The sequence below is a fragment of the Streptomyces sp. NPDC002004 genome (assembly GCF_053593975.1).
On the sequence record NZ_JBSFDP010000004.1, the window covers coordinates 217983 to 275653 of the forward strand.

A 57671-nucleotide genomic window follows, 5' to 3' on the forward strand; every position below is an offset into this window, starting at 1 on the left:
CGCCGGGCGCCGGGGGACCGGCCGCCGCCACCGCCGCGCTGCTGACCGCCGCCGAACAGCTCGGCACCCTCCCAGCCACGCTGCCGACGACATCGGCCTGGACAGGTGCGAGAGCCAGGGACGATCTCATGGGCCGAACGAACGAGCCGCCGCGGTTGCCCGAAGGCGGCTTCGCGGCCTGGAGCCGCGACCGGCTGGCACTGGCGCGCCGCGGCGCTGACGAGTGCGGGGACGTCTGGCAGCTGGAGCCGGGTGTCTTCGTGGCCGCTACGGCCGGGCCGTGCGAAGACGTCCTGCGCCGCGCGCAGGACTTCCCCAAGGCACCCTCGCCTCTCTTCCCGCCGTTGAAGCGGTCGAGCGGAGCACCGACGCCCGAGGAGCGCGCCCACGCTCACGCCGCCCGTATGCGCGGACTGCGCGCGCACGCGGTCGCAGCCCGGATCGGTGAGATTGCGCCCGGGGCCGCCCGATTCGCCGACCAGTGGCCCGTGGGCCAGGACGTCGAGATTCTGCCCCCGGTCCGGCACGCCCTGGCAGAGATCGGCGTGCACTACCTCTTCTCCGAGGACGCTCCCACCCTGTTGCCCTTTGCCTCACAGCTCTTCCTGGCCCGGGAGGTGCTCGTACGCCCCTCGCGCTGGGTGTGGCCGCGCTGGATCCCCACACCGGCACGGCGGTTCCGCACACGGCAGCAAGTCGCCTTCACGAACGCTCTGCGGCCCGTCGTCCGCCGGCGCCGTTCATCGGGCCGGCTCGGTGACGACGTGCTGGGACAGATGCTCCAGCCCTCCGCCCGCTACGGCCTGCTGTCGGAAGAGGCCGTCCTGGACACTCTTCCCGGAATCACCGTCGCCACCTTCGAGACACCTTCCCGGGCAGCCGGATGGATCCTGCTCCACCTGGCCCGGCACCCCCAGGCAGCGGACCGCGTCGCGGCCGAAGCCGCCTTGCTGCCCGCGGACCCGGCCGCGACGACCAACGCCCACCTCGACAGCCTGCAATACACCCAGGCACTGGTGCGCGAGGTGCTCCGGCTGCACCCCCCGAGCTGGCTGCTGACCCGGCGCGCCACGCGCCGGACTCAGCTCGCCGGCTACACCATCGATGCCGGTTCCACCGTTCTCGTCTGCCCCTACACCGCCCACCGCGACGCACGGGAACACCCCGAGCCGGACCAGTTCCAGCCCGAGCGCTGGCTCGACGGTTCGGGCTCGCCGGCGAAACCCGGGGTCTTCCTCTCCTTCGGTACCGGGCCGCACGGCTGCGAAGGGGTCGCTCTGGCCATGGCGATGCTGACGCTCCTGACTGCGCAGACCGCCCGCCGCTACCACTTGAGCGAGCCGCCCGGACCGGAACCCGGTTTCCAGGTCGCCACCTTCGGAGGTCTCGCAACGGTCGGCTTGCGCCTGCGTGCCACTTCGCGCGGCTGAGGCGGTCCTGCCTTCTGTTCGCAGCGCCCGGCACCGAGAAAAGAGCCAACTGGGACGGAAACCCGGGCGGACAACGTCGAAGGGCCCCACCGCAAGCGGTGGGGCCCTTCGACATCGTGCCCGGTGAGGCACTGGCGGAGGATACGAGATTCGAACTCGTGAGGGGTTGCCCCCAACACGCTTTCCAAGCGTGCGCCCTAGGCCTCTAGGCGAATCCTCCGCCGGAAACATTACATGACGCGGAGGAGTGCTCGCGAACTCGTTCCCGGGGCCAGGATCGGGTACCCTGTGCGGAGCCCCTCACGTGGCGCTATCTGACTGAACTCCCCCAGGGCCGGAAGGCAGCAAGGGTAGGTCGGCTCTGGCGGGTGCGTGGGGGGCGTTTGCGTGTGCGGCGGCTTCCACGGGCCGTGGAGTGCCGGTGCGCAGCCCGCTTCCGCCGAGTCCGGGCGGCCGGGGAACCGGTCCTCTCGCCGGGTCTTCTCGGTATAGCTTCCGCCGGGTCCGGGCCGCGGCCGGGGGCCGGGTGGGCCGGTGTCCGACCGCCGACCCGGGTGCGCAGGCGGTCCTGGGGCAGAGGTGGGCCCACTGGGGCGGGCCGGTTTGTCGGCGGGCGCCTATAACCTCGTATGCGTGTCGTCTCTCGCGCTGTACCGCCGCTATCGCCCGGAGTCGTTCGCCGAGGTCATCGGGCAGGAGCATGTCACCGACCCGTTGCAGCAGGCGCTGCGGAACAACCGGGTCAATCACGCGTACCTGTTCAGCGGTCCGCGCGGATGCGGCAAGACGACCAGCGCGCGGATCCTGGCCCGCTGTCTGAACTGTGAGCAAGGTCCCACTCCGACGCCGTGCGGGGAGTGCCAGTCCTGCCGGGACCTCGCGCGCAACGGCCCGGGTTCGATCGACGTCATCGAGATCGACGCCGCGTCCCACGGTGGTGTCGACGATGCCCGTGACCTGCGGGAGAAGGCCTTCTTCGGCCCGGCGAGCAGCCGCTACAAGATCTACATCATCGACGAGGCCCACATGGTCACGTCGGCGGGGTTCAACGCCCTGCTGAAGGTCGTCGAGGAGCCGCCGGAGCACCTCAAGTTCATCTTCGCCACCACCGAGCCCGAGAAGGTCATCGGGACGATCCGGTCGCGGACCCATCACTACCCCTTCCGGCTGGTGCCGCCCGGCACGCTGCGCGACTACCTCGCCGAGGTCTGCGGCCGGGAGGACATCCCCGTCGCGGACGGGGTCCTTCCGCTCGTCGTGCGGGCCGGCGGCGGGTCCGTGCGTGACTCCATGTCCGTCATGGACCAGCTACTCGCGGGTGCGACGGCGGACGGTGTGACGTACGCCATGGCGACCTCGCTGCTCGGGTACACGGACGGGTCGTTGCTCGACTCCGTCGTGGACGCCTTCGCCGCGGGGGACGGCGCCGCCGCCTTCGAGGTCGTGGACCGGGTCATCGAGGGGGGCAACGACCCCCGGAGGTTCGTCGCCGACCTGCTGGAGCGGCTGCGCGACCTCGTCATCCTGGCGGCCGTTCCGGACGCCGCCGAGAAGGGGCTGATCGACGCCCCGGCCGATGTCGTCGAGCGGATGCAGGCCCAGGCGGGCGTCTTCGGCGCCGCCGAGCTGAGCCGCGCCGCCGACCTCGTCAACGAAGGGCTCACCGAGATGCGCGGGGCCACGTCGCCCCGGCTGCAACTCGAGCTGATCTGCGCGCGGGTGCTGCTGCCCGCGGCGTACGGCGACGAGCGGGCCGTCATGGCCCGGCTGGACCGCCTGGAACGCGGCGCCGGGGGCGCGCTCGGCGCGGCCGCCGCTGCCGGCGGCCAGGGCCTGCCCGGTGCGCAGTTCACGCCGGCCGGGACCGGGCCCGCCATGGGGTACGTCCCCGGGCCGGACGCGCACGGGATGGCACCCGTGGCCGGCGGTGCGGGCGCGGGCGACGCGGGCGCGATTCCGGCGGGTGGCGGGGCCGCGGCCGCGCGTGCGGCGGTACGCGGCGGTGGTGCCGGGGGCGCCGGCGCGCCGTCGGGACCCGCTGCGCAGTCCGGACCCGCTGCACAGGGCGCCTCCCCGGCGTCCGTCGGCGCGACGGGCGCGGCGGGCGCAACGGGACCGGCCACGGGCGGTCCCGCCTCCGGGGCGGCCTCCGGCGCCGCGGAACCGCAGCGCGCCACGGGGGCTCCCACCGGGGACACGGGTGCGTCCCGCCCCGGCGCCTGGCCGGGCGGCTCCGGCGCATCGGGCGCACCGGCCTCCCCCGCGGCCCCGGCCGCCGGGGAGCGACGGCCCGGTGGCTGGCCGACCGCCGCCCAGGCGGGCGGCGGGCAGACCCCGCAGACCCCGCAGGCCCCGGCACCGGCCCCCGCGCGGCCCGCCGCACAGGCGCCCTCCACGACCCCGGCCGCCCAAGCCGCTCCGGCCGCCCCCGCCGCGGGCGGCCTGGACCCCCGTGTCCTCTGGCCGAACATCCTGGAGTCGGTCAAGAACCGCCGCCGCTTCACCTGGATCCTGCTCAGCCAGAACGCCCAGGTGGCCGGCTTCGACGGCACCACGCTCCAGCTCGGCTTCGTCAACGCGGGCGCGCGGGACAACTTCGCGAGCAGCGGCAGCGAGGACGTCCTGCGGCAGGCGCTGAGCGAGCAGTTCGGCGTGCAGTGGAAGATCGAGGCGATCGTCGACCCGTCGGGCGGTGCGGCCCCGCCGCCCGCCGCGGGTCCGGGGTTCGGCGGAGGCGGCTCCTCGGCCGCGTCCCGTCCCGCCCCCCAGCAACCCGCCCCGGCCGCGCGTCCCGCCCCCGGGCCCGCGCCGCAGTCCACGGCCCCTTCGGGCCCGTCGTCGTCCACTCCGCCGCCGCGTCCGGCCTCGTCGTCGTACGCCCCGGAGCCGTCCGGCGTCTCGCTGGAGGACGACATCCCCGAGGACGACGACCCCGACCTCGACGAGTCCGCCCTCTCCGGGCACGACCTGATCGTCCGCGAACTGGGCGCGACGGTGGTCGAGGAGTTCCAGAACGAATAGCCGTGTTCCCGGCGCCGCTTCTGCGGTGGCGCCGGAATCCCGGCGTTCCGGCGGACGCGCACCCCGCTGCGCGCCCCCACGTCCGGCATCCGTCGGAGATTCGTACGAAGCCCGCCCGGCCGGGCCTTCGGTAGCCCCTACAAGGGCCACCCGTCCCCGACGGCTAGGCTTGACCCCTGTGAAGGTCCTTGTCATCGGCAGCGGCGCCCGCGAACACGCCCTGTGCCGCTCTCTGTCCCTCGACCCCGACGTCACCGCGCTGCACTGCGCCCCCGGCAACGCCGGTATCGCGGAGGTGGCCGAGCTGCACGCGGTCGACGCGCTCGACGGCGCCGCCGTGTCCGCGCTCGCGACCGGGCTCGCCGCCGACCTCGTCGTGGTGGGCCCGGAGGCACCCCTTGTCGCCGGGGTCGCCGACGCGGTGCGCGAGGCGGGCATCCCCTGCTTCGGCCCCTCCGGGGAGGCCGCGCAGCTGGAGGGCTCCAAGGCCTTCGCGAAGGACGTGATGGCCGCGGCGGGCGTACCCACGGCCCGCAGCTACGTCTGCACCACCCCGGACGAGGTCGACGAGGCGCTCGACGCCTTCGGCGCCCCGTACGTCGTCAAGGACGACGGTCTCGCGGCCGGCAAGGGCGTCGTGGTGACCGCCGACATCGAGGCGGCCCGCGCCCATGCGAACGCCTGCGACCGCGTCGTCATCGAGGAGTTCCTCGACGGCCCCGAGGTGTCCCTGTTCGCGATCACCGACGGCACCACGGTCGTACCCCTCCAGCCCGCGCAGGACTTCAAGCGCGCCCTCGACGGCGACGAGGGCCCGAACACCGGCGGCATGGGCGCGTACTCGCCGCTGCCGTGGGCCGACCCCAAGCTCGTCGAAGAGGTCATGGACACCGTCCTGCAGCCGACGGTCGACGAGCTGCGCCGCCGCGGCACGCCGTTCTCGGGGCTGCTGTACGCCGGTCTGGCGATCACCTCGCGCGGTGTACGGGTCATCGAGTTCAACGCCCGCTTCGGCGACCCCGAGACCCAGGTGGTCCTGGCCCGGCTCAGGACCCCCCTCGCCGGGGTGCTGCTCGCCGCCGCGCAGGGCACGCTCATCGATCTGCCGCCGCTGCGCTGGAGCGACGAGGCCGCGGTGACCGTCGTCATCGCCTCGCACAACTACCCCGGAACGCCGCGCACCGGCGACCCCATCGACGGCCTCGGCACGGTCGCCGAGCAGGACGCGCCGCACGCGTACGTCCTGCACGCGGGGACCAGGCGGGACGGCGACGCGGTCGTGAGCGCGGGCGGCCGTGTGCTGTCCGTGACGGCGACCGGTACGGACCTGGCGCAGGCCCGCGAGCGTGCGTACGCGGCAGTCGGCCGTATCCGGCTCGACGGTTCCCAGCACCGCACGGACATCGCGGCGAAGGCGGCGGGCGCGCAGCCGCGGTAACCCCCGGGCGTACCGCCGGCGGACGCCCCCCACCACGGTATCCGCAGGTCGGAGGGGGCACGGCGCTCGCGGCCCGAAGCTCTTCGCTCAGGCCCTGAACCCTCAGTCGGTTCAGGGCCTGAGCGTTGCTCACCTTTGCCCAAAGCCATTCCATCGAGTGATCGCTGCCCCATCCGGCTGACGGGGGCCAAGGGCCCAACTAGGGTGCGGCGCAAGCGTTCCGGCACTTGGCCCACCGGCATTGCGATGTCAGTGGCGGGTGCCACAGTGGGGGAGTGAGCAACGCCATGGGAGTCCGTCGGCGGTGGCTTGGACAGCACATGCCGCGCGGGCTATGTCGAGCGGGCATCAGGGGGTGACTTCGACTCGTGTCCGGTATGGGTGTGGAGGTGGGCGCGCAGGCTGCGCGCTCCCGGGCCCTCGCCGTGCTGCGCGTACGCAGCAGGGCGCTGGCCGTCGCCCTGCTGCCCGCGGCCGTGGCCGTGGTGCTGCTGGCGGGCGGCAGCTCCGGGCATCTCGTCGGTCCCGGCTGGGACGTCGCCCGCTGGATCACGACCACCGTCGGGCTGGTCGTGCTGCTCGCCGCGGCGGGTATCGCCGTCGTGGTCGCCCGCGCCCGGCCCGCCGTGAGTCCCACGGTGCCGATCACCGAGGAAGCGGCCCCCGATCTGTACCGGCTGGTGCGCGATCTGGCCGACCGGCTCGACGTGCCGACGCCCTCGGCCATAGCGCTCACCCCCGACTGCGACAGCTGGCTCGAGGACCGCACCCATCCGTCGCACGGCACACCGGCCGAGGACGCGGGCGGCCGCAAGGCCGCGACAGGCGCCGAAGGCCGGGCGTCTGCCCCCCAGGGCATACGCGGCGGGGGTACGCCCCACCACCGGGTGCCCATCGCTCCCGTACTGGTCATCGGTTCGCCCTTCCTGTGGTGGATGCGCGTCGGCGAGCTGCGCGCGGTGCTCGCCCCGGTCGTCGCCGGCACCGGACCCTCCGCGCACCCGGACATAGCGCTCGCCCGGCGTTTCGTGCGAGGCCTGGACGCTGCGGTGGCCGTCAGCGCGGCGCCGGGGCGCGGGCCGCTGCTGCGTGCGGCGCTGGGTGGCGTCGGCTGGGTGGCCCGGTTGCTGCTGCGCAGCTGCCGCGGGCATGCGGGCGAGATGGAGCGGGGGGTCGCGGCGGCCGCCGCCGAGCGCGCACAGGCCGTGGACTACGGGCTGCGGATCGTCGCCCAGGAGCAGGTGGGCCTCGCCTACGCCGGGTGGGACCGGCTGCTGACCCGGGTCGCGCTGCCCGCGTGGCGGATGGGCCGATGGCCGTCCCGGCTCGACGCGGGTGTGGTGGCCGCGCTGACCGAGCTGTCCCGCCGGGACCGGCTCGCCGAGGGGTTCGCCTCCCGGCTCGGAGAGCGTCCCGCGTGCGATCTGCTGGAGGAGCCGGGCCTGGTGGACGAGGCGGCCTCCCTGCTGGCGGCCCGTCTGTTCCACGGCGGCCCCGCGGAGCCGGGCCCCGACTGGGCACCGGTCGACTGGGGGGCGTACCCGGAAGAGGTCGTCGACCGTAAGTGGCGCACCGACGCGGCCCGTCTCCACCGGGTTCTCGACTCCCTGGGGATATGCCGTACCGGCGACCCGGCATCGGTCCGCTCCGCAGGTCCGACCCTGTCCCGGGTCATCGACCACCTCACCACCAAGCCCGCGGAGGAGTCCGGCCGGCCGGGGGCGCAGGGCGCCGGGTGGGCAGCGCAGACCGCCCCGTCGGCCGCCGGCCAGGGGTACGCGGCACCGGACCGCGCCGAAGGGCCGGACGCCGTGCGCGGGGCCCCGGGGCACGACGGCGCGGCGCAGGATCCCGGCCGGGCGTCGCACGGCAGCAGGCATGTCTCCGAGGCCGCGGCCAACGGCGCGGCGCACGGCTTCGACCCGAGGTCCGACACCGCGGGTCACGGTCCGGGCGGGGCCCCCCACCTGGGTCCCGACTCCGCCTCTGACACCACGGCGGACGATGCGCGGCACCACGTCCCCGGCACCACGGCGGACGGCTCGCGGCACGTCGGCGGGACGCCCGAGGAGTCCCCGAACCCGGCGGAGCCCGGCTCCGACGCGTTCGACCGGGAAGCCGCCCGGCGCGTCTTCGACGCCGAGGACCGCGAGGACGTGGAGGGGCCGGGCGCCCTGCTCGCCGCCGGCCTCAGCGCGGAGGTGGCGCGGGAGGAGGCCGCCGCCCCGCCCCTGCGTCCCGTCGTGCACGGACCGCCCGGATCGGGTCCCGACGCGCTGTGGGACGACGGCGTGCCGCTGTTCCCGCTGCAGGCGCCGCGTACCGGCAGGGAACTGCTCGCCGATCACGTCACGGCGATGGTGTGCTGCGCGGCCATAGACACCGCGGGCGCGGCCCCGGGCCTCGACTGGCTCGACGGCCCGTCGCTGCTCGTCGACGGGGAGCGCGCCGCCGATCTCGTCTCACGGGTGCTCACCCTCGTCGAGGACGGTGACCCCGGCCCCCTGCGGGGCTGGCTCGCCGGCCTGGGCGTGCGCCCCGAGAAACCGGTACGGCTGGTGTGAGGCGCGCCGGGGGACGGGACAGCGGCCGACGGCGGGCCGTGGCCGGACCACCGAAGGCGTCGCCGGCCCGGCCGGCAGCCCGAGCGGGTCCGTCGCCGGCCGGTACCTCGTGCGGCGGTCCGTCGCCGGAAGGCTCCGCGGTGGTCGTCGCGCGGCGGCACTCCGCAGGGGGATCGTCGCCGAACGACACCGTCGAATAACGACGAACGGTGACGGAATGCATGCGTTATGTGATGTGCTGGGTACGGGTGGCCGGTCGTCAGGGGAGGGCGGGAGCGGTCGCCGACAGGGCACCGCGTGGCATCGACCGGCGGATGCGGACCGTAACAGGACCTCGGGGGCGCTGGGGAGGGGAGCACGATGGGGCCGGAGCAGATCCGCCGCTGGGAGTCGGGCGCGCTGGCGCATGCGGTGAGCGACCCGTTCGGACAGGGCCCCCTGCCCTGGCTGCGCGGCAGCGAGCACTATTTCGACGACACCGGCCAGGTCGTGCCCTGGTACGTGGACCACGCCCCGGCCCCCGGCGCCGCCGGCATCCCGCACCCCCGCTCCACGGGCGGCGCCGGTGCGCGCGCCGCCACGGGTCCGCGTACCGCCGACGACGTGCACCGGCAGATCAAGGGCTTCGTCTCCCCCGGCGCCGCGGCCCCCGGTGAGGCGATCGACTTCCACATCACGGTGGACCCGCCGCAGGAGTTCAGCGTCGACATCTACCGGATCGGGCACTACGGCGGCGACGGCGCCTCGAAGACCGCCGCCAGCCCCCGCCTCGCCGGCATCGTCCAGCCGCCCCCGCTCACCGCCGACCGTACGGTCTCCTGCCACCACTGGTGGCTGTCGTGGCGCTGGCAGATCCCCTCGTACTGCGCCGTCGGCGCCTATGTCGCGGTGCTGACGACGGCCGACGGATACCGGTCCCACATCCCGTTCACGGTCCGCGACGACCGCCCGGCGGACCTGCTGCTCGTCCTGCCCGACGTCACCTGGCAGGCCTACAACCTCTACCCGGAGGACGGCCGCACCGGCGCGAGCCTCTACCACGCGTGGGACGAGCACGGCCGGCTGCTCGGCGAGCAGGACGCCGCGGTCACGGTCTCCTTCGACCGGCCCTACGCGGGCGCGGGACTCCCCCTGCACGTCGGACACGCATACGACTTCATCCGCTGGGCCGAGCGCTACGGCTACGACCTGGCGTACGCGGACACCCGCGATCTGCACGCGGGCCGCATCGACACGACCCGCTACCGCGGGCTGGTCTTCCCCGGGCACGACGAGTACTGGTCGGTCCCGATGCGCCGCACCGTCGAGCTGGCCCGCGACGGCGGCACGTCCCTCGTCTTCCTGTCCGCCAACACCATGTACTGGCAGGTGGAGCTCGCCCCGTCGCCCTCCGGGCGCCCCGACCGGCTGCTCACCTGCCGCAAGCGCAGGGGTCCGGGCAGGCCAGCGCTGTGGCGGGAGATCGACCGGCCCGAGCAACAGCTGCTCGGCATCCAGTACGCGGGCCGGGTCCCGGAGCCGCATCCGCTGATCGTCCGCAACGCCGAGCACTGGCTGTGGGAGGCGACGGGCGCCCACGAGGGGGACGAGCTGACGGGGCTGGTGGCCGGGGAGGCCGACCGGTACTACCCGCGCACCCTGCTGCCCGAGCACCAGGGCCGCATCCTGCTCTCCCACTCGCCGTACCGGGACGGCGAGGGTGCGCTCCGGCATCAGGAGACCTCGCTCTACCGGGCCCCGTCCGGCGCCCTGGTCTTCGCCTCGGGCACCTTCGCCTGGTCGCCCGCGCTGGACCGGCCCGGCCATGTCGACGCCCGTGTCCAGCGGGCCACCGCGAACCTCCTCGACCGCATCTGCAAGCGCGACTGACCGCGAGGCGCACGGCGTGCCCCCGCCCGGGCCGACCGCGGGGCGCACGGCGTGCGCCCGCCGCCCACCGGGGAGCGCACGGGCTGCGCCCGCCTGACCGACCGGGTAGCGGGCGGTTTGTATGCGCCCGGTCGGCCGCGGGGCGGAGGGCATCCCTCCGCTCCAGCGGACCCGTGGCCGAAGCCGACCCTCGGATACGGGAGAATCGAGGCACTTGGACAGAACCACGGGGAGGAACCGTGTCCGGATTCGTTGAAAAGCCCGAGCCGATCCAGGTTCCGGGTCTGGTGCATCTGCACACCGGCAAGGTGCGCGAGCTGTACCGGAACGAGGCGGGGGACCTCGTCATGGTCGCCAGCGACCGCATGTCCGCCTACGACTGGGTGCTGCCCACCGAGATCCCCGACAAGGGCCGGGTCCTCACACGGCTGTCGCTGTGGTGGTTCGAGCAGCTTGCCGACCTGGTCCCCAACCATGTGCTGAGCACCGACCTGCCCGCCGGCGCACCCGCCGACTGGGCCGGCCGCACCCTTGTCTGCAAGTCGCTGCGGATGGTCCCGGTCGAGGCCGTCGCGCGCGGCTATCTGACGGGTTCGGGCCTCCTGGAGTACCAGGAGTCGCGCACCGTCTGCGGTCTGGCGCTGCCCGAAGGACTGGTCGACGGTTCCGAGCTGCCGGAGCCGATCTTCACGCCCGCGACCAAGGCGGCGGTCGGCGAGCACGACGAGAACGTGTCGTACGAGGAGGTCGCCCGGCAGGTCGGCGCCGAGACCGCCGCACAGCTGCGGCAGATGACGCTCGACGTGTACGCGCGGGCCCGGGACATCGCACGGGAGCGCGGGATCCTCCTCGCGGACACCAAGTTCGAGTTCGGTTTCGAGGACCTCCCGGGCGGCGAGGCCCGGCTGACGCTCGCCGACGAGGTGCTGACGCCGGACTCGTCGCGGTTCTGGCCCGCCGTCTCCTGGGAGCCGGGGCACGCCCAGCCCTCGTACGACAAGCAGTTCGTGCGCAACTGGCTGACCTCGCCGGAGTCCGGCTGGGACCGCAGGAGCGAGCAGCCGCCCCCGGCGCTTCCGCAGCAGGTGGTCGACGCGACCCGCGCCAAGTACATCGAGGCTTACGAGCGGCTGACCGGCACCGGCTGGGCGTGACCGCCACGGAGTACGAAGAAGCCCCGGCACCGAGAGGGTGCCGGGGCTTCTTTCCCGAGCGGACGACGAGGCTCGAACTCGCGACCTCAACCTTGGCAAGGTTGCGCTCTACCAACTGAGCTACGTCCGCATGCGCCGTCTGCTGTCGGCGCGAGTGCAACTATACCCAACCGCGGTCGCGAGCGAGACGAACCGCCGCGTGCCGGTTCTCGGCTCCGAGCTTCGAGACGGCCGACGACAGATAGTTGCGCACGGTCCCCTGCGACAGCGCAGCGCGCCGGGCGATCTCCGCGACGGGTGCGCCGTCGGCCGCGAGTTCCAGGACCTCGGCCTCACGCGCGGTGAGCGGGGAGTCGCCGGCGGAGATCGCGTCGGCGGCCAACTCGGGGTCGACGTAGCGGTTTCCCGCGTGCACGGTGCGGATGATCTCGGCGAGCCGCTGGGCGCTGACCGTCTTCGGGACGAAGCCGCGGGCACCGGCGGCGAGGGCGCGCTTGAGGTGGCCCGGGCGGCCGTGACTGGTCACGATCATGGTGCGGCAGCCGGGGAGTTCGGACCGCAGGGCTGTGGCGACACTCACACCGTCGGCGCCGGGCATATGAAGATCGAGCACCGCCACGTCGGGGGCGTGGGCGCGGGCCATGGCGAGCGCCTCCGGTCCTGACGCCGCCTCCGCGACCACGACGAGGTCGTCCTCCAGGGCCAGCAGGGCCGCGAGCGCGCCGCGGATGAGGTGCTCGTCGTCGGCGAGCAGCACCCGGACACGGTTCCCGGCCACTTCCGAGGCGCCCAGCGCCTGCGCGGCCGTCACCGTACGGCCTCGTCGGCGCCGTCCCGCCGCCCGGCGGCGGTGCTGCCGGGCGGCGCGGGAAGTGGAACCTCAGCCGTCACTCGAAAACACTCCTCACCCACCGGCCCCGCCTCCAACGTTCCCCTCACCACCGACAGCCGCTCCCGCAAACCCCTGAGTCCGGAGCCAGTTGAGCCACCGGACGTCACATCCGTCGCTTCCGACCCTCCTGCCCCGTCGTTCTCCACGACCAGGACCGCATGGTCCTCCGTGGTCCGCAGCGTGACCGTGCACCGGGCCGCGTCGCCGTGGCGCAGGACGTTCGTCGTGGTCTCGCGGACCACCCAGCCGAGGACCGACTGGACGGGGGCGGGCAGACCGGCCGGGGAGCCCGTGACGGTGCAGTCGATGCCGGCCGCCGTGAGGACGCCCTGGGCGCCCGCGAGTTCGGCGGCGAGGTCCGCGGCACGGTAGCCGCGCACCACCTCGCGCACCTCCCGCTGCGACTCCTGAGCGATGCGCTGGACCTCGATCATCTGCTCCACGGCCTCCGGGCGTCCGCGCCGGGCGAGCTGCACGGCGAGCTCGCCCTTGAGCGCGATCACCGCGAGGTTCCGGCCGAGCACGTCGTGCAGGTCCCGGCCGAAACGCAGCCGCTCCTCGGCGACGGCGAGCCGTGCCTGGACGTCCCGGGCCCGTTCGGCCTCCCACATCACCGCGAGGGTCCAGGCCCCGCAGCGCGACATGAGCAGACTCATCCCGGCCGCCACGGCGACCGTCAAGACCACCGAGGCCAACTCCCCGTTGCGTGTCCCGGCCAGCGCGAAGGCTCCGACGAGGGGCACCGTCGACAGGGCGGCACGGGCGAGGAACAGCCGCACGGGCACCAGCAGCGCGTACGCCATCCCGAAGGGCAGGACGACCGCGAGGATCATCAGCGCGAGGGCCCAGCCGTCCACGACCTCGACCGCGGCGAGCCCCACGACGACCAGCAGCGAGACGACCGTCAGCGCACCGGACACGGCGAGTTCCCGGACGGGCTGCTCGGTCCGGCCGAGGTAGTGGTCGACCGCGCGCCGGATGAGCACATGGCAGTACGCGGTCTCGCCGGCCGTGACGGTCAGCAGCAGTCCGCCGAGCGCGAGTCCCAGGGGCGTGTGGTGCAGGCCCGACGACAGGGGCATCAGGAGCCAGCTGACGTAGAAGACCCAGATCCCGCTGAGCAGCATGACCATGCTCTGGAGCTCCACGCGCTCGACCTTGCTCCGCTCCAGCCAGCCGTGCCGGTGCCACCCCCGTATGCGCCCGATCACCCCGTTGCCCCCCGTTCAGCGCCGTGGTTCCCACCGGAACCACCGTCGTACAGCAAACACCGCGAGCGCGGCCCATGCCAGCGCGGTCGCGAGGGCCTGCAGCGTGCCGGTCCCGGACAGCGCGCCGGTCCAGCCGCCGCGGATCAGCGTGATCACCGGTGTGAGCGGCAGGAGTTCGCAGACGGAGGCCAGGCGGTCCGGCAGCACTTCGAGCGGAACGGTGATCCCGGATCCGATCATCGAGACCACCACCAGGGGCATGCTCATGACCTGGGCGCTCTCCGTCGTACGGCTCAGGGCCGCCGTGACCCCGGCCAGTGCCGCGCAGATCACGAACCCCGACAGCAGCCCGAGGACGACGAGATGGGGTGCCCGGGGCGGGCCCGGACGGAGGAGGACCCAGCAGCCCGTGATCAGGACGAGGCTCTGGAGCAGCCCCACGCAGACGGCGGGCAGCGCGGTGCCCGCGAGGATCTCCGGGTCACGGAGCTCGCCGGCACGCAGCCGCTTGAGGACGAGTTCCTCGCGCCGGGAGACGAAGGTGGTGACGAGTGCCGAGTAGACGGCGAAGACCAGCGACACGCCGACGGCGGCGGGCAGCAGGACCGTGCCGACCGACAGCCCGGACGCCTTGAGGTTCTGCTGGCTCACCATCGAGTGCAGGCTCAGCGGCACGATCACCGGGGTGACGAGGGCCGTGAACAGGGTGCCCTTGGCGCGGCCGAGCAGCGTCAGTTCGGTGCGGCCGAGCGCGAGCAGGCGCCCGGCGGCGGTGACGCGGCCGACGGCGGTCACGGGCCCCGGCGCGGGTGCGGTCGCGGTCATGCCCTCGCCTCCCGGGCTGCGGTTCCGTTCCGCAGGGCGGCGTTCCGTGCGGGGGCGCCCTGCCTGGGAGCCCGCCGTGCGGTGGCGTCCCTCGGGCCGCCGTCCTCTCCGCTGCCGTCGGGGTCGTCCTCCGGCCCGTACCGCCCGGTGCCGTCGGGGGCGTCGTCCGCCTGCTCGGCGATCCGCAGGAACGCCTCCTCCAGCGACGCCGAGCGTATGTCGAGTCCGCGCAGCTCGATCCGGGCGCGTTCGGCCCACAACAGCAGTCCGGTCGCGGCGCGTTGCAGCTCGTGCGTGCGCAGCCGAACGGTCCTGCCCGAGGTCTCGTGGCCCGTGACGCCGAGTGCGCCGAGCGGCGGCAGGTCGCCGAGGTGCCAGCCGTCGGGCAGCTCGAAGGAGAGGTGCGAGGGCTGGGAGGCGACGACCTCGGCGACCGCGCCCTCGGTGGCGATGCGCCCCTTGTGCAGGATCGCGAGCCGGTCGGCCAGCTCCTCGGCCTCCTCGAGGTAGTGGGTGGTGAGCAGCACGGTGGTGCCGGCGGCACGCAGCTCGCTCACCAAGTCCCAGGTGGCGCGGCGCCCTTCGGCGTCGAGTCCGGTGGTCGGCTCGTCGAGGAAGAGCACCTCGGGGCGGCCGAGCAGCGCGAGGGCCAGGTCGAGGCGGCGCTTCTCCCCGCCGGAGAGCTGTTTGACGCGTACGTGGGCCCGTCCGCCGAGCCCCACCATCTCCAGGGCCTCACCGGTGGGCCGGGCGCCGCTGGTGCAGCCCGCCCACATGCCGACGGTCTCGGCGGCGGTCAGCTCGGAGGGGAAGCCTCCCTCCTGGAGCATCACGCCGATACGGGGCCGGACGAGGGCACGTGCCGTGCAGGGGTCGTGCCCGAGCACCCGCACCCGGCCGGCCGTGGGCGCGGCGAGGCCTTCCAGGAGCTCGACGGTGGAGGTCTTCCCGGCGCCGTTCGTGCCGAGGAGCGCGAACAGTTCCCCGCGTGCCACGGAGAACGTCACCCCGCGGACCGCTTCGAAGCCGCCCGCGTAGCTGCGCCGCAGATCGGTGACGTCGATCACTCGGCGGTCGGTCTCTTCGCTCTTCATGCCGTCGAGCGTCCCCCGGCGCGGGAGGGGTCGGCAGTGCGCGCCGTCATCGGCTGCCATGACAAATGTCAGGGGAGGGCGCGGTGCTGTCGAAGTCGCCCGGTGAGCGGAGTGGGCCGGGAAAGCAACGGGGAAAGGGGCCGGGGCGCGAGCGGGAGGTGGCCGCCGACAACGAAGAAGCCCCGGTCCTGAGGACCGGGGCTTCTTTCCCGAGCGGACGACGAGGCTCGAACTCGCGACCTCAACCTTGGCAAGGTTGCGCTCTACCAACTGAGCTACGTCCGCATTGCTCCCGAACGGCTTTCACCGATCGGTGCGAGCACCAGCCTACCTGATCCACAAGAGTGCTCGGTAAACGGTGCAGAGCGGGTGACAGGAATTGCACACTGCGCCTTCTCCCTGGAAGGGAGCTGTTCTACTACTGAACTACACCCGCGTGACTCCGTGAGGCCCGGCCTTTCGGCCTCGCCCCTCGGCGTGCTCCAGACTTTAGCTGATCAACAGGGGTGCAGCGCAAGTCGGCTGCTCGGGCGGCCCGATGGGGCCGCCCGCTCCGCCCGGTACGGATCGGTTCGAGTGATTTGCGGGGGTACGGTCCCGCGTCGACCGGCCGGACATCGTCGGCGCACCCCCACGGCGGGACATCGGCGCACCCCGACGGCGGGACAGTCGCCGTCCGGCGGGAGCGGGCGGACGGGACCTCCGCCCGCAGTGGCCGGCGCGCAAGTGCCGAGTGGCTGAACGGGTGACGGCGGCGCGCCGGTCCGAGGACGGAGGTCCGGCCACGCACCCGACCCACGACGCACGACGCACGAGAAGCGCACCACCCGGACACCGCTTACCTGGACGCGACCGCGCCCCCCGCCGCGAAGGCGGCCGCGACCCCGGACGCGCCGCACAAGCGGCGCCCCCTCGGACGCCGCAGCCCCGGGGTGGCCCCGCATGGGCATGGCGAAACCCCGGCCCGTAGAGGGGCCGGGGTCCGTGGCCGGAGGTGCGGAAGCCGGCCTCCGAGGGCTTCGAGCCCCGGAGCTTCCGGCTCCCGCAGGAGGCCGGGTCCGGGCGCCGGGATGCCCCGAGGCCGGGCCTCAGTTCGCCGCTTCGAACGCCTCGTACACCTTCTTGGGGATCCGTCCCCGCGGCGGTACGTCCATCTTGTGCGAGCGCGCCCAGGCGCGGACCGCCGCCGGATCGGGGGCCACCGCGGTGTGGGTCAGGACACGCGCCTTGCCGGTGCCGGAGCCGCGGCGTCCGCCCGTCTGCTTCCGGGCGGCGTGCAAGTAGGGCGCCAGCGCCTTCCGCAGTTTCTTCGCATTGGCTTGGTTGAGGTCGATCTCGTACGACTTGCCGTCCAGGCCGAAGGCGATCGTTTCCGCCGCTTCCCCGCCGTCGATGTCGTCGTAGAGGGTGACCACGACACGCTGCGCCACGAATATCGGTCCCTTCGTGCGGCATCACTGCTATGACGTGCGATGACGTGCGGTGATGTCGGCTGTTCGGCTGTTCAGGGCCAAAGTATCGACTATTGCCATTTCCTTTGTACAGTGCCCGGCATTGCAAGGGGAAGCAAAACTAAATCCGTCCGCGTGTCCGTAGGGATTGGGATCCGAGATTTTTCCCAGGATTTTCCGCGAAAGTCCATCGTTGTGCCGGGTGCGTACGTGATCCAGGTCTCGTAGGAACCTACGGGTCTACTCGCGTAGAAATTTTGTACGGGTAGTCTGAAGGGACCTGCTCAGCACCACACCACCGGGAGTGCCCGTGGCACGCGTCGTAGTCGACGTCATGCTCAAGCCGGAGATCCTCGACCCCCAGGGACAGGCGGTGCAGCGTGCGCTGCCGCGCCTCGGCTTCGAGGGGATCTCCGACGTCCGTCAGGGAAAGCGCTTCGAACTCGAGGTGGACGGGCCGGTCGACGAGGCCGCCCTCACCCGTATTCACCGCATGGCGGAGACCTTCCTCGCCAACACGGTGATCGAGGACTTCGTCATCAAGGTCGAAGAGGCTGAATCCGCTCGGGTGGGATCGTGACCACTCGTATCGGAGTCGTCACCTTCCCGGGAACTCTTGACGACCGCGACACTCAGCGCGCCGTCCGGGTCGCCGGCGCCGAGGCGGTGCCGCTGTGGCACCGGGACAAGGACCTCAAGCAGGTCGACGCCGTCGTACTGCCCGGCGGTTTCAGCTACGGCGACTATCTGCGCGCAGGTGCCATCTCGCGCTTCTCGCCGCTGATGGAAATGATCATCGACCAGGCGAAGGCCGGAATGCCGGTTCTCGGCATCTGCAACGGATTCCAGGTGCTCACCGAGAGCCATCTGCTTCCGGGCGCGATGCTGCGCAACAACCATCTGCACTTCATCTGCCGCGACCAGAAGCTGCGGGTGGAGTCGGACCGCACCGCCTGGACCTCGGACTACACGCCGGGCCAGGAGATCTCCATCCCGCTCAAGAACATCGACGGCCGGTACGTCGCCGACGAGCGGACGCTGGACATGCTGGAGGCCGAGGGGCGGGTCGCCTTCCGCTACCTGGACGGCAACCCCAACGGTTCGCTCCGCGACATCGCCGGCATCACGAACGAGGCGGGCAACGTCGTCGGTCTGATGCCGCATCCCGAGCACGCGGTGGAGCCGCTGATCGGGACCGGCCGCACGGACGGCCTCGGATTCTTCACCTCGATCCTGAAGAACGTCCTCGAGAGGGCAAGCGCATGACGCTCGACACGGTCAAGCACGCCACCGAGACCCCCGAGGTCGAGCAGCCCTGGAAGGAACTCGGCCTCAAGCAGGACGAGTACGAGCGCATCCGGGAGATCCTGGGCCGCCGTCCGACCGGTGCCGAGCTCGCCATGTACTCCGTCATGTGGTCGGAGCACTGCTCGTACAAGAGCAGCAAGGTGCACCTGAAGCAGTTCGGCGAGAAGGCCCCCGAGAACGACGCGCTGCTCGTCGGCATCGGCGAGAACGCGGGCGTCGTCGACGTCGGCCAGGGCTACGCGGTCACCTTCAAGGTGGAGTCGCACAACCACCCGTCCTACATCGAGCCCTACCAGGGCGCGGCCACCGGCGTCGGCGGCATCGTCCGCGACATCCTCGCGATGGGCGCGCGCCCGGTCGCCGTGATGGACCCGCTGCGCTTCGGTGCCGCTGAGCACCCCGACACCAAGCGCGTGCTGCCCGGTGTCGTCGCAGGCATCGGCGGCTACGGCAACTGCCTGGGCCTGCCGAACATCGGCGGCGAGGTCGTCTTCGACGAGTGCTACCAGGGCAACCCGCTCGTCAACGCCCTGTGCGTGGGCGTGATGAAGCACGAGGACATCCACCTGGCCAAGGCGTCCGGCGCGGGCAACAAGGTCATCCTGTACGGCGCCCGTACGGGAGGCGACGGCATCGGCGGTGTCTCGGTGCTGGCGTCGGAGACCTTCGAGTCGACGGGTCCGGCCAAGCGGCCCGCCGTCCAGGTCGGCGACCCCTTCCAGGAGAAGCTGCTCATCGAGTGCACCCTGGAGATCTTCGCGGAGAAGCTGGTCGCGGGCATCCAGGACCTCGGCGGCGCGGGCCTGTCGTGCGCCACGAGCGAGCTCGCGAGCGCCGGTTCCGGCGGTATGCGCGTCGAGCTGGACACGGTTCCGCTGCGCGACGCGACCCTCTCGCCCGAGGAAATCCTCATGAGCGAGTCGCAGGAACGCATGTGCGCGATCGTCGAGCCCGGCAAGGTCGACCGCTTCCTGGAGATCTGCGAGAAGTGGGACGTCATCGCCACCGTCATCGGTGAGGTGACGGACGGCGACCGGCTGGAGATCTTCTGGCACGGCGAGCAGATCGTCGACGTACCGCCGCGGACCGTCGCCCACGAGGGCCCGGTCTACGAGCGGCCGTACGAGCGCCCGTCCTGGCAGGACGCGCTCCAGGCCGACGACGCGGCGAAGCTGCCGCGCCCGGCGACGTCCGAGGAGCTGCGGGAGCAGGTCCTGAAGCTGGTCGCATCGCCGAACCAGGCGTCGAAGTCCTGGATCACGGACCAGTACGACCGTTTCGTGCAGGGCAACACGGTGCTCTCCCAGCCGGAGGACTCCGGCATGGTCCGCATCGACGAGGAGACCAACCTCGGTGTGGCCGTGGCGACCGACGGCAACGGCCGGTACGCGAAGCTCGACCCGTACGCGGGTGCGCAGCTCGCCCTCGCCGAGGCCTACCGCAACGTGGCCACGGCCGGCGCCAGGCCGCTCGCCGTCTCGGACTGCCTGAACTTCGGCTCGCCCGAGGACCCGGCGGTCATGTGGCAGTTCGCCGAGGCGACCCGCGGTCTCGCGGACGCCTGCCAGGTGCTCGGCACGCCGGTCACCGGCGGCAACGTCTCCCTCTACAACCAGACCGGTGCGACGGCGATCCACCCGACCCCGGTCGTGGCGGTCCTCGGCGTCATCGACGACGTCTCGCGCCGTACGCCGATCGCCTTCCGCGAGGAGGGCCAGCTGCTCTACCTGCTCGGCGACACCCGCCAGGAGTTCGGCGGCTCGGCCTGGTCGCAGGTGATCCACGACCACCTCGGCGGTCTGCCGCCGCGGGTGGACCTGGAGCGCGAGCGTCTGCTCGCCGAGATCCTGATCTCGGCATCGCGCGACGGGATGATCGACGCCGCGCACGACCTGTCCGACGGCGGTCTGGTCCAGGCCGTCACGGAGTCCTGTCTGCGCGGCGGCACGGGCGCCCGCCTGGTCGTCCCGGACGGCCTGGACGCCTTCACCTTCCTGTTCTCGGAGTCGGCGGGCCGCGCGGTCGTCGCCGTTCCGCGCTCCGAAGAGGTCCGCTTCAACGACATGTGCGGTGCGCGCGGCCTCCCGGTCACCCGCATCGGTGTCGTCGACGGCGACGCGATCGAGGTCCAGGGCGAGTTCACGCTCCCGCTGAGCGAGCTGCGCACGGCGCACGAGGGGACCATCCCGGCACTGCTGGCCTGATCCCCGGTCACCTCGGCACCCGGCCCCGCCCGTTCCCCGGGCGGGGCCGTCGTACGTCCCAGACCGGCTCCACCATGCGGGCACGGCTGCCGGACTCGCCGTCGCGGCTGCTAGTTTGCGGGGCCGACGAGTCGAGGGGGGCTGTGTGCCGGACACGGAACAGCGGACGGGCACGCGCCGTGCGCGGCTGCGCAGGGCACTGAACGCCCTGTGCGTCGTCGCCGCGGTGGGCGGCATCGCGGTGGGTGGCTGGAACCTCTGGACCGTGCTCGCGAACCGCGCCCGGATCGACGAGGCCTGCGCCGGGCTGGTACCTCCCGGCCGGGTGCTCGCCCTGTCCCCGGCGGGCGGGAGCATCAGCCATCGCGTGGCCGACGAGGGCACCGTCGAGCTGGACGCCGACATGCCGCAGGACTGCGAGATCTTCAGCACCGAGGCGGGCGAGAAGTACGGCACGAGCAGCGGGGAGCGGTGGTTCTTCACCGGTGCGGTGGGTGTGCTGCCGGGCGGTCCGCCGGCCCACCCCGAGGACCCGGTGGACCGGCTGGTGGACCGGTGGGGGGACGGCCGCACGTATCCCTTGCAGCCTCTCGGCGGCGGTATCGCGGGGCTTGTCACGGAGAACGGGGTGTCGGTCGAACTGCCCTGCACGGACGGCAGATGGGGGAACGTCGACATCTCGTCCCTGTGGGCGTCGGCCCGGCTGACGGACCCGGGTCCGCCCTTCACGGTGAACGGCCAGCTCTCCCAGGGCGACCGGGACACGCTCGCGCAGACGGCGGTGCTCACGGCGAACCGGTTCGCCGAGCGTCTCGGCTGCCACGAGCGGCTGCCCGACGCGCCGCGGCACATACCCGCCCTGAAGGACGGCACCGCGCCGGCCGCCGGGGCGGGCGGCACCTGTCGTTGGTTCCGCGACGGCGGATTCGCGGACCGGCACGACATGCCCGACCAGGTCCTGGAGAGCCGCACCGATCCCAAGGCCTGGCACGAGCGGTGCGGGCTCGTGCTCGGCAGCGCGAGGGCGGGCGCGCTGTGGTCGGGATGGAAGGGGTCCCGCGAGGACAAGAAATACGCGTATCCGGAGGACACCGGCGACTACTGGGCGTCCTTCCACACCTGGTTCGGCGACGACGCGCGTGACGTCCGGCTCAGCGACCATCCCGGCGGCATCACCGACACCCCGACCGGCGCCGGGACCGGTACCGCGGGCCGGGGCGCGGACTCGGAGTGGTGGGCGTCGTCCGTGTGCCGGGGCAGGCCCGCGGTGCACACGCTGACGCTGTCCTACAAGTACGACCGGCTGGTGAGGCCCGCGTACGAGAAGGTCTTCCGCGCCTACGTGGCCGACGTCGCCCGGCGCCGCGGCTGCACCCAGGTGCGCTTCCCCGGAGCCGCGGACTTCTCCGGGAAGGACTGACGGGAAAACGGTCTCCGGGACTGCCCCGGGACGGCCTAGGCTGAGGATCATGCCGGCCCGACAGCGCACCCGCAGCTACGACTCCGCCAAGATCCGTGCCGCCGTGCTGGCCCAGTTCGGGCGCCTGCGCGACGCCGTGGGGTCCCTGACGGAGGAACAGCTCGGGCGCCCCGCGCACCTCGGCGACTGGACGGTCCGTGAACTGGCCGTGCACATCGCGATGGCGATGGAGGCGGTCAGCCGCGCCCTCGACCAGGACCCGCCGGCGCGCCGGGACCTCGCGCTGCTGGACTACCCGTTCGCGACCGCCCGGTTCGCCGGCGCCAACGCCGAGGGCATCCGCGCGGTCGCCCTGGACGAGACCGACCTCGGCGCGCTGTACGCACGGACCGCCGACCGCATCGCCGAGCGCCTGGCCGGAGCGCCCGACGAACGGCTGCTCGCGGGCCGCATGGGCGCCATGACGCTCGCCGACTTCCTCGTCACCAGGACCGTCGAACTCGTCGTCCACACGGACGACCTGAACCGGGCGGCCGGCCTCGACCTCCCCCTGGACCGGCAGGCGCTGGCCGCCTGCACCCGGTTCCTCGCGGACGCGCTGGCCGCGAAGGCACCCGGCGGGTCGACCGAGGTGCGGATCCCGCCGTACGCGGTCGTCCAGTGCGTCGAGGGTCCCCGGCACACCCGCGGCACCCCGCCGAACGTCGTCGAGACCGACCCGCTCACCTGGGTGCGGCTCGCGACCGGACGGACGGACTGGGCGACGGAGACGGAGGCGGCGCGGGTCGGCGCGAGCGGGGAGCGGGCCGATCTGAGCGGCCTGCTGCCGATCATGGAGTAGCCGCTCCCGGCGCGGCAGGGCGCGGGGCCCGGGGCCCTGTGCCCGGATCGGCGGCCGCGGGACGGCCGCCGATCCGCCCGGTACGTCCCCCGACCGGAGTACGCAGGGAACCGATCCGCCGGTATGTCCCGTCCCACCGGCATGCACAAGCAGCGTCTGACCCTCACCGCACTCGCCCTGCTCCCGCTCATGGCGGCCTGCGGCACCCAGAAAGCGGGAGGCTCCGGCCCCGCCGGCGCGCAGGACGGAGCGAGGCCGTCCGTCGCCGGCGTCCACTGGCGCGTCGACAGCGTCACCGTCGGCGGCACCGCGCACCGGGCGCCGTCCGGTGCCTACGTCCAGCTGGACGGCAAGGGGCGCGCGCACGGCAGCTACGGCTGCAACAGCTTCAGCGCGGACGCCACCCTGGACGGCGGCACCCTCGACGTCGGCAAGGCGGTCTCCACACAGATGGCCTGCCGCAGGTCCGCGATGGACTTCGAGCAGACCCTCGCCCGCTCCCTGGGCTCGGGCTCCCTGAAGGTGGCGGCCACGGCGAAGAGCCTGACGCTCACCACCGGCAAGGGCGACCACGTCGACCTCACCGCCGAACGCGACGCCCCGCTCACCGGCACCACCTGGACGATCGACGCGATCACCGCACACGGCGTCGCCGAGTCCCTGCCGAGGGCCGCCCGGGGCAAGGCCGAGCTCGTCCTCACAGGGAACGGCTCCGTGCACGGCAGCCTCGGCTGCAACACGGTCAACGCCAGTGCCACGATCGGCCGGGGACACATCACCTTCGGCAAGGCCGTCACCACCCGGAAGCTGTGCTCGGCGGCCGCGATGGACACCGAGCGCACCCTGCTGCGGCTCTTCGGCGGCAAGGCCGTCTCCTACGAGCTGCACCACCGCACCCTCACGCTGACCACGGCGGACGGCACGGGGATCGGCGCCACGGCCGCCGGGTGAGGGTGCTCAATGTCACGTCGGGGGGCGGGGCCCTCCGGCAGGGGGTGCCGGACCGCCCCTTTCCCCCGGTCACCCCCTGCGACCAGCGGTCCCGCCGTGTGCACGACCGCCCCGATGCCGTCCGTCCCCAATTCGGACCAGTGGTCGATCTCGCCTACACTCGGTGCCGTGCCACGTGGTGACGGACGACTCAGCCACGACCTGCTCCCCGGAGAAAAGGGCCCCCAGGACGCTTGCGGCGTCTTCGGTGTCTGGGCTCCGGGCGAAGAGGTCGCCAAGCTCACGTACTTCGGGCTCTACGCCCTCCAGCATCGGGGTCAGGAATCCGCGGGAATCGCGGTCAGCAACGGCTCCCAGATCCTCGTCTTCAAGGACATGGGCCTCGTGTCCCAGGTCTTCGACGAGACCTCTCTCGGCTCCCTCCAGGGTCACATCGCGGTCGGTCACGCCCGCTACTCGACCACCGGGGCCTCCGTGTGGGAGAACGCCCAGCCGACGTTCCGCGCCACCGCGCACGGTTCCATCGCGCTCGGCCACAACGGCAACCTGGTCAACACGGCCGAGCTCGCCGAGATGGTCGCGGCCCTCCCCAAGGAGAACGGCCGCGCCACGCAGGTGGCGGCGACCAACGACACCGACCTCGTCACCGCGCTGCTCGCCGGCCAGACCGACGACGACGGCAAGCCGCTGACCATCGAGGACGCGGCCGCCACGCTGCTGCCCAAGGTGAAGGGCGCCTTCTCGCTCGTCTTCATGGACGAGCACACCCTGTACGCCGCCCGCGACCCGCAGGGCATCCGCCCGCTGGTCCTCGGCCGCCTGGAGCGCGGCTGGGTGGTCGCCTCCGAGTCGGCCGCGCTCGACATCGTCGGCGCGAGCTACGTGCGCGAGATCGAGCCGGGCGAGTTCGTCGCGATCGACGAGAACGGCCTGCGCACCTCGCGCTTCGCGGAGGCGCGGCCCAAGGGCTGTGTCTTCGAGTACGTGTACCTGGCGCGTCCCGACACCGACATCGCGGGCCGCAACGTCTACCTCTCGCGCGTCGAGATGGGCCGCAGGCTCGCCAAGGAAGCGCCCGTCGACGCCGACCTGGTGATAGCGACGCCGGAGTCCGGCACCCCCGCCGCGATCGGCTACGCGGAGGCCTCGGGCATCCCCTTCGGCGCCGGCCTGGTGAAGAACGCGTACGTCGGACGCACCTTCATCCAGCCCTCGCAGACCATCCGCCAGCTGGGCATCCGGCTGAAGCTGAACCCGCTCAAGGAAGTCATCAAGGGCAAGCGCCTGGTCGTGGTCGACGACTCGATCGTGCGCGGCAACACCCAGCGCGCGCTGGTGCGCATGCTCCGCGAGGCGGGCGCGGCCGAGGTGCACATCCGCATCTCGTCCCCGCCCGTGAAGTGGCCCTGCTTCTTCGGCATCGACTTCGCGACGCGCGCCGAGCTGATCGCCAACGGCATGACGGTCGACGAGATCGGCAAGTCGCTGGGTGCCGACTCGCTCTCCTACATCTCCATCGACGGCATGATCGAGGCGACCACCATCGCCAAGCCGAACCTGTGCCGCGCCTGCTTCGACGGCGAGTACCCGATGGACCTCCCGGACCCCGAGCTGCTCGGCAAGCAGCTCCTGGAGACCGAGCTGGCGGCGGGCCCGGCCAACACGGCCGCGACCGACGCGCTCCGGCGCCCGTAGACGGTGCCCGTACGACCGGTGTCCACAGGGCGGGACGGACATCCCGCACGTGCCGGTCAGTCCCGTAGTAACGACACGAAAGCTCTCAACCCCATGAGCGAGACCACTGGTGCCAGCTACGCAGGCGCGGGCGTCGACATCGAAGCGGGCGACCGCGCCGTCGAGCTGATGAAGGAGTGGGTGAGGAAGACCCGGCGTCCCGAGGTCCTCGGCGGCCTCGGCGGTTTCGCCGGCCTCTTCGACGCCTCCGCCCTCAAGAACTACGAGCGCCCCCTGCTGGCCTCCGCGACGGACGGCGTCGGCACGAAGGTCGACATCGCCCGGCAGCTCGGTGTGTACGACACGATCGGCCACGACCTGGTCGCCATGGTCATGGACGACATCGTGGTGTGCGGCGCCGAACCGCTCTTCATGACCGACTACATCTGCGTCGGCAAGGTCCACCCGGAGCGGGTCGCCGCGATCGTGAAGGGCATCGCCGAGGGCTGCGTCCTCGCGGGCTGTGCCCTCGTCGGCGGCGAGACCGCCGAGCACCCCGGCCTGCTGGGTCCCGACGACTTCGACGTCGCGGGTGCGGGCACCGGTGTCGTGGAGGCCGACCGGCTGCTCGGTCCCGACCGCATCCGCAAGGGTGACGCGGTGATCGCCATGGCGTCGTCCGGCCTTCACTCCAACGGGTACTCGCTGGTGCGGCACGTGCTCCTCGACCGCGCGCGCATGAGCCTGGAGCAGCAGGTCGAGGAATTCGGCCGGACCCTCGGCGAGGAGCTGCTGGAGCCCACCAAGATCTACTCGCTGGACTGCCTGGCGCTCATCCGCACGGCCCCGGTGCACGCCTTCTCGCACATCACCGGCGGCGGTCTCGCGGCCAACCTGGCCCGGGTCGTGCCCGACGAACTGCACGCCGTGGTCGACCGGTCCACCTGGACGCCCGGCCCGGTCTTCGACCTCGTCGGCAAGGCCGGCGACGTCGAGCGCCTGGAGCTGGAGAAGACCCTGAACATGGGCGTCGGCATGATGGCGGTCCTCCCCGAGGAGTCGGTGGAGGTCGCACTCGCCACCCTCGCCGACCGTGGGGTCGACGCCTGGGTGGCCGGTGAGATCACCGACCGCGGCGAGCACTCCACGGGCGCGGCCCTCGTCGGGGACTACGCGGCCTGAGCCCCGAGGGGCGGACAGCACGAAACCCGGTCCGGCTTTGAGGCCCGGACCGGGTGAGGTGCAGTCGCTACGAAAGCCGCTGGATACGAACCGTTGCGTACCGCCGATGTGCGATAACTGCGAATGCTGGTGCGAGGTCAAGCGCCGCGGCGCTGCGACGTGGGACCGGACTCTTCGTCCTCATCGTCCTCATCGTCGTTGTACAGATCCGCGTACCGTGCGTACGGGTCGTCGTCCTCGTCGTCGTCCTCGAACGGCTCGCCGTTCGGCGGCTGGCTCGAAGTCGGGTTCGACGTCGATGCGCCCAGCTCGTTGGCCAGACGCGACAGGTCAGTCCCGCCGCTGTTGTACTTCAGCTGGCGGGCGACCTTCGTCTGCTTGGCCTTGGCCCGGCCGCGCCCCATGGCTCGACCCCCTCGGTGACGGGGCTCGACGGCCCCAGAGTCTTGACACGCGTTCATGATCTGGAACGGACTCTCCGTAGAGAACCCGGTCCGTAGGGCTTCAACGGTACCTGCTTCCGCGCCCATACGGTACGTCGCCCGCAGGACGCGCCTTGGCGCAGAACCCTCGAGGAGCCCCGTCCTCGCTGGTCAGCTGCGATTTTAACCTCTTCTTGGCGGGCGACCCGCCGACGGGCGTGAGTCTTCTCTCGCGCGTACGCCGACGGGCCCCTGTCAAGATCCGTCCCCGTCAGTGACGACGCGCCTCCGCCATGCGCTGTTCGGCGATCCGGTCGGCCGCGGCGGCCGGCGGAATTCCGTCTTCCTTCGCGCGAGCGAATATGGCCAGAGTGGTGTCGAAGATCTTCGACGCCTTCGCCTTGCAGCGGTCGAAGTCGAAGCCGTGCAGCTCGTCGGCGACCTGGATGACACCGCCGGCGTTGACGACGTAGTCCGGCGCATAGAGGATCCCGCGGTCCGCGAGGTCCTTCTCGACGCCCGGGTGCGCCAGCTGGTTGTTGGCCGCGCCGCACACGATCGTCGCGGTGAGCACCGGGACGGTCTCGTCGTTCAGTGCACCGCCGAGCGCGCACGGCGCGTACACGTCGAGGCCCTCGGTGCGGATCAGCGCGTCGGTGTCGGCGGCGACCCTCACCTCCGGGTGCGCGTCGGTGATCCGGCGCACCGCGTCGGCCCGCACATCGGTGACGACGACCTCGGCGCCGTCCTCCAGCAGGTGCTGCACGAGGTAGTGCCCGACCTTGCCGACACCCGCCACGCCGACCTTGCGGCCGCGCAGCGTCGGGTCGCCCCACTGGTGCTGGGCACTGGCCCGCATGCCCTGGAAGACACCGAAGGCGGTGAGCACCGAGGAGTCGCCGGCGCCGCCGTTCTCCGGGGAGCGGCCCGTGGTCCAGCGGCACTCGCGCGCGACCACGTCCATGTCGGCGACATAGGTGCCGACGTCGCAGGCGGTGACGTACCGGCCGCCCAGCGAGGCCACGAACCGGCCGTAGGCCAGCAGCAGCTCCTCGCTCTTGAGCTGGTCCGGATCCCCGATGATCACGGCCTTGCCACCGCCGTGGTCGAGCCCGGCCATGGCGTTCTTGTAGGACATCCCGCGCGCGAGGTTCAGCGCGTCGGCGACGGCGTCCTCCTCGTTGGCGTACGGGTAGAAGCGGGTGCCGCCGAGGGCGGGGCCCAGCGCGGTGGAGTGGATGGCGATAACGGCCTTGAGGCCGCTGGCGCGGTCCTGGCACAGCACGACTTGCTCATGACCTCCCTGCTCCGAGTGGAACAGGGTGTGCAGGACGCCGGCGGTTACGTCGGTCACGGTGGTGACTCCTGGGTAAGTTGCGGCGATTCGGGGGCACGGTCCCGTAAGGGTGGCGGGTTCCGTTGAGCATGAGACTAGAGCCTTTGGAGCCCGCCGGACGATCAGCGTCCGGGTTCACTTTCCCGCGGAGTGCGGCGGGGCTCCGGCGTGGCACGATTTGCAGTGTTTCCCGCCGGGTTTCCGAGCCGGTCGGCGGGGGAGGGAGCTGGCGTGCCCAAGGTGTCCTCGGTGATCGTGCCGTACGCGTCGTACCTGCGCGTGTACGAGCCTCTGGCGGCTTTCCCCGAGCCGGAGCGCAGCCACTGGGCGCGCTACGCGCGCCGCCCCGACCGCCCGACGTACCAGGACGAACTGCGCCGCTCGCTCGCCGACTTGCTGCCGACCCCGCCGGTCCCGGTGCCCGTGCACGAGAGCGACGACGCGTTCGTCGCCGAGGTCGAGGGCGTCCTGCACGTCTGCCCCTGGCGCACCCGGCTGCGCGGCTGGCAGGCGCTGGGGGAGCTGACCGGGCAGCTGCCGGCGCCGGTCCTGGACGCGGTCCTGCCGCCGGTGGTGCGCCGGCAGGCGGCCGACGACTACGAACGCTGGCGCGAGCGCAACCCGGACGCCCGGCCCTGGATCCGCACCGCGACCTGGCAGATCCCGCTGAACTGGTTCGTCCTGGTGTCGGACGCGGAGCGCCGCTACGAGCGGGGGACGCCCGAGGCCCCGCCGATGCTGCGGTACCGCACGCCGATGGTGCAGGCGCGGCGGAGGGTCGCGCGCGGTCTGAAGGCGCTGAAGGAAGCCCTGGACGAAGGCCCGCTCATCGATGGCCTGCTGGACGTGGGGCGCTGGCTGGAGGAGTTCCACCCGCGCTCCCTGGTGGAGCTGGACTACGGCGGCCTGGTGCACGCCGTGCCGGAGAAGGACCTGGACCGGGACCACTCCGCGGCCGACGTCGCCGAGGGCATCGAGGCGCTGCGCAACGGCGACGGGGCCGGTGCCGGTGAGGCCTACGCCCGGCTCGTGGAGCGCTGGCGGGCGGTCCGGGGGCGTCAGACCGCGAGCTGACGTCGCGTGACGTACGTCATGTGCCGTATGCCACAAAGGTCGTTCATGATGTACGCCACCGGGTCGGGACCTGCCCCGACGGCGGTCGGCGTGCCCTGGGTCACACGGCTCATCCGTGCCTTATGTCACAAGGGCTGACCAAGGGTGACGGACCGCACTAACCACTCCCTTGCGTCGATCACCCCTCGCCGTGCCAAAATAGGACAAGGAGCCCGGGGAGGTCTCCTTCTGCCCAACTATGGGTGGAAAGCTCGGCATTGCACTGTCTGGGGGGTCTTGGGACTCCTGATCGCCCTGTGACTGATCGTCACAGTGGCGTGACTGTCCGCTATGGCATGGTCCATCGGCTTCCGTCGGTGATGAACACCTGGGAGGGCAATTCCGTCGGTTTGGCCGACGCGGCTGGACAGATGGTGTAGTTGTAGTGCCGAGGACAAGCCGTTCGTCCTATAACCGACTCGACTCGCGTCCGCCATTTCGGGCAACGCGGGTCAAGGTGCAGAATTTAGAGGAAAGAACCGAGATGGATTCGGTTCTCCCGAGGAGGCCGCTCATGACCGCTCGCACCCCTGATGCCGAGCCGCTGCTGACCCCCGCTGAGGTTGCCACGATGTTCCGCGTCGACCCGAAGACGGTCACGCGTTGGGCCAAGGCCGGCAAGCTCACGTCGATCCGCACGCTCGGCGGGCACCGCCGCTACCGCGAAGCCGAGGTCCGCGCACTGCTCGCGGGCATTCCGCAGCAGCGCAGCGAGGCCTGAACAACCGCATAACGCGCATGAGTCGGGCCTTGCCGGGTCCCCCAACCCGGTGCCGTGCCCGGCGAACAAGCTCCACGCGACGCGGGTCCTGCCCCAACAGGTCCCACGCCCGAAGAAGCTCAGAGGGTGCGTCGTAGATCGCGCTGGACTCCGCCGGGTCCAGCGCGATCTTTTTATGCCCTGGTCCGGCCCGCGCCCGGGAACGGTCCACCCCTTTTCCAGGACCCGTCGAGGGGCCGTTCGGGGGCCGCTCCCGGGCCGTTCGGAGACTGTTCCGTGGATGTCCGGGGCTCGTGCCGCGGCCGTCCCGCAGGCCGGCGATCAGCGCCTCCGGACCCTCCCTCTCACGTGCAATTGCACATATTAAATTGACCCGGTGTAGGGGGCGTGTAAGTGCGGGACTCCGCAAAACTCGTTCGGTGACACCGGTCACACCGCTGACGCGTGCACCCGACCCTCCTTCAAGCCTGGCACCGACCGAGGGCTCCGCAGGGCGTCTTTGGTCATCCCTGGGGAGGACTTTCGTCCCCGCCTGCCTCCGGGGCCTCCACGGGGGCGACGGCGGGTTCCAGTGCCAGTCTGAGGAGGTGATGACAGACGGGGCAGTGCCGGGTCAGATGGCGGTAGCCGGAGGCGGCGGACAGGTGGGCCCGCAGAAGTGCGCGTGTCTCGTGCCGAGCGGTCGCCGCCATGCGCCACCTCCATGGGCCGCCGCCGGAAGAACGGCCCTCGAATTCTGATTACCGACGGAATGTGACGGAGTCAAGACGCAGAGAAACGAACAAGCCCCGGAAGTCCGAGGTCTTTTCCGTGACGGGCGGGGGCATTCCGGAGCGCGCGGTCGCGTTTCCGTACCGGGCGGGGGCCTTTCCCGCACCGGGGCGTGGCCCCGGCGCGGTGGGCGGCCTTCCGTGGGGCGGGAAGGGGTTTCTGCGGCTCGGGTGGAGGTCGCGCGTGGGGCGGGAGAACGGTCTTCCCGGGGGTGGGCGCTCCTCCCGAGGTCCGAGCCGGCGGCCTCCGGAGCGGCGAGCGGCGGTCTTCCGGGGCAGGGGCAGGCCTTCCGGGGCTTGGGCGGAGGTCCTCCCACGCGCCGGGCGTGCGGAGGTCCGGCGGCCGGGTGCGAGAGCCTCTTGTGCGGCCGGTGGCCCCCCGCGTGCGGGGCGGGCGCCCTTGCCGTGCGGCCGGCGACCGTTCACCGGGCCGGTCCGTCGTGGGGGCGCCCGTCCCGGTCCCGGTGTCGAGGGTTGCGGCCACCCACACGAGGAAGACCCCCGTCCGGCGCGGACGGGGGTCTTCGTATGCGGTCCTGACGGGATTTGAACCCGCGGCCTCCACCTTGACAGGGTGGCGAGCACTCCAAACTGCTCCACAGGACCAGGAGCCTCTCCCGGGATCCTTGAGGAACCGGGGGAGTTTCGCAGTGTCCGGGCTGTGCGCCCGGCTGCGAATGAGACTGTACAGCAGTGCAGGCCCGGCGGTCGAACTCACCGTCGGCGACCGGGCCGTTACGGCACCGCCGCGTCGATCGCCTTGACGATCCGCTTGTCCGAGACCGGGTACGCCGTGCCCAGCGCATGGGCGAAATAGCTGACGCGAAGCTCCTCGATCATCCAGCGGATGTCCAGGACCTCCCGTGGTACCGGCCGGCCCTGCGGCATCTGCTCCAGCAGCCATGCGTACTCGTCGCGCATCTCGTGGATCTTCTCCATACGGGTCGTGTCCCGCTGGACGCCCGTGGGCATCTGCTGGAGGCGCCGGTCCGCGGCGACCAGATAGCGCATCAGGTCCGGCAGCCGGCGCAGCCCCGACTCGGTCACGAAGCCCGGCTTCACCAGGGCCGACAACTGCTCCCGCACGTCCGTGAGGTTCGCCAGCAGCACCGGGCTCTTCGCCGCCTTCAGACGCCGCTCGCAGGCCTGCCAGGCGGCCAGCACCTGCTGGACCTGGGCCACCGCCCGCACGGTCGTGTCGACGATCTCGGCGCGCACCTTGTCGTACAGCTTCCGGTAGGACTCCTCGTCCCACACCGGTCCGCCGAAGTCCGTGATCAGCTTGTCCGCCGCCGCCATGGCGCAGTCCTCGAAGAGGGCCTGGACGGAGCCGTGCGGATTCGCCGACAGGGCCAGCTTCTGGGCGTTGGTGAGCTTGTCCGAAGCGAACTTCGCCGGGTTCACCGGGATGTTGCGCAGGATCAGCCGACGGGTGCCCTTCCACATCGCCAGGGCCTGCTCGGCCTCGGTGTCGAACAGGCGCACGGAGACCGTGTCGCCGTCGTCGACGAGGGCGGGGTACGCCTTGACGGGCTGCCCCGCCCGTCGGGTCTCGAAGACCCGGCTGAGGGCGCCGATGGTCCAGTCGGTCAGGCCCGAGCGCTCCAGGGACTCCCCGCCGGCCCGCTCGGCGGTCGCCGCGGCCACCTTGGACAGCGCCTTGCGCGCCTTGGGCTTCAGCTGGAGCTTGAGCGCCTCCAGGTCCTTGTCCTCGGCCAGCTTCCTGCGCCGCTCGTCGACGATGCGGAAGGTGACCCGCAGATGGTCGGGGACCTTGGACCAGTCGAAGTCCTCGGCCGCCACCGGCGTGCCGACCATGCGCTTCAGCTCCCGCGCCAGCGTGACCGTCAGCGGCTCCTGCTGGGGCACCGCACGCTCCAGGAACGCCTTGGCGAAGTTCGGCGCCGGTACGTAGTTGCGGCGGACCGGCTTCGGCAGGGACCGGATGAGCTCGGTGACGACCTCTTCCCTGAGCCCCGGGATCTGCCAGTCGAAGGCCTCTTCGGTGACCTGGTTGAGCACCTGGAGCGGGATGTGGACGGTGACGCCGTCCGCGTCCGCCCCCGGCTCGAACTGGTAGGTCACCCGGAACTTCAGCGGCCCCTGCCGCCACGAGTCCGGGTAGTCCGCCTTGGTGACGGCCTCCGCCGACTCGCGGATCAGCATCTCGCGCTCGAAGTCGAGGAGCTCCGGCTGCTCGTGCCGCTTGTGCTTCCACCAGGAGTCGAAGTGCGCGCCCGACACGACGTGTTCGGGCACCCGCTGGTCGTAGAAGTCGAAGAGCGTCTCGTCGTCGACGAGGATGTTGCGGCGCCGGGCCCGGTGCTCCAGCTCCTCGACCTCGGTGAGCAGCCTGCGGTTGTCCGCGAAGAACTTGTGGTGCGTGCGCCAGTCGCCCTCGACGAGCGCATGGCGGATGAAGAGCTCGCGCGAGACCTCGGGGTCGATGCGGCCGTAGTTGACCTTGCGGTTCGCGACGATCGGGACGCCGTACAGGGTGACGCGCTCGTACGCCATCACCGCGGCCTGGTCCTTCTCCCAGTGCGGCTCGCTGTAGGTGCGCTTGAGCAGGTGCTGGGCGAGCGGTTCGATCCACTCGGGCTCGATCTTCGCGTTGACCCGCGCCCAGAGGCGGGAGGTCTCCACGAGCTCGGCCGACATGACGACCTTGGGCTGTTTCTTGAACAGCGCGGACCCGGGGAAGATCGCGAACTTGGCGCCCCTGGCGCCCAGGTACTCGTTCTTCTCGGTGTCCTTCAGACCGATGTGCGAGAGCAGGCCGGCGAGGAGCGACGTGTGGATGTGCTGCTCGGGCGCGTCCTCCTCGCTGAGGTGGATGCCCATGCCCTTCGCGACGGTGCGCAGCTGCGAGTAGATGTCCTGCCATTCGCGGATGCGCAGGAAGTTGAGGTACTCCTGCTTGCACATCCGGCGGAAGGACGACGAGCCGCGCTCCCGCTGCTGCTCGCGGACGTAGCGCCAGAGGTTGAGGTAGGCGAGGAAGTCGGAGGTCTCGTCCTTGAAGCGGGCGTGCTGCTGGTCGGCCTGGGTCTGCTTGTCGGCGGGGCGTTCGCGCGGGTCCTGGATGGACAGCGCGGCGGCGATCACCATGACCTCGCGGACGCAGCCGTTGCTGTCGGCCTCCAGGACCATACGGGCCAGCCGCGGGTCGACGGGCAGCTGGGCGAGTTTGCGGCCGAGCGGCGTGAGGCGCTTGCGCACGTCCTTCTGGGCGGGGTCCAACGCGCCCAGCTCCTGGAGGAGCTGGATGCCGTCGCGGATGTTGCGGTGGTCCGGCGGGTCGATGAAGGGGAACTTCTCGATGGCGCCGAGGCCGGCCGCGGTCATCTGGAGGATGACGGAGGCGAGGTTCGTGCGGAGGATCTCGGCGTCCGTGAACTCCGGGCGGGAGACGAAGTCGTCCTCGCTGTAGAGCCGGATGCAGATGCCGTCCGATGTGCGGCCGCAGCGGCCCTTGCGCTGGTTGGCGCTGGCCTGCGAGATCGCCTCGATGGGCAGCCGCTGCACCTTGGTGCGGTGGCTGTACCGGGAGATGCGGGCGGTGCCCGGATCGATGACGTACTTGATGCCGGGGACGGTCAGCGACGTCTCGGCGACGTTCGTGGCGAGGACGACGCGGCGGCCCGTGTGCGGCTGGAAGACGCGGTGCTGCTCGGCGTGCGAGAGGCGCGCGTACAGGGGCAGGATCTCGGTGGTCTGCCGGACGGCGGCCCCGGCGCGGGCCAGCTTCTTCTCCAGCGCGTCCGCGGTGTCGCGGATCTCGCGCTCCCCGGAGAGGAAGACCAGGATGTCGCCCGGGCCCTCGGCCGTCAGCTCGTCGACGGCCTCCACGATCGCGGTGATCTGGTCGCGGTCGGCGTCCTCGGAGTCCTCCTCCAGGAGGGGGCGGTAGCGCACCTCCACGGGATACGTGCGCCCGCTGACCTCGACGATCGGCGCGTCCCCGAAGTGGCGCGAGAAGCGCTCCGGGTCGATGGTCGCCGAGGTGATGACGACCTTCAGGTCGGGGCGTCTGGGCAGGAGCTGGGCCAGGTAGCCCAGCAGGAAGTCGATGTTGAGGGACCGCTCGTGGGCCTCGTCGATGATGATCGTGTCGTACGCGCGCAGCTCGCGGTCCGTCTGGATCTCCGCGAGCAGGATGCCGTCGGTCATCAGCTTGACGAAGGTGCCGGGGCCCACCTGGTCGGTGAAGCGGACCTTCCAGCCGACCGCCTCGCCGAGCGGGGTGTCCATCTCCTCGGCGACGCGCTCGGCCACCGTGCGGGCGGCGATGCGGCGCGGCTGCGTATGGCCGATCATGCCGCGTACCCCACGGCCGAGTTCCAGACAGATCTTGGGGATCTGCGTGGTCTTTCCGGAGCCGGTCTCGCCCGCGACGATCACGACCTGGTGGTCGCGTATCGCCGCCAGGATCTCGTCCTTCTTCTGGCTGACCGGCAGTTGCTCGGGGTAGGTGACCGCGGGCACACGAGCGGCGCGCTCGGCGATGCGCGCCTCGGCCTTCGCGATCTCGCCCTCGATCTCGGCGACGACGGCCGCCTGGGCCTCGGGCTTGCGGATCCGGCGCGCGCCGTCGAGCCTGCGGCCGAGGCGCTGCGCGTCGCGCAGGGAGAGCTCGGACAGGCGCGGGGTGAGGGAGCCGAGGGCGGGGGCAGGCTGCGTAGACATACGCGGTCCAGGATCTCACCTCCGGGAAACCGGTGGCGAACGCTTTTGCGTGCGCCGTGCGGGTGGTCCCGGGTCATCTGCGCGCACCCGGTCCCTCTGCTGTTCTTGCAGGTCAGAGGGTTATCGCGGATAAGGGCCACATAAAAGTTGAGTCGCACCGACTCAGGTCTGTTGACCCGACGGCGGCCGTCGTGCATCCTTGAGCGAGTTCCACTCAAGTATTGCTGGAGGATTTGAAATGGCACGTGCGGTCGGCATCGACCTGGGCACGACTAACTCCGTCGTCAGCGTTCTCGAAGGCGGCGAGCCCACCGTCATCACCAACGCCGAGGGCGCCAGGACCACGCCTTCCGTCGTCGCCTTCGCCAAGAACGGTGAGGTGCTCGTCGGTGAGGTGGCCAAGCGTCAGGCGGTCACCAACGTCGACAGGACCGTCCGGTCGGTCAAGCGCCACATGGGCACCGACTGGAAGATCAACCTGGACGGCAAGGACTTCAACCCGCAGCAGATGAGCGCCTTCATCCTGCAGAAGCTGAAGCGGGACGCCGAGTCCTACCTGGGCGAGAAGGTGACCGACGCGGTCATCACCGTTCCGGCGTACTTCAACGACTCCGAGCGTCAGGCCACGAAGGAGGCCGGCGAGATCGCCGGTCTGAACGTCCTGCGCATCGTCAACGAGCCGACCGCCGCCGCCCTGGCGTACGGCCTCGACAAGGACGACCAGACGATCCTCGTCTTCGACCTCGGTGGCGGCACCTTCGACGTCTCGCTGCTGGAGATCGGCGACGGCGTCGTCGAGGTGAAGGCCACCAACGGTGACAACCACCTCGGTGGTGACGACTGGGACCAGCGCGTCGTCGACTACCTGGTCAAGCAGTTCCTGAACGCGCACGGCGTGGACCTGGCCAAGGACAAGATGGCCCTGCAGCGTCTGCGCGAGGCCGCCGAGAAGGCGAAGATCGAGCTGTCCTCGTCCACCGAGACCTCGATCAACCTGCCCTACATCACGGCCTCCGCCGAGGGCCCGCTGCACCTGGACGAGAAGCTCACGCGCGCCCAGTTCCAGCAGCTGACGGCCGACCTCCTGGAGCGCTGCAAGACGCCGTTCCACAACGTCATCAAGGACGCGGGCATCTCGATCAACGAGATCGACCACGTCGTCCTGGTCGGTGGCTCCACCCGTATGCCCGCCGTCGCCGAGCTCGTCAAGGAGCTGACCGGCGGCAAGGAGGCCAACAAGGGCGTGAACCCGGACGAGGTCGTCGCCATCGGCGCCTCGCTCCAGGCCGGTGTCCTCAAGGGTGAGGTCAAGGACGTCCTGCTCCTCGACGTGACCCCGCTGTCCCTCGGTATCGAGACCAAGGGCGGCATCATGACCAAGCTGATCGAGCGCAACACGACGATCCCGACGAAGCGTTCGGAGATCTTCACGACGGCCGAGGACAACCAGCCGTCCGTGCAGATCCAGGTCTACCAGGGCGAGCGCGAGATCGCGGCGTACAACAAGAAGCTCGGCATGTTCGAGCTGACCGGTCTGCCCCCGGCGCCGCGTGGCGTCCCGCAGATCGAGGTCTCCTTCGACATCGACGCCAACGGCATCATGCACGTCACGGCGAAGGACCTCGGCACCGGCAAGGAGCAGAAGATGACCGTCACCGGCGGCTCCTCGCTGCCGAAGGACGAGGTCGACCGGATGCGCCAGGAGGCCGAGCAGTACGCGGAGGAGGACCACCGCCGCCGCGAGGCCGCCGAGACCCGCAACCAGGGCGAGCAGCTCGTCTACCAGACGGAGAAGTTCCTCAAGGACAACGACGACAAGGTCCCGGGCGAGGTCAAGACCGAGGTCGAGGAAGCCATCGCCGAGCTGAAGGAGAAGCTCAAGGGCGAGGACACGGCCGAGATCCGTACGGCCACCGAGAAGGTCGCCGCGGTCTCGCAGAAGCTCGGCCAGGCCATGTACGCCGACGCGCAGGCCGGCCAGGCCGCCGGCGGCGCCCAGGATGCCCCGGGTGCCGAGCAGGCGAAGGCCGACGACGACGTCGTCGACGCCGAGATCGTCGACGAGGACCGTAAGGACGGTGCCGCGTGACGGAGGAGACCCCGGGTTTTGAGGAGAAGCCCGACGTCCCCTCCGGCGGCACCTCTGAAGACGCCGAGCCGAAGGCCGCCACCCCCTCTGCGGAGGAGGGGGCGGCCCCGGCCGGGGACGCGGCACAGACGGCCGGCCTGACCGCTCAGCTGGACCAGGTGCGCACGGCGCTGAACGAGCGCACGGCGGACCTCCAGCGGCTCCAGGCCGAGTTCCAGAACTACCGCCGTCGCGTGGAGCGGGACCGCATCGCGGTCCGCGAGATCGCCATCGCGAACCTGCTCACCGAACTGCTGCCGGTGCTGGACGACATCGGCCGCGCGCGGGAGCACGGCGAGCTCGTGGGCGGGTTCAAGTCGGTGGCCGAATCCCTGGAGACGGTCGCGGCGAAGATGGGCCTGCAGCAGTTCGGCAAGGAGGGCGAGCCCTTCGACCCGACGGTCCACGAGGCGCTGATGCACAGTTACGCGCCGGACGTCACCGAGACGACGTGCGTCGCGATTCTGCAGCCGGGGTACCGAATCGGGGAGCGCACCATCCGCCCCGCGCGGGTGGCCGTGGCCGAACCGCAGCCCGGTGCGCAGACGGTCAAGTCCGAGAAGGCCGAAGAGGCCTCCTCGGACCAGCAGGACAGGGACGGCAAGGACGACGGTGGCCCGGACGAGGGCTGACGTTGACCACGTGAGGAAGGAGGGACGTCGGGGATGAGCACCAAGGACTTCATCGAGAAGGACTACTACAAGGTCCTCGGCGTCCCCAAGGACGCCACCGAGGCGGAGATCAAGAAGGCGTACCGGAAGCTCGCCCGCGAGTTCCACCCGGACGCCAACAAGGGCAACGCCGGGGCCGAGGAGCGCTTCAAGGAGGTCTCCGAGGCCAATGACGTCCTCGGCGACCCGAAGAAGCGCAAGGAGTACGACGAGGCGCGTGCTCTCTTCGGCAGCGGCGGGTTCCGGCCGGGACCCGGTTCCGGAGGCGGTTCCTTCAACTTCGACCTCGGCGACCTCTTCGGAGGCAACGCCGGGGGCGGGGGGACCGCCGGCGGAGGGTTCGGCGGGGGTATCGGTGACGTCTTCGGGGGACTGTTCAACCGCGGCGGCGCGGGTGCGGGTACGCGCACCCAGCCGCGGCGCGGCCAGGACGTCGAGTCCGAGGTCACGCTGAGCTTCACCGAAGCCGTGGACGGGGCCACGGTGCCGCTGCGCATGTCGTCGCAGGCGCCGTGCAAGGCCTGCTCGGGCACCGGCGACAAGAACGGCACACCGCGGGTGTGCCCGACCTGCGTCGGCACCGGCCAGGTGGCCCGTGGCTCGGGCGGCGGCTTCTCGCTGACCGACCCCTGCCCGGACTGCAAGGGCCGGGGGCTGATCGCGGAGACGCCGTGCGACGTCTGCAAGGGCTCGGGCCGCGCCCAGTCGTCCCGGACCATGCAGGTGCGCATCCCCGCGGGCGTGTCGGACGGTCAGCGCATCCGGCTGCGCGGCAAGGGCGCACCGGGCGAGCGCGGCGGCCCGGCCGGAGACCTCTATGTGGTCGTCCATGTGGACAGCCACCCGGTCTTCGGGCGCAAGGGCGACAACCTCACCGTCACGGTGCCCGTCACCTTCGCGGAGGCGGCGCTGGGCGGCGAGGTCCGGGTGCCCACCCTGGGCGGGCCTCCGGTCACCCTGAAGCTGCCCCCGGGCACTCCCAACGGCCGCACCATGCGCGCCCGTGGCAAGGGGGCGGTCCGCACGGACGGCACCCGGGGCGACCTGCTGGTCACGGTCGAGGTCGCGGTCCCGAGGGACGTGACCGGCAAGGCGCGGGACGCACTGGAGGCGTACCGCGAGGCGACCGCGGACGACAACCCGCGGGCGGAGCTTTTCGAGGCCGCGAAGGGAGCATGACGCCATGGACAGCCGTCGACGCAACAATCCCTACGAGCTGACGGACGAGACCCCGGTCTACGTCATCTCGGTGGCAGCCCAGCTGTCGGGGCTGCACCCGCAGACGCTGCGTCAGTACGACAGGCTGGGCCTCGTCTCCCCCGACCGCACCGCCGGACGCGGTCGGCGCTACTCGGCCCGGGACATCGAGCTGCTCCGTCAGGTGCAGCAGCTGTCGCAGGCCGAGGGCATCAACCTCGCCGGCATCAAGCGGATCATCGAACTGGAGAACCAGGTCGCCGCTCTCCAGGCCAAGGTCGCCGAGCTCTCGGCAGCCGTCGAGGGCGCGGCGGCGGCCATACGCCAGCGCGAGGCCGCGGTGCACGCCTCGTACCGGCGTGACCTGGTCCCGTACCAGGAGATGCAGCAGACCAGCGCGCTGGTGGTGTGGCGGCCCAAGCGGCAGCAGTCCGACTGACGGTCGCGCGTGACAGGGGCCGGGAGGCGATACGCCTCCCGGCCCCTTCGCACGTCCGCGCCGGCCCGCCCGGCGGTCTATCCGCCCGCCGGTCTAGTAGTCGTTGCGTCTGAGAATTCCCGACTGCCCTATCAGATAGCCGAGCTGGGCACGGCTTCCGCTGCCCAGGACCGCCGCGAGCTTGGCGATGTGGACGCGGACGGTGCGGACGTTCATGCCCAGACGGGCGGCGATCTTCTCGTCGGTGAGGCCTTCGACCAGGAGCCTGGCGATGGTGGCCTGGCGGGTCGTGATGCCGTTGGCCGAGGGCTCCTGGGCGGCCCGGGGCCACATCGGAGTGGCGAGGTGCCACAGGCGTTCGAAGGCCGTGGCCAGGAAGGAGACCAGGGCCGGGTGGCGTACCTCCAGGGCGACCGTCCGGTCGGCGGCGGCGGGGATGAAGGCGACGGTGCGGTCGAAGACGACGAGACGTTCCGTCACCTCGTCCAGCGTGCGGACCTCCACGTCGCCGTGCAGCTGCTCGTAGTGGCCGAGGACGGCCGGCGAGTAGCGGGACGTGTGCTGGTAGAGCGTGCGCATACGGGCCCCGCGGGCGAGCAGCGCCTGTTCCCGGGGCAGCGCGCTGCCCAGCTGTTCGGCGGGGCGGTTGCCGCCCGGCTGGATGGTGAGCAGCTCGTGGGTCGCCTCGGAGGCCGCGTGCGAGAGGGCGGCGTCGATGCGGCGGAACCCGAGCAGCACCGTGAGCACGGACGAGGGGGCCGGCGGGAGCGCGGCGGACGCGGGCCCGAGGTGCAGCAGCGGCTCGAACTGCTCGGCCAGCCTGGTCTCCCTGCGGCGCTGGTGCGCGATGTCCTCCTCCATGGCCCGGAGGAGCTTCGGCAGCGCCACGGCGGGGGCCGTGGGCAGGAGCCAGTGCATGTCCTCGACGTCCGGGTGCAGCAGCCCGAAGTCGATCAGGCAGGGAGCGGGGGCGGCCTCCTCCCGCCGTACGCGGCCCTCGCGCAGGGCGCGGACGTACAGGGTCGAGCCCGCCTCGCACAGCTCCTCCACACCGTGTGCATGCGGCTCAGCGGTCAACGTTCCGGCTCCTCCCGCACCCGCTCAGCTGTCCTGGTCCAGGATTCCCGACTGCGCGATCAAGTAGCCGAGCTGCGCCCGGCTTCCGCTGCCCAGGGCGGCGGCGAGCTTGGCGATGTGCGCGCGGCAGGTCCGGACGTTCATGCCGAGCCGGCGGGCGATCGCCTCGTCGACATGGCCTTCGATGAGGAGCTTGGCGATGGACCGTTGGACACCGGTGATGCCGTCGGGGGTGGAGACGTAGGGGAGTTCGTCCTGGAGCGGGGTCGCCCGGTGCCACAGGTGCTCGAAGACCTTGATGAGGTACTGCACGAGGCCGGGGTGCCGGAGTTCCAGGGCCACCGTGTCGTCGGCCTGGGCGGGGATGAAGGCGACGGTGTGGTCGCAGATGATCAGCCGCTCGATCAGCTCCTCGAGCGTGCGGATCTCTATCTTTGCACCTGCCATCTTGTCCATGTACGCAAAGGTGCTCTGGCTGTACCGGACGGTGTGCTGGTACAGGGTGCGTACGGAGATCCCGCGCTCTATCAGGGGTTTACTGCGCTTGAGGGCCTGGCTCAGCAGATGCTCGGACCGGCCGCCCCCCGGCTGCACGGTGAGGACTTCCGTCCGGCTCTCGGCTATGGCCACGTCGAGCGCCGCGTTGATCCGGCTGAATCCCTCGAGCACAGTGATGGCGTGTGTGGTCGGCGGCTTCTGGGCACTGATGGCGAGGAACGGCTGAAAAGCATCGGCGAGGTCGATGGAGAGCCGCCGTCGTTCCTGGATCTCGCGTTCTATGGGCTGGAGCCGCTGGGCCAGCACCACCGAAGGCGGAACCGGGCGCAGCCAGTTGGCGTCGTCCGGATCCGGGTGGAGCAGGGCGAATTCCAACAGGCAGGGGGCGGGGTCGACCTCGGCCCGGGAGATGCGTCCGGAGCTCAGCGCAGTGGCGTAAAGACGTGCGCCTTCATCGCACAGATCAGTGACAGGATGAGGATGTGTCGGTTTTGTGCTCTTTGTGGGCAAATCTCCACCCCCCAGGGTCCTGAACGTGCAGGAACATGATGCATCGACCCTGTGGTCTCGACGTGCCTGAATGAGTCATCGTCTGTGTTGCGGGGGAGAAGAAGCCATCAAGTAAGGACGAAGCCGACATGCGGAAGAGAATGCTTCGCTCAGTGCTTGCGGCGGCGGTCGTTGCTGTTGCAGTGGTGCTGGGCACCGCCGGTAGCGCCGAACCCGGCGACGTCGCCTGGGGGTCGGCTGTAACGGGCACGCACAGCGGGGCGACTGAGACCGCTGCTGGGGACGTTGCCTGGGGCATCATCGCTCCGACGGGATCGGGCACATGACCACGCCCCCCGACGACCGCTCCTTCCGTCGTGAAATGGCCACCGCCTACCGTTCCGGCTGGCACTTCATCGATCTCGTCACCGCGATCCCCTACGGCGGAGACTCGCTGATGGTCACGCTCTTCGGCGAGCCGATCGTCGTCGCGCGGGACGAGGACGGGGATGTCCGGGCGTACCGGTGCCTGCGACGGCCCCGCGGAGCCCCGCAGCCCGTGCGCTGCGCCGTTCGCTACGGAATGATCTTTGTGAACCTCGACCAGCGGGACCACCGGCAGCTCGAGCCGGAGGCTCCCGACGTCGCCCGAACTCTCTCCGCCACCCCCCGCAGTGCCTGACGCGATTCCCCCGTCGTTGTAGATCGCTCAGGCGCTTCCCCCCAGCAGCGGCGCCACCGTGGACCTGAACACGGTGGCGCCGCTGCCGTTTCCGGATCTGGTCCGGTCCGCGGGGCGCCCCGCCCCCTGGCCGGCCCCGCTCCCGGCTAGCCCCGGCCCATCGCGGCCGTCAGGGCTATCTCGATCAGTACGCGGTTCGGATTCGGCCCGGGCGTGCGCCCGTAGCGCTCCGCGTAGCGCCGCACCGCGTCCGCTATCGGCTCCGGCTCCGTCCGTACGACGGCGCGACCCTCCAGCGTCGCCCACCGGCCCCCGTCGACCTGGCACACCGCGACCCGCGCGCCGTCGGGGCCGGCCGCGAGAATGTGGGCGATCTTGGAGCTGGAGTTGTTCGTGATCACCCGCGCGAGTCCGGCCGCGGGGTCGTAGGTCACGCCGACCGGCACCACGTGCGGCGTCCCGTCGGGGCGCAGGGTGGTCAGGGTGCACAGGTGCCGTTCCCGCCAGAATCCGAGGTAGGCGGGGTCGGGGTTCCGTGGGTCGATCGCGTACGAGGTCATGGTCCGGAACTTAGCCGGTATCGCTTTCCGTTCCTGCCTTGAGTGGAATAGGCTCAACTTTGTGTACGTTGGTTGAGTCAGAGGCAGGAAGTGCGCCGGTCCGGAGGTGACCGGCCGTGACCGGATGTGCGACACAGGCAGGAGGAGCGAGCGGACGTGGACGCCGAGCTGACGAACAGGAGCCGGGACGCGATCAACGCGGCCAGTAGCCGGGCCGTCTCCGAGGGGCACGCGGATCTGACCCCCACACACTTGCTGCTGGCGCTGCTCGAGGGACAGGACAACGAGAACATCGTCGACCTGCTCGCCGCGGTCGACGCCGACCAGGCCGCCGTACGGGCGGCGGCGGAGAAGGCCCTCGCCGCGCTGCCCAGCGTCACGGGGTCCACCGTCGCGCCCCCGCAGCCCAACCGCGAGCTGCTCGCCGTGATCGCCGACGCCGGCCGGCAGGCCAAGGACCTGGGCGACGAGTTCCTGTCCACGGAGCACCTGCTCATCGGCATCGCGGGGAAGGGCGGCTCCGCCGCGGAGGTCCTCGACAAGCACGGGGCCACCCCGAAGAACCTGCTCGACGCGTTTCAGAAGATCAGAGGAGGGCGCCGGGTGACGACACCCGACCCCGAGGGCCAGTACAAGGCCCTGGAGAAGTTCGGCACCGACTTCACCGCGGCGGCGCGTGAGGGCAAGCTCGACCCCGTCATCGGGCGGGACCAGGAGATCCGGCGGGTCGTGCAGGTGCTGTCCCGCCGCACCAAGAACAACCCCGTGCTCATCGGCGAGCCCGGGGTCGGCAAGACGGCCGTGGTCGAGGGGCTCGCGCAGCGGATCGTCAAGGGCGACGTGCCCGAGTCGCTGAGGAACAAGCGGCTCGTCGCGCTCGACATCGGTGCCATGGTCGCCGGGGCGAAGTACCGCGGCGAGTTCGAGGAGCGGCTGAAGACCGTGCTCGCCGAGATCAAGGCGAGCGACGGCCAGATCATCACCTTCATCGACGAGCTGCACACCGTCGTCGGCGCGGGCGCCGGCGGAGACTCCGCCATGGACGCGGGCAACATGCTCAAGCCGATGCTCGCCCGCGGTGAGCTGCGCATGGTCGGCGCGACCACGCTCGACGAGTACCGCGAGCGGATCGAGAAGGACCCGGCGCTGGAGCGCCGCTTCCAGCAGGTGCTGGTCGCCGAGCCGACCGTCGAGGACACCATCGCGATCCTGCGCGGACTCAAGGGGCGGTACGAGGCCCACCACAAGGTGCAGATCGCGGACAGCGCCCTGGTCGCGGCCGCGTCCCTCTCCGACCGCTACATCACCTCGCGCTTCCTCCCCGACAAGGCCATCGACCTCGTCGACGAGGCCGCGTCCCGGCTGCGCATGGAGATCGACTCCTCGCCCGTCGAGATCGACGAACTCCAGCGCTCCGTCGACCGGCTGAAGATGGAGGAGCTGGCGCTGAGCAAGGAGACCGACCCGGCCAGCGTGCAGCGGCTGGAGAAGCTGCGTCGCGACCTCGCCGACAGGGAGGAGGAGCTGCGTGGTCTCACCGCCCGCTGGGAGAAGGAGAAGCAGTCCCTGAACCGGGTCGGTGAGCTGAAGGAGAAGCTCGACGACCTGCGCGGCCAGGCCGAGCGCGCCCAGCGCGATGGCGACTTCGACTCGGCGTCCAAGCTGCTGTACGGCGAGATCCCCGCCGTCGAGCGCGAGCTGGAGGAGGCCTCCGCCGCCGAGGCCCAGCAGGAGGCCGCCAAAAACTCCATGGTCAAGGAGGAGGTCGGTCCCGACGACATCGCCGATGTGGTCGGCTCCTGGACCGGCATCCCGGCGGGGCGGCTGCTGGAGGGCGAGACGCAGAAGCTGCTGCGCATGGAGGAGGAGATCGGCAAGCGGCTCATCGGCCAGACCGAGGCCGTGCGGGCCGTGTCCGACGCCGTGCGCCGCACCCGCGCAGGGATCGCCGATCCCGACCGGCCCACCGGGTCGTTCCTGTTCCTCGGCCCCACCGGCGTGGGCAAGACCGAACTCGCCAAGGCCCTCGCGGACTTCCTCTTCGACGACGAGCGGGCCATGGTCCGCATCGACATGAGCGAGTACGGCGAGAAGCACAGCGTCGCGCGGCTCGTCGGTGCCCCGCCCGGGTACGTCGGCTACGAGGAGGGCGGCCAGCTGACCGAGGCGGTGCGCCGGCGCCCGTACTCGGTGATCCTGCTCGACGAGGTCGAGAAGGCCCACCCCGAGGTCTTCGACGTCCTGCTCCAGGTCCTCGACGACGGCCGCCTCACCGACGGCCAGGGCCGCACGGTCGACTTCCGCAACACCATCCTCGTGCTGACCTCGAACCTGGGCAGCCAGTACCTGGTCGAGCCGGCGTCGAGCGAGGAGGAGAAGCGGCAGCAGGTGCTGGAGGTGGTCCGGGCCTCGTTCAAGCCCGAGTTCCTCAACCGGCTCGACGACACCGTCGTCTTCTCGGCGCTCGGCACGGCCGAGCTGGAGCACATCGCCCGGCTGCAGATCGACCGCCTGGCCCGGCGGCTCGCCGAGCGCCGGCTCACCCTGGAGGTGACCCCTGAGGCCCTGGCCTGGCTCGCGGAGGAGGGGAACGACCCGGTGTACGGCGCCCGCCCCCTGCGCCGCCTCGTCCAGACCGCCATCGGCGACCGCCTCGCGAAGGAGATCCTCTCGGGCGAGGTCACGGACGGCGACACGGTCCGCGTCGACGCGTTTGGGGACGGCCTGATCGTGGGACCCGCCAGCAGCGGGAGCACCGGATCCGCCGGTTCCGGGAAGACGCTCCGAGGCGTCCGGAGGGCACCGGAGAGCCCCATTTAAGCCGACTGCGGAATCAGGCCAGATACGGGGAAACACCACCGGGCGGGGGTTGCCAGCACCCGCCCGGGATGGGGGAGGATGGCGGAATCCGTACGAAGGGAAAAACACGGTGAGCATCGACCCGTCCTCGATTCCGAACTTCGGGGGCCAGCCCGAGCCGCAGCCCCAAGGACCGGCGGGCCCCGTCGTCCCGGATCAGGATCTTGTGAAGCAGCTCCTCGACCAGATGGAGCTCAAGTACGTCGTCGACGACGAGGGCGACCTCGCGGCGCCGTGGGAGGAATTCCGCACGTACTTCATGTTCCGCGGCGAGGCCGACCAGCAGGTCTTCTCGGTGCGGACCTTCTACGACCGGCCGCACAAGCTCGACGAGAAGCAGCAGCTGCTGGAGTCCATCGACGACTGGAACCGCCGCACGCTGTGGCCGAAGGTCTACAGCCACACGCAGGACGACGGCACGGTCCGTCTGATCGGCGAGGCGCAGATGCTGATCGGCACCGGCGTCAGCCTGGAGCACTTCGTCTCCTCGACGGTCAGCTGGGTGCGCGCGGCCATCGAGTTCGACCGCTGGCTCGTCGAGCAGCTCGGCCTGGAGAAGGACGTCGACTCGTCCGCGGACGGGCCCGAGGGCGACGGCGAGGCCCCCGAGGGCGACGACGCGTAGTCGCAGCCCCCGGCCCGCGCCCGTGACGCCTACAGGGGTGCGCGGGCGAACGTGACCAGATAGGTCCCGTACACGAACGAGAGCCCGGCCAGGGCGCCGACCACCACGGCGGCGTGCCACGGCCGGGCTCTCGCCGTTCTCACCAGGGCCCGCGCGAGCGGCAGCAGCAGCGGGAACGCGGGCAGCAGGAACCGCGGCTTGGAGTCGAAGAACCCGGAGCCGCCGACCACGATCACCAGCAGGACACCGGCGTAGACGACCACCGGAAGCGGCTCCCGGTCCACGAGGAGCAGCACGAACAGCACCACGGCCGCCAGCACGGTCAGCAGCGCGAGCGGGAAGACGAACCGCCCGCTGCCGCGCAGCACCAGCCCCCGCACGTAGTCCACCGCCCCCACGCCGAAGTCGAACCGCGACCCCCAGGCGCGCTGCACCGCGAAGTACCCACCGAGCAGGTCGCCCTTGCGCAGCCCCACCCACGCCACGTAACCGCACCAGCCGAGCGGTGCGAGCAGGATCCCTGTCCACAGCCTGTGGGGAACTTTTCCGCGCTCCTGCCAGACCTCGTACACCGCGGCGGCGACGACCGCGACGGCCACCGCGAATCCGTTCGGGCGGGACACCCCCGCGAGCGCTGCCAGCACCCCCGCCCACACCCAGCGCCGCGACAGCACCGCGTACAGCGCCCAGGCCGCGAAGGCCGTGAGCACCGGTTCCGTGTACGCCATGCTCAGCACCACGGAGTGCGGCAGCAGGGCCCAGACCAGGACGAGCACCGTCCCCACGGCCCGCCCGTGCAGCCGTTCCCCGACGCGGTAGATCCCCCATGCGGCGGCCAGCGCGGCCACCCACGCCACCAGGAGCCCCGCGACCTCGCCGCTCAGCTGCGTCACGGACGTGACGCCCCGGATCGCCCAGGGGTAGAGCGGGAAGAACGCGAGATCGCTGTGCACGGTTCCGTCGCTGTACGGGACGGTCCGCCCGTACCCGTGCGCGGCGATGTGCAGGTACCAGATGGAGTCCCAGGAGCGGCCGAGGATCCGGACCGGATCGCGGTTCAGGCGCCAGGCGGTCAGCGTGACCACCGCCGTCGCGGTCAGCCGGGCGGCCAGGAACAGCGTGGTGGCCGTGAGAGCCGCCGCGGGCAGACGCTCCGCGCGGCGACGGAGGTCGCCCTTGCCGGTGCGCGGCCGGGAGCCCGGTAAGGGGCGGGAGAAGGTCCCGGCACCGGGCTTTCTGACGGAGGCGGTTGCAACGGTCTCCACAACCGCACCTTGCGGTGCCGCCGTGGCCCCCGCGACCGCTGCGCGCCCGCCCGGGTTACCTACAGGGCCTTGAGACGCTGCACCGCATCGGCGAGGACCTCGGGCCGCTTGCAGAAGGCGAACCGCACGAACGGTGCCCCGGCCGCCACGTCGTCGTAGAACACGGCGTTGGGGATGGCGACGACCCCGGCCCGCTCCGGAAGCGCCCGGCAGAACGCGAACCCGTCGCTCTCCCCGAGCGCCCGGATGTCGGTGGTGATGAAGTACGTACCGCGGGGCACGTGCACATGGAACCCGGCCTCGGCGAGGCCCGACGCGAGCAGCTCCCGCTTGGCCCGCATGTCCGTGCGGAACGCCTCGAAGTAGGAGTCGGGCAGCGCCAGCGCTTCGGCGACCGCGTACTGGAACGGCCCGGACGAGACGTACGTCAGGAACTGCTTCGCCGACCTGACCGCCGTCACGAGCTCGGCCGGCGCGGTCACCCAGCCGACCTTCCAGCCGGTGAAGGAGAAGGTCTTGCCCGCCGAGCCGATGGTGACGGTCCGCTCCCGCATTCCCGGCAGGGTGGCGAGCGGTACGTGCTCGGCGTCGTCGAAGACCAGGTGCTCGTACACCTCGTCCGTCACCACGAGCAGGTCCCGCTCCACGGCGAGCTGCGCGATCTCGGTCAGCTCGGCTCGGGTCAGCACCGTGCCGGTCGGGTTGTGCGGGGTGTTGACGAGCAGCAGCCGGGTGCGCGGCGTCACCGCGGCGCGCAGCTCGTCGAGGTCCAGGTGGAAGCCCTGTCCCTCGCCGGCCGTCTCGCCGGCCTCGCGCGGCCGCAGCGTGACGGGCACCCGGGTGCCGCCCGCCATCGCGATGCACGCCGCGTACGAGTCGTAGTACGGCTCCAGCGCGATCACCTCGTCGCCGGGTTCCAGGAGCGCCAGCAGGGCCGCCGCGATCGCCTCGGTCGCGCCGGCCGTCACCAGGACCTCGGTGTCGGGGTCGTACGTGAGCGCGTACCGGCGCTGCTGGTGCCCGGCGATCGCCGTGCGCAGCTCGGGGATGCCCGGGCCCGGCGGGTACTGGTTGCCCCGGCCGTCGCGCAGCGCCCGCACCGCGGCCTCGCGGACCTCCTCGGGGCCGTCCGTGTCGGGGAAGCCCTGGCCGAGGTTGATCGAACCGGTCCGCGCGGCCAGCGCGGACATCTCCGCGAAGATCGTGGTCCCGAAGGAAGCCAGCCTGCGGTTGAGGAGAGGGCGCGCACTGGAGGTCATGGCGGTCATCCTGCGCCGAACCGCTCGACTTCCTCAACCGGCGTCCCCGGATGGACGCCCGCGGTGGTGGTCAACGCGCCATCGCCGGACAGGGGGAGCGCCGTTGCCGCCTTTCGCCCGTCGTCGTCCGTCGCGGCCGGCCCCGGGAAGACGGCCGAGACTCCCTTCTGCGCAGGTCAGGGGGCGTTTTCCCCGGTGGACCCTCAGAACTTCCTCAACTCTGCTTTCGGCCCGTGCGGCCGGGGGCATCCCCCTCGCACGAACGAACAGCACGACCCACGGGGGGTCTGCTTCGGGGGAAACGAAAGGAGGGTGACGCCATGATCGCCATCGGCATCATCCTGGCCGTGCTCGTGGTGGCGCTCGTCGTGTTCGCGACGAACCGCAAGAGCAGCACCGGCCGCGCGGTGTCCATGACGAAGGGCCGCCGGCCGTCCGCGTCCCGGTCGGGGGGCGGGCGTTCCCACCGCTCCGACAACAGCTGGTGGGCCGGAACCACGGACACCTCCTCGTCCTGCGGAGGCGGCTCGCACCACGGAGGGCACTCCCACTCGTGCGGAGGTCACTCCTCGTGCGGCGGCTCGTCCTGCGGCTCGTCCTGCGGTGGTGGCGGCTGCGGCGGAGGCAGCTGAGCACCGGGGGCCGTCTGTCGGGCAGGGGGGTCTGTCGGACACGGGGGGGCCGTCGGACACGGGGGCCTGTCGGACACGGGGTCCGGGCCGCCGGGCGCTGGGCGCCGGGGTCCGGGCCGCCAGGTGTCCGGCCGCGGGGCACGCCCTCGACGGGCGCCTCGGGAGTGCAAGGGCGTCTGCGGCGGCGGGGGTTGTGAGCAGGGGCGCGTGTACGGGAGTGTCCGCCGGAGCGAAATCACGCCAACCGCCCCGGCCTTGAGGGCATGCGCCCGTTCCGGATTCGAGCATGCGCTCGTTGCGTCACCGTTGGCACCGGCTCGTTGTTGAACAGTTGAACTGCGCAGCCCTCGGGGGGATGGAAACCCAACGAAGTTGGGTAAAAAGGCTGTGGTGCCATGGCCGTTCATGATTCCCTCTTAAAGTCAACGCAGCCCTCGGACATTCTCTTGGGCATGAGCCGGCCACCCGATCCGCCCGACCGCCCGGACGCCCCGGGACGGTCTCCGGCGTGCCTTCCGGGCCGCGTCGGCCCTCACCTTCCTTGCGCGCCAGCGGAGCCCACCCCATGCTCACGACCCTGAACACCGCCTACACCGATACGCGCGCGGCCGACCTCGCCTGGACCCTGGGGCGTGAACCGCTGCCCGCGCTCGCCACGCTCGACCTCGAACTCTCGGACGCCAAAGTCCAGTTGAGGCTGCTCGGTGCCTCCCATCAGGTCCTCCTGGAGGAGGAACGGGGCACGTGTTCGGAGACCGTCGCCTGCATTCCGGGCAGCAGCACACCGCTGCCGCTCGGCGTCGCCGAACGTGTGGACAACTGGGAGTACGAGTTCGCGGCGCGTGTCGAGACCCTGTCCCGGGGGCAGTTCGCGGGCCGGGCGCAGGAGCTCATCGCCCTGGTCTCCGACCATCCGAACGGGCTCGCCGGGGTCTTCCCCGGCGACCCCCATGCCTTCACGGCGATGCTCGCGCAGCGCCACCAGGGCCAGGTGCACTGGCGCACCTGGCACGCCTATCCCCAGGACGGCCAGCTCGTGGTGACCCGGACCCGCGTCGGCGTGCGCGTGGCGGCCGCGGCCTGAGCGCGCCGGCCCGCCCGAGTCCGTACCCCTGATCCCGAAGGAGCCGGCGTATGCGTGTCCGAGCCGGCTCCACACGTGTGGGTGACCAGGTGCGATCGGGTGGTGACGTAGCGTTCGCGATGTGATCGAACCGCGCGGCCCCGCACCACTGCTCCCGGCCCCACCGCGGCCCCGGCAGGCGCGGAGCCCGGCGCGGCTGCCCGTCACGCCCACGACCGGCCGGTACCTCGTCCTCGCGGGCGTCTTCGTCTGCGCCGCCTGCGGGCTGGTGTACGAGCTGGAACTCGTCGCGCTCGCCTCGTACTTGATCGGCGACTCGGTCACCCAGGCGTCCGTGGTGCTCTCCGTGATGGTCTTCGCGATGGGTATCGGATCGCTCGCCGCGAAGCGGCTGCGGCTGCGCGCCGCAGCCGGGTTCGGCGCGGTCGAGGCCGCGCTCGCGCTGGTCGGCGGGTGCAGCGCGATGGCGCTGTACGCGGCGTTCGCCTGGACCGGCGCCCGTGGCGACTCCGGGATCGGGGACTCACGTGTGCTGCTCGTCGCCTTCTCGCTCGCGATCGGCGTCCTCATCGGCGCCGAGATCCCCCTGCTGATGGTGCTGATCCAGCGCATCCGGCGGCAGGACGCGGGCGGGGCGGTCGCCGACCTGTTCGCCGCCGACTACGTGGGCGCGCTCGTCGGCGGGCTGGCCTTTCCCTTCCTGCTGCTGCCGCTGCTCGGCCAGTTGACGGGTGCGCTGCTCACCGGCGCGGTGAACGCGCTGGCGGGCGGCGCCCTCGTCCTCGGCCTGTTCCGGCGCGATCTGAGCCGTCGCGGCCGCTGGTTCCTCCTGGTCGCCAACGTCGTGGTGCTCGGCGTCCTCGCCACCGCGGCCGTCCTCGTCGACGACTTCGAACGGGCCGCCCGGCAGGCCGTGTACGGGCGGGACGTACGCGTCGCCGTGCAGACCGGCATCCAGGAGGTCGTCCTCACCGGCGGCGCCCACGGCCCGCTCGGCCTGTACCTCGACGGCCGGCTGCGGGTCAGCTCCCGCGACGAGCGGCGCTACCACGACGCACTGGTCCGCCCGGCCATGGAAGGGCCCCATGAGCGGGTGCTGATCCTCGGCGGCGGCGACGGTCTCGCCGCCCGCGACGTCCTGCGGCACCCCGGCGTCCGCCGCCTCGACATCGTGGAGATCGACGCCGGCGTCGTCTCCCTCGCCCGGCACGACCCGGCGCTCAGCGCGCTCAACGCGCATGTGTACGACGACCCGCGCGTGCACGTCGTCACCGACGACGCCTTCGGCTGGCTGCGCGGCGCGGGCGCGAGGCAGGCGCCGTACGACGTGATCGTGGCCGATCTGCCGGACCCCGGCATCACCGCCAGCACCAAGCTGTACTCGCAGGAGTTCTACGGGCTCGCCGGCCGGGTGCTCGCCGACGGCGGACGGCTCGTCGCGCACGCGGGCTCCGCCGCGTCCCGGCCGCGCGTCTTCCGGACCGTCGACGCGACGATACGGGCGGCCGGGTTGTCCACCCTGCCGTACTGCGTGAGCGGACGGCTGTCCGGGTCCCCGGCGGGACCCGACCGCCGCACTCCCGACGGCGCGCGCGCCCCGCGCGACTGGGGGTTCGTGCTCGCCGGACGCGGGCCGGCCGGCGCCAGGTCGGTCCAGGACGTACGGGGCCTGCGGGGCGGGTGCGACGCGGACCGTGCCCCCGGGCCCGGGCTGCCCCCCTCGACGCTGGTGCACCCGCGGTACACGGGCTGACGGCCGGTCCTCCGGGCCTGCCCGCGGCGGCGGATTCCGCGCGGAGGCGGTACAGGAACGGCGGGCGTGGGTAGGCTCGGCTGTCATGGAGCACGAGGTATTCGTTCCGGTTCCGGTGGAGTCCCTGCGCAGGGCCCTGGCCGATCCCGTACGGGTCGCCCGGGCGGTGCCCGGGTTCCAGCAGGACACGGTGGAGTCCCCCGGGGCGGGCCGGTTCAAGGTGCGGGTCGGGGGCAGCTCGATCACCTATCGCGGCGCGCTGCGGATCTCCGCGGCGGGCGACGACCGGTTCTCCGTCGAGGGCGACGGGACCGAGGTGCGCGGCGGCGGCTCCGTGAAGCTGGCGCTCAGCCTGTCCCTCGACCCCGTCGAAGGCGGGACCGTGCTCAGGTTCTCCGGTGGCGGCTCCGGCGACGGACGGGTCGCCGAACTCCCCTCCGACGCACTGCGGTCGGCGTCCGAGCGGCTGCTGGACAGGTTCGGCGAGGCGCTGGCGCTGGAGTCCGGTGACGCGCCGCTGCCCACCGGTTCCGCACCGGCCGACCGCCTGCCCGAGGCACGCACGGACGACGACTCGGGCGCGGACGGGGCGGGCACGGACACCGAGAGGGATGCGTCCACCGGCGGCGCCGAGGAGCCCACAGCCGAGGAACCCACCGCAGAGGAGCCCTCCGCCGGGCAGCCCGAGCCCTCCGTCTTCGACGTGGACGTGCCCCCGTCCTCGCTCGACCCCTTCGCCGGAGACGTCTCGCCCGACGGGGAGGACGTCGTCGCGCCGCCCGCCGAGGCCGCGCACGCCCGGCGGACGATGATCGGCCGGAGCGCCGAGGAGGTCGACCACGCGCCGCCGCGCGGGCGGTACGCGCCGGTGCCGGCACCGGAGACCGCGTCGCCCACCGCCACCCTCCGCTGGGCGGCCCCGGCGGCGGCCCTGCTGGTGGCCTCCGCCATCGTCGTGACCCGCGCCCTGCGCCGCCGGACCCGCTGACCCCGTCGGCCGGGACGCGTGCCGGCCCCGCGCCGGACATGCCACCAGGCGCCCCGCCCCCCTAAAGTCGCACCGTGAGTACCGAAGACATCACGCTGACCGCGGGCGACGCGGACGTGACGATCCGCCCGGGCCACGGCTGCCGGGTCGGCAGCCTGCGCATCGCCGGCACCGAACTGCTCCGGCAGGGCGACCGCTACGGCTGCTTCCCGATGGTGCCGTGGTGCGGACGGATCAGGGACGGCCGGTTCCGCAACGGCGGCGTCGTCCACCAGATGCCCCTGAACTCTCCCCCGCACGCCATCCACGGCACGGCCCGCGACCACGCGTGGCACACCGCCCGCCCCCAGGGCCGAGGCCGCGCCGGAGCAGGGGGGAGCCCCGCCGGCGACCGCGAGGCGGTGTTCACCTACGACCTCGAGGACCCCTGGCCGTACCCGGGCCGTGTCACCCACCGCGTCGAGCTGGCGGAGAACTCGCTGACGCTGACGCTGTGCGTCGAGACGTACGACTCGTCCTTCCCGGCGCAGGCGGGCTGGCACCCGTGGTTCAACCGCACCCTCGGCGGAGGGCAGGACGCCCGCATCGATTTCACGCCCGCCTGGCAGGAGGAGCGCGGCGACGACCATCTGCCGACCGGCCGCCGCATCGACCCCGAGCCCGGCCCCTGGGACGACTGCTTCGGGATGCCGGACGGGGTGGACGTCACGATCACCTGGCCCGGGCAGCTGGAGCTCAAGGTCGCCAGCCCGGAGCAGTGGGTCGTCGTGTACGACGAGCAGGAGGCAGCCGTGTGCGCGGAGCCGCAGTCCGGTCCGCCCGACGGGTTGAACACCCGGCCCCGGCTCGTCACCCCCATCGACCCGCTGGAGGTCACGACCGTGTGGACATGGCGCGCGCTCTAAGCTGACACGTATGACGGACGTACGTGGCGCGCTGAAGCAGCAGATCAAGGACAAGGCCGTGGTGCACGGCAAGGTGACCCTCTCCTCGGGTCTTGAGGCCGACTACTACGTCGACCTGCGCCGGGTCACCCTCGACGGTGTCGCCGCGCCGCTGGTGGGTCAGGTCATGCTCGACCTGACCGCCGACCTGGACTACGACGCGGTGGGCGGCCTCACCATGGGCGCCGACCCGGTGGCGGCGGCGATGCTGCACGCCGCGGCTGCGCGCGGCAGGAGCCTCGACGCGTACGTGGTGCGCAAGGCCGCCAAGGCGCACGGCATGCAGCGCCAGGTCGAGGGCCCGGACATCAAGGGCCGCCGCGTGCTGGTCGTGGAGGACACCTCCACCACGGGCGGCTCCCCGCTCACCGCCGTGGAGGCGGTCCGCGCCGCGGGCGCCGAGGTCGTCGCCGTGGCGACCATCGTCGACCGGGCGACCGGCGCGGCCGAGAAGATCAGCGAGGGCGCGGGGGTGCCCTACCTGTTCGCGTTCTCGAAGGACGAGCTCGGGCTCGACTGACGCCCGGCGCGGGGGACCCGGCCGCACCCGGCCGGGTGCCCGCGGGGCGGCACCCGGGGGACGGCCGGACGGGGTGGGTGGAGCATTCGGCGGCGTCTGGGAAGATGGCCCCGACGATGACGTCGCCACCCCTAGGTCAGGGTCGCAAACAGACACCCGCACATCACAAGGAGCGGACAGATGCCCATCGCAACCCCCGAGGTCTACAACGAGATGCTCGACCGGGCGAAGGCAGGCAAGTTCGCCTACCCGGCGATCAACGTCACCTCCTCCCAGACCCTGAACGCGGCGCTGCGCGGTTTCGCCGAGGCGGAGAGCGACGGCATCATCCAGATCTCCACCGGCGGTGCGGAGTTCCTGGGCGGTCAGTACAGCAAGGACATGGTGACGGGCGCGGTCGCGCTCGCCGAGTACGCGCACGTCATCGCCGAGAAGTACCCGGTCACCGTCGCGCTGCACACCGACCACTGCCCGAAGGACAAGCTGGACGGCTATGTACGCCCGCTGATCGCGGTCTCCGAGGAGCGCGTCAAGGCCGGCCGCAACCCGCTGTTCCAGTCGCACATGTGGGACGGCTCCGCGGAGACCCTCGCCGACAACCTGGCCATCGCGCAGGAGCTGCTGGCCCGCGCCCACGCCGCCAAGATCGTCCTCGAGGTCGAGATCACCCCGACCGGCGGCGAGGAGGACGGTGTCACGCACGAGATCAACGACTCGCTGTACACCACCGTCGAGGACGCGATCCGCACCGCCGAGGCCCTCGGCCTGGGCGAGAAGGGCCGCTACCTGCTGGCCGCGTCCTTCGGCAACGTGCACGGCGTCTACAAGCCGGGCAACGTCGTCCTGCGTCCCGAGCTGCTGAAGGAGCTGAACGACGGCGTCGCCGCCAAGTACGGCAAGCCGCAGCCGTTCGACTTCGTCTTCCACGGCGGTTCCGGCTCCACCGAGCAGGAGATCCACACCGCGCTGGAGAACGGCGTCGTGAAGATGAACATCGACACGGACACGCAGTACGCCTTCACGCGTCCCGTCGCCGCGCACATGTTCACGAACTACGACGGTGTGCTGAAGGTCGACGGCGAGGTCGGCTCGAAGAAGCAGTACGACCCGCGCACCTGGGGCAAGCTCGCCGAGGCCTCCATGGCCGAGCGCGTGGGCGTGGCCTGCCAGAACCTGCGGTCGGCCGGCACCAAGCTGAAGTAGTCCCCGCGCGGCCCCTCGGGCCGCCACGGGCTTCGGGGCCCGGCACTCCGCAGGGGGTGCCGGGCCCCGTGCCGTCCGCCCCCGGGCGGCACCTGGGAGACTGGAACCCATGGGTATTCACGAGAACCTGCTCGGGGGTCCGCCCCCGACCCATCTGCCCGACGACCCGGGGCCGCGCGAGGCGCTCGCGAACGGCACCGCGCCCGCCGACGTCGCCGCCCGGTACCCCACCTCCTCGCTCGCCTGGGCGCAGCTCGCCGACGACGCCTTCGAGCGCGGCAGCGTGGTGGAGTCGTACGCCTACGCCCGTACGGGCTACCACCGGGGCCTGGACGCGCTGCGCCGCAACGGCTGGAAGGGCCACGGCCCCGTGCCGTGGGAGCACGAGCCGAACCGCGGCTTCCTGCGCGCCCTGCACGCCCTCGCCCGCGCCGCCCGGGCGATCGGCGAGACCGAGGAGTACGAGCGCTGCTCGCAGTTCCTGAAGGACTCCTCGGCGACGGCGGCGCAGACCCTGGGCTGACCACGGGACACGGCCCGCCCGGCCCAGTGACCGGGCGGGCCTTGCCGTATCCGGGGACGATTGCGGAAGATGCCCGGTGGGGACCGGGGCCCCCGTGCCGGGATCGGCAGGGGCGGACCGCTACCCGGAGTACGTATCGAGGAGACAGCGATGTCCCACGAGGTGAACCAAGGGGCTCAGGAGCCTGAGACCCCGAACCTCGACTTCGCAGGAACGACCCCGTACGAGGACTACGTCCAGGCGGACGTTCTCACCCACCTCCAGCACCCCCTCTCGGACGATCCCGGAGAGATGGTCTTCCTGGTCACGACCCAGGTCATGGAGCTGTGGTTCACCGTCATCGTGCACGAGTGGGAGACCGCGTCGCGGGCCCTGCGCGGCGACGACGTCCCGACCGCGGTCGCGGCCCTGAAGCGGTCGGTGCGCGAGCTGGAGGCGCTGAACGCGTCCTGGAGGCCGCTCGGTCAGCTGACCCCGGCCCAGTTCAACGCGTACCGGTCCGCGCTCGGCGAGGGCTCCGGTTTCCAGTCGGCGATGTACCGGCGCATGGAGTTCCTGCTCGGCGAGAAGTCCACGGCCATGCTGGTGCCGCACCGGGGCGCGCCCCGGGTGCACACGGAGCTGGAGAAGGCGCTCCAGGAGCCCAGCCTGTACGACGAGGTGCTGCGGCTGCTCGCCCGGCGCGGCCATGCGGT

At 71.7% G+C, this 57671-nt stretch carries 45 protein-coding genes, 5 tRNA genes, 1 other RNA gene and 1 pseudogene (1 of these 52 only partly in view); 33 read left to right on the forward strand and 19 right to left on the reverse strand.

Annotated elements, in window-relative coordinates:
- Window positions 1-1430, forward strand: a 1430-nt coding sequence (locus ACWCP6_RS09360) for a cytochrome P450 (RefSeq protein WP_450931766.1), incomplete at its 5' end; no start/stop codon positions are given.
- Between the two features lie 132 nt (window positions 1431-1562).
- On the opposite strand, the gene ACWCP6_RS09365 is transcribed toward ACWCP6_RS09360, so the two are convergent.
- A tRNA-Ser gene (locus ACWCP6_RS09365) sits at window positions 1563-1650 on the reverse strand.
- A 72-nt stretch (window positions 1651-1722) separates the two neighbouring features.
- Here ACWCP6_RS09365 and ffs point away from each other — a divergent pair.
- From ffs to ACWCP6_RS09395, 6 genes are all read left to right on the forward strand, one after another.
- Window positions 1723-1817: signal recognition particle sRNA small type (gene ffs, locus ACWCP6_RS09370), an RNA gene on the forward strand.
- A 246-nt stretch (window positions 1818-2063) separates the two neighbouring features.
- Window positions 2064-4451, forward strand: coding sequence for a DNA polymerase III subunit gamma and tau (locus ACWCP6_RS09375; protein WP_450931767.1), 2388 nt, complete (start codon window positions 2064-2066; stop codon window positions 4449-4451).
- 178 nt (window positions 4452-4629) lie between these two features.
- Window positions 4630-5889, forward strand: coding sequence for a phosphoribosylamine--glycine ligase (gene purD / locus ACWCP6_RS09380; protein ID WP_450931768.1), 1260 nt, complete (start codon window positions 4630-4632; stop codon window positions 5887-5889).
- A gap of 377 nt (window positions 5890-6266) precedes the next feature.
- Window positions 6267-8453: a hypothetical protein gene (locus tag ACWCP6_RS09385; protein WP_450931943.1), complete on the forward strand. Its 2187-nt coding sequence runs from the start codon at window positions 6267-6269 to the stop codon at window positions 8451-8453.
- Window positions 8454-8813: 360 nt separating this feature from the next.
- Complete coding sequence (locus ACWCP6_RS09390) at window positions 8814-10322, forward strand: N,N-dimethylformamidase beta subunit family domain-containing protein (protein ID WP_450931769.1); 1509 nt, start codon at window positions 8814-8816, stop codon at window positions 10320-10322.
- A gap of 239 nt (window positions 10323-10561) precedes the next feature.
- Window positions 10562-11476, forward strand: coding sequence for a phosphoribosylaminoimidazolesuccinocarboxamide synthase (locus ACWCP6_RS09395; protein ID WP_450931770.1), 915 nt, complete (start codon window positions 10562-10564; stop codon window positions 11474-11476).
- A 57-nt stretch (window positions 11477-11533) separates the two neighbouring features.
- On the opposite strand, the gene ACWCP6_RS09400 is transcribed toward ACWCP6_RS09395, so the two are convergent.
- The 8 genes from ACWCP6_RS09400 to ACWCP6_RS09435 all read right to left on the reverse strand — a co-directional run bounded on the left by ACWCP6_RS09400 (window position 11534) and on the right by ACWCP6_RS09435 (window position 16928).
- Window positions 11534-11606: transfer RNA gene (locus ACWCP6_RS09400), tRNA-Gly, on the reverse strand.
- 30 nt (window positions 11607-11636) lie between these two features.
- Entirely contained in the window at window positions 11637-12287 is a 651-nt protein-coding gene (locus ACWCP6_RS09405) for a response regulator (RefSeq protein WP_450931771.1), read from the reverse strand.
- On the reverse strand, window positions 12284-13579 hold the full coding sequence (locus ACWCP6_RS09410; RefSeq protein ID WP_450931772.1) for a sensor histidine kinase: 1296 nt from the start codon (window positions 13577-13579) through the stop codon (window positions 12284-12286). Before ACWCP6_RS09410 ends, ACWCP6_RS09405 begins: the two co-directional genes overlap by 4 nt.
- A 15-nt stretch (window positions 13580-13594) precedes the next feature.
- On the reverse strand, window positions 13595-14404 hold the full coding sequence (locus tag ACWCP6_RS09415) for an ABC transporter permease (protein WP_450931773.1): 810 nt from the start codon (window positions 14402-14404) through the stop codon (window positions 13595-13597).
- Window positions 14401-15498, reverse strand: coding sequence for an ABC transporter ATP-binding protein (locus ACWCP6_RS09420; RefSeq protein WP_450931774.1), 1098 nt, complete (start codon window positions 15496-15498; stop codon window positions 14401-14403). Before ACWCP6_RS09420 ends, ACWCP6_RS09415 begins: the two co-directional genes overlap by 4 nt.
- Before the next feature lie 212 nt (window positions 15499-15710).
- Window positions 15711-15783: transfer RNA gene (locus ACWCP6_RS09425), tRNA-Gly, on the reverse strand.
- A gap of 79 nt (window positions 15784-15862) precedes the next feature.
- A tRNA-Gly gene (locus ACWCP6_RS09430) sits at window positions 15863-15934 on the reverse strand.
- 652 nt (window positions 15935-16586) lie between these two features.
- On the reverse strand, window positions 16587-16928 hold the full coding sequence (locus tag ACWCP6_RS09435; RefSeq protein WP_450931775.1) for a histone-like nucleoid-structuring protein Lsr2: 342 nt from the start codon (window positions 16926-16928) through the stop codon (window positions 16587-16589).
- Window positions 16929-17259: 331 nt separating this feature from the next.
- Here ACWCP6_RS09435 and purS point away from each other — a divergent pair, with 331 nt between their 5' ends.
- The 8 genes from purS (at window position 17260) to purM (ending at window position 26529) form a co-directional block, all read left to right on the forward strand.
- On the forward strand, window positions 17260-17529 hold the full coding sequence (gene purS / locus ACWCP6_RS09440) for a phosphoribosylformylglycinamidine synthase subunit PurS (RefSeq protein WP_450931776.1): 270 nt from the start codon (window positions 17260-17262) through the stop codon (window positions 17527-17529).
- Complete coding sequence (gene purQ / locus ACWCP6_RS09445; RefSeq protein WP_450931777.1) at window positions 17526-18215, forward strand: phosphoribosylformylglycinamidine synthase subunit PurQ; 690 nt, start codon at window positions 17526-17528, stop codon at window positions 18213-18215. The genes purS and purQ overlap by 4 nt, the downstream gene beginning before the upstream one ends.
- Complete coding sequence (gene purL / locus ACWCP6_RS09450; RefSeq protein WP_450931778.1) at window positions 18212-20461, forward strand: phosphoribosylformylglycinamidine synthase subunit PurL; 2250 nt, start codon at window positions 18212-18214, stop codon at window positions 20459-20461. The genes purQ and purL overlap by 4 nt, the downstream gene beginning before the upstream one ends.
- A 145-nt stretch (window positions 20462-20606) precedes the next feature.
- Window positions 20607-21881, forward strand: a complete 1275-nt coding sequence (locus tag ACWCP6_RS09455) for a hypothetical protein (protein ID WP_450931779.1) — start codon at window positions 20607-20609, stop codon at window positions 21879-21881.
- A gap of 46 nt (window positions 21882-21927) precedes the next feature.
- Window positions 21928-22722, forward strand: a complete 795-nt coding sequence (locus ACWCP6_RS09460) for a sterol carrier family protein (protein ID WP_450931944.1) — start codon at window positions 21928-21930, stop codon at window positions 22720-22722.
- A gap of 123 nt (window positions 22723-22845) precedes the next feature.
- Window positions 22846-23673: an META domain-containing protein gene (locus ACWCP6_RS09465; RefSeq protein WP_450931780.1), complete on the forward strand. Its 828-nt coding sequence runs from the start codon at window positions 22846-22848 to the stop codon at window positions 23671-23673.
- Between the two features lie 168 nt (window positions 23674-23841).
- On the forward strand, window positions 23842-25368 hold the full coding sequence (gene purF, locus ACWCP6_RS09470; protein WP_450931781.1) for an amidophosphoribosyltransferase: 1527 nt from the start codon (window positions 23842-23844) through the stop codon (window positions 25366-25368).
- Between the two features lie 93 nt (window positions 25369-25461).
- A complete protein-coding gene (gene purM / locus ACWCP6_RS09475; protein ID WP_450931782.1) occupies window positions 25462-26529 on the forward strand; it encodes a phosphoribosylformylglycinamidine cyclo-ligase in 1068 nt (355 codons plus the stop codon).
- A gap of 137 nt (window positions 26530-26666) precedes the next feature.
- Here purM and ACWCP6_RS09480 read toward each other — a convergent pair whose 3' ends face one another.
- On the reverse strand, window positions 26667-26933 hold the full coding sequence (locus ACWCP6_RS09480; RefSeq protein WP_450931783.1) for a DUF3073 domain-containing protein: 267 nt from the start codon (window positions 26931-26933) through the stop codon (window positions 26667-26669).
- Between the two features lie 289 nt (window positions 26934-27222).
- The gene (locus ACWCP6_RS09485) at window positions 27223-28305 is read right to left on the reverse strand and encodes a Leu/Phe/Val dehydrogenase (RefSeq protein ID WP_450931784.1); all 1083 of its coding nucleotides are present in this window, start codon (window positions 28303-28305) and stop codon (window positions 27223-27225) included.
- Window positions 28306-28518: 213 nt separating this feature from the next.
- Here ACWCP6_RS09485 and ACWCP6_RS09490 point away from each other — a divergent pair, with 213 nt between their 5' ends.
- Both ACWCP6_RS09490 and bldC read left to right on the forward strand, forming a co-directional pair.
- Window positions 28519-29361 carry a hypothetical protein gene (locus tag ACWCP6_RS09490; RefSeq protein WP_450931785.1) on the forward strand — a complete coding sequence of 281 codons (843 nt, stop codon included), beginning with the start codon at window positions 28519-28521 and terminating at the stop codon, window positions 29359-29361.
- Between the two features lie 553 nt (window positions 29362-29914).
- Window positions 29915-30121: a developmental transcriptional regulator BldC gene (bldC, locus tag ACWCP6_RS09495; RefSeq protein ID WP_003949541.1), complete on the forward strand. Its 207-nt coding sequence runs from the start codon at window positions 29915-29917 to the stop codon at window positions 30119-30121.
- A gap of 503 nt (window positions 30122-30624) precedes the next feature.
- Here the strand turns inward: bldC and ACWCP6_RS09500 are convergent.
- From ACWCP6_RS09500 to hrpA, 3 genes are all read right to left on the reverse strand, one after another.
- Window positions 30625-30813 carry a DUF6274 family protein gene (locus ACWCP6_RS09500; RefSeq protein ID WP_450931786.1) on the reverse strand — a complete coding sequence of 63 codons (189 nt, stop codon included), beginning with the start codon at window positions 30811-30813 and terminating at the stop codon, window positions 30625-30627.
- Between the two features lie 609 nt (window positions 30814-31422).
- A tRNA-Asp gene (locus ACWCP6_RS09505) sits at window positions 31423-31497 on the reverse strand.
- A 129-nt stretch (window positions 31498-31626) separates the two neighbouring features.
- Complete coding sequence (hrpA, locus tag ACWCP6_RS09510) at window positions 31627-35580, reverse strand: ATP-dependent RNA helicase HrpA (protein WP_450931787.1); 3954 nt, start codon at window positions 35578-35580, stop codon at window positions 31627-31629.
- 238 nt (window positions 35581-35818) lie between these two features.
- On the opposite strand from hrpA, the gene dnaK reads away from it, so the two are divergent.
- From dnaK to ACWCP6_RS09530, 4 genes are read left to right on the forward strand one after another with little or no spacing between them, the layout of a single operon-like run.
- Complete coding sequence (dnaK, locus tag ACWCP6_RS09515; RefSeq protein WP_450931788.1) at window positions 35819-37669, forward strand: molecular chaperone DnaK; 1851 nt, start codon at window positions 35819-35821, stop codon at window positions 37667-37669.
- Window positions 37666-38340: a nucleotide exchange factor GrpE gene (grpE, locus tag ACWCP6_RS09520; RefSeq protein WP_450931789.1), complete on the forward strand. Its 675-nt coding sequence runs from the start codon at window positions 37666-37668 to the stop codon at window positions 38338-38340. The genes dnaK and grpE overlap by 4 nt, the downstream gene beginning before the upstream one ends.
- Window positions 38341-38373: 33 nt before the next feature.
- Window positions 38374-39558, forward strand: a complete 1185-nt coding sequence (gene dnaJ / locus ACWCP6_RS09525; RefSeq protein WP_450931790.1) for a molecular chaperone DnaJ — start codon at window positions 38374-38376, stop codon at window positions 39556-39558.
- A gap of 4 nt (window positions 39559-39562) precedes the next feature.
- Window positions 39563-40015, forward strand: coding sequence for a heat shock protein transcriptional repressor HspR (locus ACWCP6_RS09530; RefSeq protein ID WP_450931791.1), 453 nt, complete (start codon window positions 39563-39565; stop codon window positions 40013-40015).
- A gap of 93 nt (window positions 40016-40108) precedes the next feature.
- Here the strand turns inward: ACWCP6_RS09530 and ACWCP6_RS09535 are convergent, their stop codons facing one another.
- Together ACWCP6_RS09535 and ACWCP6_RS09540 are read right to left on the reverse strand one after the other, a co-directional pair.
- The gene (locus tag ACWCP6_RS09535) at window positions 40109-41092 is read right to left on the reverse strand and encodes a LuxR C-terminal-related transcriptional regulator (protein ID WP_450931792.1); all 984 of its coding nucleotides are present in this window, start codon (window positions 41090-41092) and stop codon (window positions 40109-40111) included.
- A 24-nt stretch (window positions 41093-41116) separates the two neighbouring features.
- Entirely contained in the window at window positions 41117-42100 is a 984-nt protein-coding gene (locus ACWCP6_RS09540; protein ID WP_450931793.1) for a helix-turn-helix transcriptional regulator, read from the reverse strand.
- A 322-nt stretch (window positions 42101-42422) separates the two neighbouring features.
- Between ACWCP6_RS09540 and ACWCP6_RS09545 the strand changes: the two genes are divergently transcribed.
- Entirely contained in the window at window positions 42423-42761 is a 339-nt protein-coding gene (locus ACWCP6_RS09545) for a hypothetical protein (protein ID WP_450931794.1), read from the forward strand.
- A 146-nt stretch (window positions 42762-42907) separates the two neighbouring features.
- On the opposite strand, the gene ACWCP6_RS09550 is transcribed toward ACWCP6_RS09545, so the two are convergent.
- Complete coding sequence (locus tag ACWCP6_RS09550) at window positions 42908-43321, reverse strand: pyridoxamine 5'-phosphate oxidase family protein (protein ID WP_450931795.1); 414 nt, start codon at window positions 43319-43321, stop codon at window positions 42908-42910.
- A 156-nt stretch (window positions 43322-43477) separates the two neighbouring features.
- On the opposite strand from ACWCP6_RS09550, the pseudogene clpB reads away from it, so the two are divergent.
- A pseudogene (gene clpB / locus ACWCP6_RS09555) lies at window positions 43478-46078 on the forward strand (ATP-dependent chaperone ClpB); the annotation flags it as partial.
- Between the two features lie 172 nt (window positions 46079-46250).
- Window positions 46251-46805, forward strand: a complete 555-nt coding sequence (locus ACWCP6_RS09560; protein WP_450931796.1) for a YbjN domain-containing protein — start codon at window positions 46251-46253, stop codon at window positions 46803-46805.
- Window positions 46806-46834: 29 nt separating this feature from the next.
- Here the strand turns inward: ACWCP6_RS09560 and ACWCP6_RS09565 are convergent, their stop codons facing one another.
- Together ACWCP6_RS09565 and ACWCP6_RS09570 are read right to left on the reverse strand one after the other, a co-directional pair.
- A complete protein-coding gene (locus ACWCP6_RS09565; protein WP_450931797.1) occupies window positions 46835-48070 on the reverse strand; it encodes a glycosyltransferase family 39 protein in 1236 nt (411 codons plus the stop codon).
- 59 nt (window positions 48071-48129) lie between these two features.
- The gene (locus ACWCP6_RS09570) at window positions 48130-49338 is read right to left on the reverse strand and encodes a pyridoxal phosphate-dependent aminotransferase (RefSeq protein ID WP_450931798.1); all 1209 of its coding nucleotides are present in this window, start codon (window positions 49336-49338) and stop codon (window positions 48130-48132) included.
- Between the two features lie 311 nt (window positions 49339-49649).
- Here ACWCP6_RS09570 and ACWCP6_RS09575 point away from each other — a divergent pair, with 311 nt between their 5' ends.
- The 9 genes from ACWCP6_RS09575 to ACWCP6_RS09615 all read left to right on the forward strand — a co-directional run.
- Window positions 49650-49961, forward strand: coding sequence for a hypothetical protein (locus ACWCP6_RS09575; RefSeq protein WP_450931799.1), 312 nt, complete (start codon window positions 49650-49652; stop codon window positions 49959-49961).
- Between the two features lie 565 nt (window positions 49962-50526).
- Complete coding sequence (locus ACWCP6_RS09580; protein WP_450931800.1) at window positions 50527-51045, forward strand: DUF2617 family protein; 519 nt, start codon at window positions 50527-50529, stop codon at window positions 51043-51045.
- A 121-nt stretch (window positions 51046-51166) separates the two neighbouring features.
- Complete coding sequence (locus ACWCP6_RS09585; RefSeq protein WP_450931801.1) at window positions 51167-52798, forward strand: polyamine aminopropyltransferase; 1632 nt, start codon at window positions 51167-51169, stop codon at window positions 52796-52798.
- An 85-nt stretch (window positions 52799-52883) separates the two neighbouring features.
- Entirely contained in the window at window positions 52884-53786 is a 903-nt protein-coding gene (locus ACWCP6_RS09590) for an SRPBCC domain-containing protein (protein WP_450931802.1), read from the forward strand.
- Window positions 53787-53860: 74 nt separating this feature from the next.
- Window positions 53861-54691, forward strand: a complete 831-nt coding sequence (locus ACWCP6_RS09595; protein WP_450931803.1) for an aldose epimerase family protein — start codon at window positions 53861-53863, stop codon at window positions 54689-54691.
- Between the two features lie 10 nt (window positions 54692-54701).
- Window positions 54702-55250, forward strand: coding sequence for an orotate phosphoribosyltransferase (gene pyrE, locus ACWCP6_RS09600; RefSeq protein WP_450931804.1), 549 nt, complete (start codon window positions 54702-54704; stop codon window positions 55248-55250).
- A gap of 180 nt (window positions 55251-55430) precedes the next feature.
- Window positions 55431-56453 (forward strand): class II fructose-bisphosphate aldolase, encoded by a 1023-nt coding sequence (fbaA, locus tag ACWCP6_RS09605; protein WP_450931805.1) that lies wholly within the window; start codon window positions 55431-55433, stop codon window positions 56451-56453.
- A 109-nt stretch (window positions 56454-56562) separates the two neighbouring features.
- Entirely contained in the window at window positions 56563-56976 is a 414-nt protein-coding gene (locus tag ACWCP6_RS09610; RefSeq protein ID WP_450931806.1) for a DUF3151 domain-containing protein, read from the forward strand.
- A gap of 150 nt (window positions 56977-57126) precedes the next feature.
- Window positions 57127-57671: the 5' portion of a tryptophan 2,3-dioxygenase family protein gene (locus tag ACWCP6_RS09615; protein ID WP_450931807.1), read on the forward strand. The gene runs 298 nt beyond the window's last position; the window shows 545 of its 843 coding nt (coding positions 1-545); the start codon lies at window positions 57127-57129; the stop codon falls past the right edge of the window.

What these genes read in the sequence shown, in the direction of transcription:
- ACWCP6_RS09385 (WP_450931943.1), top strand. Translation starts at nt 6,267, where the DNA reads ATGGGTGTGGAGGTGGGCGCGCAGGCTGCGCGCTCCCGGGCCCTCGCC.
- ACWCP6_RS09390 (WP_450931769.1), top strand. Translation starts at nt 8,814, where the DNA reads ATGGGGCCGGAGCAGATCCGCCGCTGGGAGTCGGGCGCGCTGGCGCAT.
- ACWCP6_RS09415 (WP_450931773.1), bottom strand. Translation starts at nt 14,404, where the DNA reads ATGACCGCGACCGCACCCGCGCCGGGGCCCGTGACCGCCGTCGGCCGC.
- ACWCP6_RS09420 (WP_450931774.1), bottom strand. Translation starts at nt 15,498, where the DNA reads ATGAAGAGCGAAGAGACCGACCGCCGAGTGATCGACGTCACCGATCTG.
- purL (WP_450931778.1), top strand. Translation starts at nt 18,212, where the DNA reads ATGACGCTCGACACGGTCAAGCACGCCACCGAGACCCCCGAGGTCGAG.
- ACWCP6_RS09465 (WP_450931780.1), top strand. Translation starts at nt 22,846, where the DNA reads ATGTCCCGTCCCACCGGCATGCACAAGCAGCGTCTGACCCTCACCGCA.
- purM (WP_450931782.1), top strand. Translation starts at nt 25,462, where the DNA reads ATGAGCGAGACCACTGGTGCCAGCTACGCAGGCGCGGGCGTCGACATC.
- ACWCP6_RS09480 (WP_450931783.1), bottom strand. Translation starts at nt 26,933, where the DNA reads ATGGGGCGCGGCCGGGCCAAGGCCAAGCAGACGAAGGTCGCCCGCCAG.
- bldC (WP_003949541.1), top strand. Translation starts at nt 29,915, where the DNA reads ATGACCGCTCGCACCCCTGATGCCGAGCCGCTGCTGACCCCCGCTGAG.
- ACWCP6_RS09500 (WP_450931786.1), bottom strand. Translation starts at nt 30,813, where the DNA reads ATGGCGGCGACCGCTCGGCACGAGACACGCGCACTTCTGCGGGCCCAC.
- hrpA (WP_450931787.1), bottom strand. Translation starts at nt 35,580, where the DNA reads ATGTCTACGCAGCCTGCCCCCGCCCTCGGCTCCCTCACCCCGCGCCTG.
- dnaK (WP_450931788.1), top strand. Translation starts at nt 35,819, where the DNA reads ATGGCACGTGCGGTCGGCATCGACCTGGGCACGACTAACTCCGTCGTC.
- dnaJ (WP_450931790.1), top strand. Translation starts at nt 38,374, where the DNA reads ATGAGCACCAAGGACTTCATCGAGAAGGACTACTACAAGGTCCTCGGC.
- ACWCP6_RS09530 (WP_450931791.1), top strand. Translation starts at nt 39,563, where the DNA reads ATGGACAGCCGTCGACGCAACAATCCCTACGAGCTGACGGACGAGACC.
- ACWCP6_RS09545 (WP_450931794.1), top strand. Translation starts at nt 42,423, where the DNA reads ATGACCACGCCCCCCGACGACCGCTCCTTCCGTCGTGAAATGGCCACC.
- ACWCP6_RS09550 (WP_450931795.1), bottom strand. Translation starts at nt 43,321, where the DNA reads ATGACCTCGTACGCGATCGACCCACGGAACCCCGACCCCGCCTACCTC.
- ACWCP6_RS09570 (WP_450931798.1), bottom strand. Translation starts at nt 49,338, where the DNA reads ATGACCGCCATGACCTCCAGTGCGCGCCCTCTCCTCAACCGCAGGCTG.
- ACWCP6_RS09575 (WP_450931799.1), top strand. Translation starts at nt 49,650, where the DNA reads ATGATCGCCATCGGCATCATCCTGGCCGTGCTCGTGGTGGCGCTCGTC.
- ACWCP6_RS09580 (WP_450931800.1), top strand. Translation starts at nt 50,527, where the DNA reads ATGCTCACGACCCTGAACACCGCCTACACCGATACGCGCGCGGCCGAC.
- ACWCP6_RS09590 (WP_450931802.1), top strand. Translation starts at nt 52,884, where the DNA reads ATGGAGCACGAGGTATTCGTTCCGGTTCCGGTGGAGTCCCTGCGCAGG.
- pyrE (WP_450931804.1), top strand. Translation starts at nt 54,702, where the DNA reads ATGACGGACGTACGTGGCGCGCTGAAGCAGCAGATCAAGGACAAGGCC.
- fbaA (WP_450931805.1), top strand. Translation starts at nt 55,431, where the DNA reads ATGCCCATCGCAACCCCCGAGGTCTACAACGAGATGCTCGACCGGGCG.
- ACWCP6_RS09610 (WP_450931806.1), top strand. Translation starts at nt 56,563, where the DNA reads ATGGGTATTCACGAGAACCTGCTCGGGGGTCCGCCCCCGACCCATCTG.